This window comes from Mucilaginibacter sp., from assembly GCF_041660805.1.
Classification (GTDB): domain Bacteria; phylum Bacteroidota; class Bacteroidia; order Sphingobacteriales; family Sphingobacteriaceae; genus Mucilaginibacter.
Window position 1 is genome coordinate 57,672 of the sequence record NZ_JBAZVP010000010.1, and the last position, 57,250, is coordinate 114,921.

Sequence of the window (57,250 nt, forward strand, 5' to 3'; positions counted from 1 at the left end):
CTGGCAAAAGTGGTTAATTTAACAAGTCATCAGCTATCGCAGATATTGAATGATGACCTTGGCAAGAACTTTACGTCTTACGTGAATGAATACCGCATTAATGAAGCCTGCCGGATGATGGCCAAGGGGCATCCTTTCTCATTGGAAGCCATTGGGTATGAAGTGGGCTTCAACTCTAAGTCTACTTTCTACGCCGCTTTTAAAAAGCTAAAGTCCACAACGCCAATGCTGTATAAAGAAGAACTAACTAAAAGCAATCAAGTAGCGAACGCTTCATTATCAGTTAAGTGATTAATTTAACAGGTGCGGAATTATAAATCCGTACGCCTGAAACTATAAGTTCACACTCCACAGGCCAGGGGCTATTCTACATTTGGTTTATTCATTCGAGTAAAACCAAATGTACTTTATGCTTAAGTTTTTCCTATTATTTTTTGTGTTGATGACGCCCGCTTTTTTACTTAAGGCGCAGGTTAGTATTAAGGCTAAAATTACAGATGCCAATCGTACTGGTATTCCGTTTGCAAATGTTTCGCTTTCAGAAAGCAGAGATTCCACGTTGATTAAAGGAACCCAGGCAGATTCATCCGGCGTGTTTGAATTGCGGGATATCCGGGCGGGGCGGTATATTTTACGCGCCTCTTATGTGGGTTACATAGCCTATTCCCGGGAAATAGTGATACAGGCTGATGATCAGCGCCCTGTTCAATTTAATGGTATTATACTTTTGCCAGATCCCCGGCAGCTTAATGAAGTGGTTATTGAAGGCGAAAGAAAGGCCATCCGGTACGAGCCTTCAAAAATGACCCTCCAGATTGCAGGCAACAGCACTTTCAAATCGTCGGTCAATGTATTGGATATCCTGCGGAAGGCGCCCGGGCTAACTGTTAATCCCGATGGAACACTTTTAGTCTCAGGCCGGAATGTTCCCGTAATTTTTATTAACGGCAAACCAATTTCCATGAGCCCTGAAGAATCACTGGCTTATTTAAATGGGTTAACGCCCGACCTGATAGCAACCATAGAAGTGATCAGCAATCCATCGTCTAAATATGACGGGCAGTATAAAGCGATCATCGACATTAAGCTGAAAGCGGACCCTCTATTGGGCTGGAAAGGTAGTGCGAACTCTGCATTCCGGCGTAATGTCTATTCGTCGTCAGATAACAACCTGAACCTGTCTTACCGGTCAAAAAAAGCAACTTATATGGTTCGCGGTGGCTATGTTATAGGAGACGACTACTACCGCTATATTGCCTTGCAACAATTGGCTAATACCAATTATATGGGCACCTATACCCAAACCCGCACATTCAATAATAACATCACCCTGCAACTCGGTGCCGACTATGCACTCAGCAAAGATCAAAGTCTAGAGCTTTCCATAAAAACCTATCAGGCAAACCGCGATATGGATGCATTCAATACCCTTACTTTTAGTGAGCCGTTCAGGAAAAACATACTTGACATTAGCCAAACAACCAACCTTTCAAATCCTATTCAGCGCAACTATGCTTTTAATGCTGCCTATAACCATAAGTTTTCGGAAAGCACCAGCCTGAATTTATTTGGTTCGGTCACTGGTATCAGTAACCGGCAAAATGAAGATATACAGATCAGGGACCAACTGGCAAATACTTTAAGCAATTATTGGAAAACTGCACTTAGGAATAATATCCTCATCCGCAACATACAGGCAGATTATACCAGGAATACAAAAAATACTGTACTGGAAACAGGGGGCAAATTTGCCTTTATTACTACCAATAACGATCTTAAATATGATACCCTTACCAATACTAATATATTTGTTTCGGATGCAGGTCGCACTAACAAATTCATTTATAATGAGTTTGTTAGTGCAGGCTATGTTTCCTACGGGTACAAATATAAAAAGCTCGATATTAAACTGAGTGTGCGCGTAGAGCACACGCATACCGAGGCTAATTCAGTCACCAAAAACGAGGTGCAGAAAAGGGATTATTTAACCTGGCTGCCGGGAGCAAGCGCCAGTTATCAGGCTGGTGCCGGCCAACGCATAAGCCTTGCTTTTACCCGGCGAATGACAAGGCCGGATTTTGATCAGCTAAATCCGTTCCGCTTTTACCTGAGCCCGCTGAATTACCGCGTAGGAAACCCTTACCTGCGCCCATCAATCACCAGTTCATTCAACCTGGCTTATAGCTACCGCGACTTCAACATCAACATTACAGCCGGCCGTGAAAAAGACCTGATGACCCGGTACCCGGAATATAACCGGGTTACCAACGAACTGCTGTACCTGGGTACTAACCTTCCTTATAGTGATTTTGCAGGTATTGAACCTGGTTATATTTTTTCTTTAACCAAATGGTGGAAGGCTACACATAACATCGGCATTTACTACAATAAACAGCAAATGCCCTACCTCGGCAATACCTATGCCATAGGCGTAATTGATTATTCAATTAACGGCAGCCAGGTTTTTAACTTACCAAAAGGCATCACAGCCGACCTGACCTACCGGTACCAGTCGAAAAGTGGCAACAGCCTGTACATCGCTAAGGCGGTAGGCTCTGTTGATATAGGTTTACAAAAAAGCTGGTGGCAAAGTAGGCTAAATACCAAACTGAATGCCTACGACATTTTTTATACACATGCCGTCAACCGTGTTTTTCGTGAGAAATCCATTATTGACAATCAGTTTAGTCACCGGTTCGCGACAAGGCGGTTAGTATTAACCCTCGGTTACAATTTTGGGAACTCCAGCTATAAAACCAAGCAGAGTAGGGCGAATGAAGATGAAAAAAGGGCCGGGTATTAAATATTTGTTGCAACAAGCAGCAATTTTAGTCGGCTTTGTAACAGGTTAGGTTAGGCTAAAACATCTATCTGCATGAAAATGAATTTCCAGCCCAGATATGCTCTAAAACGACAGAACGCAGATCAAAAAGCTATTCATGCAACGAATTGCCAAATATTATATTTATCAGGTTTATTAGTTAAAACTATCCCCAAAAATACCGTTAAATCACCCTTTCTTGTTTTTAAATAAAAACCTAACTTACAGCGAATTAAGGTCAATACACCAACACTGTTTTATCAAGGTAGTTTATGGAAAATATTGCATTGGCGATGTCTGGTGGCGGTTATCGCGCCGCGGCTTTTTCATTGGGTACGCTGGCGTACCTACATCACGTAAATTATAATGACAGGCCGTTACTACACGGAGTAAAATTCATCAGTTCAACCTCAGGAGGCAGTATTACCAATCTTGCTTATAGCGCCGGGTTGGCATCGGGTAACTCATTCGAAGAAACGTACCAGCATCTTTTAAAAACTATTGAAGGCGAAGTATTGATAGCCAAAGTATTCTTAATATTTAAGAACGATGCCGCCTGGCAGGCCCGCCCAGATAAAAGCCGCAACCTTATAAACGCCTTTTCAATGGCTTATGATGAATTGCTTTATTCTAATCAGTATTTCGAACTTTTTAATGAAGGCCTAAAAGGCACCCACCTGCAGGAAGTTTGCATTAACGCAACAGAGTTTGCCAATGGTATTAGCTTTCGCTTTCAATCCCAGCATATGCTATCTCACGTTGGGAAGGGTAAGGTAGGTAACGGTTATATTAATTTTAAGGATACTAATAACGGGAATGTTTCTGGCAAGATTAAATTAGCCGATATCCTGACCTGCTCATCATGTTTTCCAGGGGGCTTTGAACCTTTTATTTTCCCTGAGGATTTTTCGCACGGGGGCTTAAATACCGCCGAGCTTACCGATGGTATAAATTATAACACTAATCCATTTACCACTACCAATAACCCCGACGATCCATACAAAAACCCTGAGTTTAAAACCAACCCAAAACGCTTTGGACTAATGGATGGGGGCATTGCTGATAACCAGGCTATTGATGGCATTAATGAAGCCAATAACCGTCGTAAGAGCAAGGGTGCTCCAGCCTTTGATTTGCTTATTATAAGCGATGTTACCAGTTACCTTATAGATGGCTACTCGTTACCTATGGAGACACCTGGCCTATTCAAGCACCTCACCATCGCAAAGGTTACTGCCTGGCTTTTAGGCATCGGCATACTTTTCCCGGTAATGATAGTGCTTTCGCTTTTTATTGGCTGGCACCATGTTATGTACCTGCTGCTTATACCCACCGGGGTTGCGCTTGCAGTTTATTTATATAGCAAGGCAAAATTTGCCCTTGCGCGTAGTAAGGCTAAAAAAGACGAAAGTACCTGGCTGCTGATGGTTTTTGGATACGGGGCCTTCTTTTTAAACCTGCGGTTAAGTATGGTTTTGCAAATGCTTACGGCCCGGCTTAAATCTGTATTGCTAATTGTGATGGATATTTATCTGAAACGCATTAGAGCGATGTACTACAAACAGCTTTACAGCAACCCCGATACCCGAAACATGGTAGTTGCCAATGCTATTTATGATTTGAGTTATATCAATAATTTTGGCGAACGAGCTGCAAGTGTGCCGGCAGATATGCCGGATGACGGCCCACAGGTGGGGGAGGAGTCAACGGGTATTGTGCCGCCATCGCCCATGTTGCAGGCTGTTGCAGAAAAGGCCAGGCTGGTGGCTACCACCCTCTGGTTTGACCGTTACCAGGTGCGCGATCAGGTTAAAGCTGCCATAGTAGCCACCGGCCAGTTTACCGTTTGCTACAACCTGCTCAAATACCTTACTAAGAAGGAACAGCGTGTAAATCTCTCAAAGGCTGTTTTAACAGCCGGGGAAATAGCAGAAACAGCTGTGCCAGCCGAAACCTGGACTGAATCGATGAGTTCATTAAAAGCTGTACTGGAAGCCGATTGGGAGCGTTTTAATGCCGACCCGTTTTGGCTGTATAACGAACGAAACCTGTTGCCCGCCGAAATGCCCCGGCTTAAGGCGGTTGCCAATAAACAGACTTATGATATAATATCCGCTTCGCCTAATATCTAAAACCTAACCACAATGAACGAAGAAATATTACAAGCTAACCCCTATCCGGATTATTCACAGCCATATTATCGCAAACTGAGGGGCTATGCTTTTGACCCTTCATTTTCGGCAACGCTAAATAGGCGGAGCATTAATGAGGTGGTTTACAAAGTGAAATGGGAACCAACCATTGCCGGCCCCATCGGGGAGTATATTGAAGTAATAGATTACGATCCCACAAAAAAATGCTTTTACAAACCAATTTTGCTTGATAACCCATTTGTTTTGGCAGACAATGGATTAACCCCTTCTGATGGCGACCCGAGGTTTCACCAGCAACAGGTGTATGCAGTAACAATGAGTGTAATAAGCCAGTTTGAAAAAGCGCTGGGCCGTAAGATCATTTGGTCTAACAAGATAGAAGTTGCAGCTGAAAATCCGAATGAAGCGGCAGCCACAGGCACTAATCCTGCTAAAGCTAAACGCGACTACAAGAACGTATTTGTCCCCAGGCTAAGGATATACCCGCATGCTATGCGCCAGCAAAATGCTTATTTCTCACCTACTAAAAACGCGCTGTTGTTTGGATACTTTAAAGCGGCAGACAATTGGGCCGGTAATAACGTACCGGGCGCCACTGTGTTTACATGCCTTTCTCCAGATATTGTAGCACATGAAACCACGCACGCCATCCTTAATACCATCCATCCTTATCTGACAAAGGATACCAATGCCGATATGCTGGCTTTCCATGAAGGTTTCGCAGATATTATTGCCCTGCTCCAGCGCTTTACTTTTAAGGCTGTTGTTGAAGATCAGATAAAAAATTCGCGTGGTGATATGCTATCAGCCGAAAATATGTTAGGCGATTTAGCTATTCAATTTGGCCAGGCAATATCAAATCACCAGCGGGCCCTGCGCAGCTACCTGGTTGAAAAGGACGAAAATGGAAACTGGACCAACAAAAAGCCAGACCCAAGCTTGTTCCATACAGTTACCGAACCGCATAGCCGTGGAGGGTTGCTGGTCGCCGCTGTTTTTGACGCATTTTCCAAACTTTACAAATTCCGGGTGGCAGACCTTATAAGGTTGGCATCTAACGGAACAGGTGTGCTTGCACAGGGCGAGATAGATCCCGATCTGGTAAAGCGCCTGGCGACGGAAGCATGCAACATTGCCGATAAACTGATGCTGATATGTATCAGAGCGCTTGATTATTGCCCGCCGGTTGATCTTACCTTTGGCGATTACCTCCGTGCTATAGTAACAGCAGATGTTCAGTTCAATCCCGATGATGAAGAAGGCCTGCGCTATGCAATGCTCGAATCTTTCAGGGCCTGGGGCATTGTCCCTGAGGATGTGAATACTTTTTCGGTTGAATCGCTAAAATGGAAAGCACCCGATGAACTATTGTCCCAGCTACCGGGCGACCCTCTATTGAATAACACCTATTACCACAATCTTAAACATACCATAAAGTTTGCCTTTGACCCGGAATGCCCTGAAGAGGGCACAAATGAGAAAAGGAATATTAGTAAAATACTGGGACATATCGAGCGCATTCTGCGTGAGAATGACCGTAAGGTAATATTTGACCAATCTCAGCAGCTTTCGCGCGAAGTACACGAACTATTTAAGGAGGAAATAAACATTTCTAAAGGAACCGAAGTGTTTTTGGGCATGAACTTTAACGATATAGTTTACAAAGAACCGCAGGCAACTGAAGACGATAAAAAAAAACCGCTGCAGTTAAAGGCAAAAAAAAGGGATGTTTTCCAGGTTTACAAATGCCGGCCAATGATCATACCCGATCCCAAATCCGGCAATAGCATAAAAGTTATGGTAATCATGTTCATTCAGAAAGTATATGTCAATTTAAAGAGATCGCGATACCAGGGATATTTTGAAAATGATTCATTTGCTTTCCAGGGAGGGGCTTCAATTATCATCGATATGGCCAATTATGAGATAAAATATACCATCAATAAAAGTGTGAGCAGTTCCGAGCGTCTTTTTCGACAACTCGAATATGCCTTAGCTAACCTTCCCGACCCTGATAATAACGCTCTAATGATGCAAAACGACGAGCCGTTTGCTGCATTACACACCCATTAAAACTAAAACAATGCCTGTAACTGCCAACATTCGCATGTATAACCAGAAAAACCTGGGCGACTGCTTTTTATTAAAATTCGCCAATTCAAAAAAAGAAGAAGCTTATTACCTGATAGACTTTGGCTCCTATACCAGTGGGAACGGATTAAGGGAAACAGAAATAGCAAAACACATAAAAGAGACCATAGGAGATAAAAAACTAACCATTATTGTTACCCACCAGCACAAAGATCACTTGAGTGGGTTTGTGAGCACAGGCGATCTCTTAGAAAGTGATATCGCCGACAATAGATCGTTATGGTTATCTTTCCTTGACGATGAAAGTAGTAAAGAGGGGAAATCAATACGCTCGGCAACGGAGCGATACTGGAAAAAAACTAAAAAAGTAAACGCTTTGCTCGATCAGGAATTTTCGGATGATGAAGCGGTAAAAAACATGCTTAACCAAAAAAAGATGTATGATCTTTTTGCCGAAGATCAAATAACAGGTGCAGGCATTACCAGGCTTTTAGAAATATGCCAAAATAATGTAACCTTTTTAACGCCCGGGCAAAATTTCCTGTTACCCGGTTTAACGGAAGGTGTACGGGTGTATGTGCTTGGCCCCCCATCAAACGAAACGCAGCTTTTAAAAATGGATCCGCGGAAAAATGAAGGTGTGGAAGGGTTAAATGCTATGATGGAAATTGCAAATCTTGATATATCTGGTTCACTCATGCTGGATGCGCTGGAGAACATAGCTGCTGTTAGCCAAAACAAACCAGATAAAGAAACAAATTTTCCGTTTAGTCGCAATTTTGTTGATACAACGGATAGCCCCATCAAACAACTATATTATAGTAAAGATAACGAATCGCGGCAAATAGAGCACGAATGGATGAGCGAAATAGGCCGCCTGGCCCTGCACATGGATAAGTTTACTAATAACACCAGCCTTGTACTTGCCTTTGAACTGGTTGAAACAAAAAAAGTATTGCTTTTTGTAGGTGATGCCCAAATAGGCAACTGGCAAAGCTGGTTCGATGTTAAATTTATTGATTCTACCGTAACCGGTAAGGACCTGCTAATGCGAACAGTGCTATATAAAGCAGGCCATCATTCCAGTCATAATGCAACGCTTAAAGATGGGCTCGATCTGATGAATGAGAACGAATTGATTATTATGATACCAGTGGAGGCGAAATCTGCAAAACCCTTTAAAATGCTCAAACCTGACATGCTTACCGGATATAATAGAAAAAGTAAAGGCAAGGTATTAAGATCAGACACTGTAGAACAGGATGGTACCGGTTTAGTAACACAATACCCATTTATAACGAGGGATAAGCTGCCAAACTTTAAACTGATCCCTGATAGCTCAGGCGGCCACATAGCAATGGAACTTGAAATTAAAGGCTAAAAATTACTTAAAATTAAAAGCAATACGAATGCTCAGCGGGAAATAAAGAATATTTTATCGCCGCAAAATGACTGCTTCTCCAATTTCCTGATCTTGCTGCTTCGGCTGCTTTACCCATGCTTTAGTTAGTTTTTGAGTGATTACGATGCTTTTGTCATCCCTGGATAATAATTTTTATTATTCGGAACGATTGTTCCAATATGAATATATATTTGCGGAACGATTGTTCCAAATATATAAAAAACAATCAATCACAACATGAAAAAGTTAGAAAACAAAGTGGCAGTAATAACAGGTGCATCAAAAGGTATTGGTGCAGGTATAGCAAAAAGTTTGGCAGCTGAGGGAGCCCTGGTTGTCGTAAATTATGCTTCGGCCAAAGCCGGTGCCGATAAGGTAGTTGCAGACATCATTAGTAATGGTGGTAAAGCCATTGCAGTACAGGGCGATGTATCAAAAACAGCGGACATTAGCCGCTTATTTGATGAAACACAAAAAGCTTTTGGTGCAGTTGATATCCTGGTGAATAATGCAGGGGTGTATAAATTTAGCCCGATAGAACAGCTTACAGAAGAGGATTTTCATAACCAATTCAATACCAACGTTCTTGGTTTATTGCTTACAACACAGCATGCGCTAAAAAACTTTAATGAGGACGGGGGAAGTATCATTAATATTGGTTCGGTAGTAAGCAACATAGCTCCGGTTGGCAGTTCTATTTATACCGCAACCAAAGGCGCGGTTGACGCCATAACCCATGTTTTATCAAAGGAACTCGGGCCAAAGAAGATCAGGGTGAACTCGATCAATCCGGGTATGGTTGAAACCGAAGGAACGCATACTGCAGGGTTTATCGGCAGTGATTTTCAGACTGAAACTGAACGTACAGCACCCTTAGGCCGTATAGGGCAGCCGGAAGATATTGCGTTGGTTGCAGTATTCCTGGCTTCTGAGGAATCGCGCTGGTTGACCGGCGAAACCATCCTGGCCGGCGGTGGCGTAAGATAATAGACCGTATTTACTAATAAAAATATTAAAAATTGGATAGCTTTGCTTAATTTAAGCAAAGCTATTTCTGTTATGGCAAGAACAAAAGATTTTGATGAAAATGAAGTGCTGGCCAGGGCAGTAGATCTTTTTTGGCTCAAGGGATACAACTGCACTTCCATGCAGGATCTGGTGGATGGCCTGGGCATCAGCCGGTCAAGCCTTTATGATACCTATGGCGATAAACACTCGTTGTTCATTAAGGCGCTGGAAAGCTATCAAAATGCGGCTTCGGGTAAGGTTTGCCAAATTGTTGGGAGGGCGCAACCCGCCAAGGAAGTTATCAAACAATTATTGGAGTTTATTACAGACGAACTGCTGAAAGACCGGAAACATAAAGGTTGTTTTATGGTGAATGCTGAGGTAGAGGTTGCCCCGCACGACGAGGAAGTGAGCCGGATGATCTGCAAAAATGACCAGCAAATAGAGGACGCATTTTACCTGGTAATAAAAAAAGGCCAGGATAGCGGCGAGATCACTAATAAGCAGGATGCCAGGGCGCTGGCCCGATTTATAATTAATACTGTAAAAGGTATCCGGGTAACCGCTAAATCTACGAATGATAAAACCATTTTTGATGATATTATTAGGTTGGCCATATCGGTATTGGATCAATAAAAAGGGTTATTCCGTGGCCATTAGAGACTAAACGGCCAACCTCTGTAAGGAACAAAAGATAAGACTAACTTTAGGCGAATTACCCGGCAGGGTGATAATTGCCCCTCCGTAAGAATGCCCTGCCAGGAGTACAGGGGCCGTCTAAATTATTTTTTTAACCTTTCAACTTCCATGACAGCGTTGGCAAAGGCAATTGGTGCCTCCTGTGGTACATTATGCCCAATACCGTCAAGCACAATATGCTTATATGGCCCTACAAATTTTTTAGCATACGCCGTACCGTTAGCTGCCGCACCATCAAAATCACTACCGATGGTAATAGTGGGCACCTTAATCAGCAGGCCTGTAGCAAGCCGCTTTTCTAGTTCGTCATATTTTCTTTCACCCTCGGCCAGGCTTAAGCGCCAGCGGTAATTGTGTATAACAATCGCTACATGGTCGGGGTTGTCAAATGCAGTGGCACTGCGGCTATAGGTGGTATCGTCGAAATTCCATTTAGGTGAAGCGATCTGCCAGATGAGCCTATTGAAATCGCGCGTATTTGCGCTGTAACCGGCTTTCCCGCGGTCAGTTGCAAAATAGTATTGATACCACCAGCCCAGTTCTGCCTTTGGAGATAGTGGCTGCAGGTTAGCAACCCTGTTGGTGATGATATAACCGCTTACAGCGACCAGCGCTTTACAGCGCTCGGGCCATAGTGCAGCTATGATATCAGCCGTACGCGCGCCCCAGTCAAAGCCGCCAATTGTTGCCTTGGAAATTTGGAGTGCATCCATTAAAGCTACGATATCTGAAGCGATGGCGGCCTGTTGGCCATTACGAGGCGTTTCCGGTGAAAGAAAACGTGTTGTGCCATAACCGCGCAGGTAAGGAACTATCACCCGATACCCTGCTTTAGCCAGGATAGGAGCCACGTCTTCATAACTGTGGATATCATAAGGCCAGCCGTGCAGTAAGATAACCACCGGCCCATTTGCGGGGCCGGACTCGGCATAGCCTACATTCAATACGCCTGCATTTATCTGCTTCAGCTTGCCTAATTTCGGATCAATGGTTACCACCGTATTGTTGTTATCATTGTTCTGAGCTACAGTAAAGTTTACCGAAAAGGAAAATAGGACGATCATAAAAAAAGCAACCATGCTAAAAAAGCGACGGTTGTTAAAGTTGAGGTACTGTTCCATATTAGATCACATTAATTTCAACGTGGATGTTGCCGCGAGTTGCTTTTGAATAAGGGCAAGTTTGGTGGCCTGCATCCGCCAGTGCAACAGCTTGCTCCCGCTCTAAACCCGGTAAGCTGCCTGATGAACCGCCATCGCGGCCACCGGTTGTGTGCTCTCTGGCAATGTAAAGTACTTTTTCAATTGTGTCAGTTTCCATGATTTTTAATTATTTATTCTTATTTGTCAGTCAAAAGTAGTGCTTGATACTCCCATAGTTAAGCGGAAGATAGCTGAAGTGGACGATGTTGGCCCTGAACCAGTCATAGGCCTGCCTTAAAATTCTATTGGATATTGCGCCAAGGCGCAAGTAGTTAAAAAGCCCGAAGTGACCCGGGATATTTATCTGAGGTGGCGGTGATTATTGGAATTTAATGTCTCTTAGATCAATTCCAACAATGAGATTCCTATTTGGTATAGGTCTGTTGCCATCTCCAACTAAATAAACCATACGTTTAGTTGCTACTTTTATACCCTGGAATTCTTTATAGTTCGAAAGGTAATGTGCACACGGCACGCTTCCGGCCACATCTACCCGGTAATCTAAACGCTTGATAAACCCTTCGCTATTAATGTAAAAGGTTTGCTCGGGGCAATGGGTATGGATATCCTTTGGCCATTTGACTTTCAGCGTCCGTAGCACTTCGCCATTTTCCTCCCATAGTTCGCCCTCGCTTAGTTCAAAACCGGGACGGGTGAACTGGTATGGCGTGTTGATATAGTTCCAGGTGGCATAGCCGGTAAAATAAGCCAACTGCAACGGGGTCCATTCGGTTTCCCAAACGTGGCCTGCATAAGAGGCACGCGGATTATACATTTCGGCAATTGTATCGCCATCTGCAGATTCAATCGCTATCTTATCAGGCGTATAGGCCGTGTGCCACTGATCGTTAGGGATATGGGAGGTTTTCTGTTCTAAAAGATTAACCTTTACGCCTACTTCATCAATAGTGCCGCCATGGCCTTTCATGGTCCACAACTCACCGCTATTTATAAAACGGGCGGTGAATAGGTTGAATTTGCGCCATTGGTTAAGGCCTCCTTGAGCATCAATGGCTAATTTTAATAATTCGTTCATGATATTTAATTTTTTAATGTTTGTGTTTAATGTGCTACTGGCAGTGAAAAATGAAATGCTGATCCGGCCCCTTCAGTGCTTTCTACCCAGATAATAGCAGTGCACCTATAAATAATTTACCTATAAGGATGGTCAGTTTGGTTTTACTGTTTGAGTTTTTTATTTATTTACTCAAAAGTATTCACGGACCTCGCGCTAACCAATCACCAACTAAGCAAAGCGGGCATTGTTGTTGCCGAACCAGCCACATTCAATCGCGAAACCGAACATGTATTAACTTTTTCACCTTTTTAGAAGAATTGAAGAAGTTGGCTTTAATAGGTGTCAATTGTAACATAGGTGATGGGGGGGTATTGATCTATGGGCCATTTTCAGTTAGCCTATTACATATTAAAAAAAGACCACAAGGGCAAAGAACACGCTTAATGTTTTAACTTTATGTTGATGGACGGCATAAAAACTTTTTCACTTTCAAGACACAGCAGGCTTTTTTCTGTACCCGATCATAATAAGGAATATCTTTTTGTGAGCTCCGGTGACCATCCCTATCATGAAGAGCCCTATCGGGCGGAAAGCTACGCGATAGCCTATATTAAAGAAGGTGGCGTAAAACTGAATGCTGGCTTGACATCGTGGGATGTTGACGCGCCGTCAATTATTACATTAGGCCCTTCTGTTATACGATATTTCACTAAAAGCAGCGACCTATTGAAAATGGATGTTATCTTTTTTAAGGACGGTTTTTTAATGGAAAGGTATGCAGACCTTTTTTTTCTTTTTAAATATGACTTTTTTAAAGATAGTGATCTTATTGTTTTACCGCTGAAGTCGTCTTATTTCATTAAAATCAACAAAATATTTGAGCTGATCCAACTAACGCAGGAAACAGGTAACTATCATGAGTCTGAGCTGGTCCGAAGCTATATTTTCGCCTTGGTTTATGAGATCGATGCCTATCACCGGCAATATACTCCAGAAACGCCATCTCCTAAAAGGGGATACCCCTTGTTTACCAAATTCAGGCAGTTGCTGAGTAATAACTATATACAGGAGCACAGGCTCGATTTTTACGCCAACCATCTCCATTTAACGCCCAAATCTCTTTCTGCAGCCATTAAAAAGCAAACCGGCAGATCCGCCGGAAAATGGATCGACGACACGGTGACCCTGGAAGCCAAAGTTTTGCTGCAAAACAAAACGCTCACCGTATCGCAAGTCAGCGGGTTGCTGAATTTCTCAGATCAGTCTGTTTTTGGCAAATTCTTCCGGGCTAACACAGGCATGTCTCCGATTGAGTACCGTAAAAAGTTCAATTGAATATTTAATCTCTCCAATTAAATGCATATAAGCCATTTCGACGAATGTTGAAGTGGTTTTGTCTACTTATACCTGTCGTTTAGCCGGAAATTTGTCTTGTTAAAAAAATCAAAAGGAGGATTGAAATATGACAAAGCTAACAAATAACAGCTTACAGGAGCGCAAAGAAACGATGCTGATGATCGCTGAAGAAGTGTTTGCTCAGTATAGTTTCGCGGGTGCTACCATCAGGCTCATTGCCGAAAGATCGGGAATGAATTCGGCTATGATCAGCTATTATTTTGGTTCGAAGGAGGCGCTTTACCTCAATATTTTTAAGCTACGATTGGAAGAGATGGCTCAAGAAATCAGCCGGTTTGAGCTGCTTGATCTTGATCCGCTCAAAAAACTGAACGCTTATTTAACTACTTATATCGGTCGGGTAGTATCTAACCAAAATTTTAACCGATTGCTTTGCAACGAGCTGGTTAGCGTACAACACTCATCCATTATCGCCCAGCTATCGGAAGCAAGAAACCGTTTATACAATTTCCTGCTGAAAATGATAACAAGTGGCATTGCCAAGGGATATTTTAAAAAAATAGACGAGGAGGTTTTTGTGCTGAATGTGCTTGCTTTGGTGCGGTCGGTCTTTACCGATCATCTGACCACGCGTATCCATTTGAATGAATTACCACAGCGGAATTTCGCAAGGCGAATAGTGGACTACCTCATGTCGACGATAACAATCGAAGACCCTCCATCAAATTGAAACAAAAAGTCATGTATAATTATGTTTACTACAGCAGGAAGCTGTGTTTATCAGCTACTATTCTATCGCTGGCTATTTTAATATGGAATACAACAATTGTAAGCGCCCAGGCCCAAGGTGGGAATGGGTATAAACTAACGCTCGCGGAGGCGGTGCAGTTTGCCAAAAGTCAGAACAAATGGGTGCAGGCCGCCAATATCGAAGAAAGCGCTGTTGGTGAAGACCGTAAAGATGCTTACAGCACTGCATTGCCGACAGTTAATGTCAGCGGTTCCTATCAGCGTTTTTCTGACCTTACGCTGTTTACGGGAGGGCTTAGCCACTCCACTACCGGGCCAAGAAAACCAACACCTAACAGTGCTGCTTTAGGTGTTGACGCTTTATTTAATATTTATAGCGGCGGCAGGCAGCGGGCTTTGCAAAAGGAACAAACATCGCGCTTAAACCTGGCAAAGCTTAACACCCGGGATCAGTCTGGAAATATTGGTTTGCAAACAGCTAACCAGTACCTTGATCTGGTTAGCCTTAATGACCTGCAGAAATTCATTCGGGATCAGCTAAAAAGAGCACAAACGAGGCTGAATAATATTAACGCGCTTCACAAAAATCAAAAAGTGACCAAAAGCGATGTGCTACGCGCAGAGGTGGCACTCTCTAACGTTGAGCTTTCCTTACAGCAAAATGAAAATGATATTGCCATTGCGAACCAGAAATTAGACATTTTGATTAATGTTCCTGATTCCGTAAGAATATTACCTATCGATTCTGCCGGGATGGCCAAGCCGGAAATCCGTTTACTGCTGCCGCTTATCGAGGCTGCTGGAGTTTTGTCCTATAGTGTGCAAAAAGCCGCTGAAAACGTTGAAGTGCAACGGGCAAAGCTTAGAAGTGTGCAAAGTAACAATAGGCCGAGCCTGAGCTTTTATACCGCTTATGGCTTGAACTACCCAAATTATCTGTTCTTTCCGCCGGTTAATCAAGCCTATGCGATAGGTTTCGTGGGCCTGAAGGCGCAATACAGCATCTCATCGCTGTATCACAATAAAAGTAAGGTGGCCGCAGGCAAACTCCGGGTAAAAGAACTTGAAGTGCAGCAAGAGGCTTACAGCGATAATGTGCGTACGGAGATCAAGTCCTATTATATCAAGTACGCAGAAGCGCTCACCAGGATTTCGGTCAATGAGCACTCTGTGGAACAGGCCCGGGTCAACTACCGCATCGTAAATACCAAATATTTAAATCAGCTTTCCTTGTTAACAGATCTGCTGGATGCGGACAACCTCTACCAGGAATCAAGGTTCAATTTGATCAGGGCCCAAACGGATGCGCTGGCTATTTATTACCATATCCTTTATGCCAGCGGGAATTTATAAACAATTAAAAAAATGAAAAAAGAGAATCATAAAACACATCCGGGCAACATTGTCATTACGGTTATCGCGGTAGTTGTAATCCTTGCCGGGGCAGTGTATTTTTTTAAATACTGGAAATATAGTGAGCATTATGAAGAGACCAATGATGCCCAGGTTGAATCCTATATTAACCCGGTCTCTGCGAGGGCGGGGGGATATATTCAGCGTGTCAGCTTTAACGAGCATCAACTGGTTGAACGGGGCGATACGTTGGTTATACTGGATGACAGGGAATACCGTGCCCAACTGGAGGTGGCTGAGGCAGCGATAGAGGATGCCCACGCTCAACTAACAGTACTTACAGCAAGTATCCGCTCGGCCGAAACAGGTACGCGTGTTAACCAGGATCAGATTGATGGTGCGCGGGCCAGATACGTACAACAGCAGCAGGATATCAGGCGCTATACCAATCTGGTAAAAGAAGAAGCCGCTACCGGCGCAGATCTGGAACAGGTAAAAGCACACTATGATGTGGCGGAAAGCGATTATAGTGCCGCCCAAAATGGCCTAAGAACTAACGAGGCGCGTATAGCGGAGCTTAAAACGCATTTCGCCTTGTTGCAGGCAGATATTAAAAGAAAACAAGCGGCGTTGGAGCTGGCGATGCTTAATTTATCTTATACCATTATCCGCGCGCCATACTCCGGCAGGTTAGGCCGTAAGAATATTTTGGAAGGTCAGCAGATTCAACCCGGGCAGCCATTGGTGAGTATAATTAACGAAGGCGAAAAATGGATTACCGCAAACTATAAGGAAACACAGGTTGCTGGTATGTACGTAGGCCAACCTGTAGAGATACGTGTAGATGCCATAGATGGTAAAGTATTTAAGGGCAGGATCATGGCTATTGCGGGTTCTACCGGCTCGCGGTTCTCGCTTTTACCACCAGATAATTCCACCGGAAATTTTGTGAAGATTATTCAGCGGGTGCCTGTAAAAATTGAATTTACAGACGCACAAGCTGGCAATGTGATCCCCGGTATGAGTGTAATCGTAGCTGTTAAAAAAAGATCATGATCATGAAGCCGGTTTATTTTAAAGATTGGATAATTGATTGGCACTGGGGAGTACGCATAGCGCTGTTACTGATGTTACTATCCGGTCTGGTGCAGCTAGGTATGTTTGTGCTAACCCAGAATTATATGGTCGGTTACCTTGGTGCGCAGCCCGAAGATATTCAATTTGGTGTGATGGCAACTTATGCCGGCATTATCACTGTTATACCGGTACAATTTCGATTTTTCAGGTATTTCGATACGCGGGGTTATTTATTGGTTAGTACAATGCTGGCAATCATGTTGAATTGTATTTGTATCCATTGCAACGATATCAATTTATTTCTGATTATCCGGTTTCTGCAAGGCATTTTAACAGGCAATGTGCTTGTATTTACGTTGCTGCTGATCTTTTCGCGCTTGCCCTCAGAGCGTGTGAAAACGATAGCCCCGGCGGTATTTTATGGCGCGATACTGAGCAATACGGTTGTGATCGGTTTAGTTGCCGGCGTGGTTGTGGAGTCTGCAGACTGGAAAGTAACCTACGATTACCTGATCCTGTTTCAATTGTTGACACTCATAATGATGTTGCTGATGTTAAGGCAGTCATCCGGGCACAGGCGTTATCCTTTATATCAAATTGATTGGGGTGGAATGGTCTTATTCGCCTGTGGCATGCTGGCACTGGCTTATACGCTTATTTACGGCTCCAAGTATTATTGGTTCGCCGACTCACGGATACGTTGTAGTACGTTTGTCACGGTGATTGCGGCCTCGTTATTTTTGTACAGGCAGCACATCGTCAAAAGGCCGGTAATCCACCCGGGCGTGTTTAAATCCCGGAATTTTGTGATCGGGGTTTGTCTGCTGGCTATCTATTACGGCAGCAAAGATAGTGTGAACCTGATCTATAACTACGCCGGGGGAGTACTTAAGTGGAGTACACTGCAGGTGATTATACTGAGTTTGTGCAACATTGCAGGAATGGTGATGCTGCTTGTCTTCGCAATCCGCCTGATGCTTGTAAAAAGAATTACCATTAAAGTGCTTCTGGTAACGGGCTTTGGATTGATGGCGGCATTCAATGTATGGATGAGCTTTTTATTGACACCAGACTTATCTTTTACTAACCTGCTGCTTCCGGTATTTATTCAGGGTGCTGCATCAGGGCTGCTGTTTGTACCCTTAATGATATTTGTGCTTTCATCAGCGCCTGCGTATACCGGGGCTACCGGTTTGGTAATTGCAGCATTTACCCGTTTCACCTCAACTTTAAATTCGTTCGCCGGGTTTTATAATCTGCAGTTGTACTTTAATCAATATTTTAAAGAAGGGTTTCTTGGTTACCTAACGTCAGACAATCAAAACACGATCGTCCGCTTGAATGCCTACCGGTCTCTTTATGCTTCAAAGGGGTTTACTTCAGACCAGGCATCGGGTTTGGCGAATGCGGCTGTATGGCAAAACCTTACACAGCAAAGCCAATTATTAACAAACCGGGCGGTATTCAAGGTGTTCGCCATAATGCTGTTTGTTGTAGCTATTGTGATACTGGTCATTCCGGCAATTGGCAAAACGGCTATCCATTGGAAACGTATGATGATGCCTTTACCTGGATTTTTTCGAAGGCTATGGATTAAAACGAAACATTGATATCACTGCTCCGAAGGAATTGTCACTTCCGGCTGTTTACTTAGTTAAAGAGAAGGTTTAAATTAAAATAAATGCTCCTTATTGCAGGTGTTGAGTTGGCTCAATTGGAATTTGTTTTTTAACTGCATAATTATTAGCAAGTTTAATTAACCTGATCCAACCCAATCAATAAAATAGAACACAATAAAATATATCATGAAAATGAAGACAACAGATAACAGCATCCATATGCCCTTGCTCGGGTTTGGCACCCTGATTCCCGATGCGGACGCGACGATAAGTGCTACCAGGGATGCGCTGGAAGCTGGATTTCGGCACTTCGATTGTGCGGAGCGATACCGAAACGAAAGTGAGGTGGGCGAGGCCTTGCAGGCAGGACTTGCCGCTGGTGGTATTGCCCGCGAAGATATCTTTGTTACCACGAAATTGTGGAACACCAATCATCGGCCCGAGCGTGTTGAACCAGCATTCGAGGCGAGTTTAAAGAGGCTACGGCTCAGCTATCTGGATCTCTATCTCATTCACACGCCGTTTGCATTTCAACCGGGGGATGAGCAGGACCCTCGAGATCAGAATGGCAATGTTATTTACGACCGCGGCGTGACTTTGCTCGATACCTGGCGTGCGATGGAGCATCTCGTGGACGATGGTAAATGCCGGTTTATCGGACTGTCTGATATCGTTTTAAACGAGCTGTTACCCCTCTATGAAGCGGCTAGAATAAAGCCAGCTGTGGTCCAGGTAGAAGCACATCCATATCTGCCGGAAACGGAGCTCCTGGAATTTTGCAAGGAGAAGGGCATTGTGTTTTTGGCTTTTGCGCCATTGGGTCACGGAATAAAGCCGGGACCGCTCGAAGATCCAGTTGTTTTGGCCATTGCCGCACGAGTTGGAAAGACTCCCGCACAGGTGCTGTTAGCTTGGGCGGTGCAGCGTGGCACGGCTTTGCTTACCACGGCCAGGACTGCAGCCCGTGCGAGAGAGAATTTCGATATCGCTCTCCTGCCGGAAGACGCATTTGATGAAATCAGTCGCATTCAGACCAGGCAGAGATTCAATCAGGTGGTGAACACTGGCGTACCCGGTTTCATCCCAAAAGTAATTTGAACGGGAAAACCAAACATTAGGAGCGGCCCATGGAGAGGAACAAATACGCAAAGCTCTGAATGCGCACTGGCACGCCTCAGCAAAATGAAAATACGCTAAACTTATTTAAATAAAAAAAACTTTGAAGTATGGCTTGTTTTAATTTAACTTTGCAACTCAAAGTACTTTTAATTTATTAAACCATGACACACACTGAACCATTAACAAACAAAACATTCTTTACGCCGGCCTGGCGCAAACACTTATTGATAGGGGCAGGTACAGCTTTACTGATCGTTGGCTTTTTTGTGATCGCTGCAGGTAAGGGCAACCCGGCCTGGGGCGATTACTGGCGTATCAAACCCTTATTGCTATCCCCTTTTTTAGGAGCCATTACGGGTTTATGCTATGATGTGACCGCACCGCTGCGCCGCCTGGATGGCTGGCTGGGAAAATTGTTCCTGGTGCTGAGCCTGCTGGGCTTTTTTATCGGGCAATGGTTGGGTTTAGTATTGGGATTGGCCGGAACGATGTGGAACTGATATGAAAACTTCAAGAATTAAATTCGTTAGCCTGTTTGTTCTGGGCGCGTTCGCGTTTGTAGCGGGCAGCAGCTGGCTGCTGAATGAGCCGGCCGAGTCGATCTTTGGCTCGGGGTCTGTAATAGCCATCATTTTGTCCCCGGTGAAAATGATCCTCGTAGGGCCCTTACTGCCTTTTATCAAATTTTTGCATCAGGACCCGGATACGCCGCCGCCGTTTTTCCTGGCCGGTTTTGCCATTTACTGGACGCTGCTGGCGCTGGGGATATGGCAATGCAAAGTACTTTTTAAAATTAAAACTTAAAATTATGAAGAATCCATACACCAAATTTCTCATCATCTTCCTGGTTTCGGCGTTCGTATTTCAATTTGTAACTAATTCACTTTTAGGTCCCGAAGTCCGGGGGGTACCGGTGAACGGTCAATGGTTCCCTGGGACTGACTCACCCGTTGCCTGGAAGAGAACTATGGCTTCAATTATATACCCGGTCAAAGTGGTTTTGGTAGGTCCGTTAGCGCCTGTATTTAATGATCCGGATCCGGTACCACCTGTTTTGGCTTTCTTCTGTGCGCTATACTGGACGGCCATAGCTTCAGTCCTTTATTTGCTCTTCATTAAATTATTCCCCCGTAAAAAAGCCTAAAGATTGGAGTAATGCCTCCAAAAACCGTCTAACACAATTTAAAATATAGTCATGAATAGAATTGAAGAACTGTACCATGAGGCAAAGGCCGACAAGTGGTTTAAACGGTTTGCTGGTTTTTGCCGCATCGCTTTAGCCGCGAGCTTTCTTCCAGCAGGTATGGTAAAGATCATGGGTGAACGGTTCGCCAGCGGCCTGCCATCCAACAACCCTTTAGGCCATTACTTCGATGCCTTACATCTGACAGGATATTACTATACCTTTATTGGAATTGTTCAAATCATAACAGCAATATTATTACTGATCCCGAGAACTTCCCTTCTTGGTGCACTGATGTATTTTCCCATCATCGTCAATATTTGTGTGCTTACTTATGCTACCCGCTTTGACGGTACCCGGATCGTCACAATGATGGTATTGGCTAGTTTGTTTTTATTAATTTGGGATTATGACCGTTTAAAACACATTTTGCCCTTTAAGCAGCCCGAAACAGAGCCTCCGGTGTTAAAAAGGCCTTTGGGTAAGCGCCTTCGCATCCTGTTTTTCGGAGGTTCTTTCGCCGTAATAGCCTTGATCATCATCGGTACTTTCTATTTATATGAGATCGTGCCGGGCAACTCTGAAGCCGAGTGCCGCAATCAATGCGCTTCCAGCAAAAACCCCGCGGCTTGCCAGGTTTTCTGCGACTGTATTTATAAGCAAGGTCAACCGCTGGATAGTTGTCTGGCAACTTTTGATAAGGCGAAGGATGTCCACAGAACTGATGGGAAGTAGCTATCTGCCCATCTCCGTCTAAGTACGTAGATTTTCCGGCTAATTTTCCGGATATTTTCATTTTAATATTTACCTTATTAACTTAGGGAATGCATTTTATTCCATTATTCAAGGTCCGCGATATGCAGACAGCCATCCGGCACTATACCGAAGTACTGGACTTCCGTATGACCTGGCCGGAGGATACCCCGGAATCACCAGTGGTCGATCTGGGGCATGAACAAATGGAACTGCAAATTACGACGCACGAAAGTGAGCGGTTGTTTGGTTCGGTGGTTTATGTGTATGTTCCCGATGTAGATAGCTTGTTCGCCAAATACAAAAGCCGGGGATTAAATACCGATAAACCCGGTTCGCCGGTACACCAGGGCCCGACCGATCAGACCTGGGGACGGCGGGAATTCTATGTTACCGACGCTGATGGTAACACGCTGCGCTTTTGTCAAAACATCAGCTAAATGAAAACCTGCTATTCTCTTTTAAGTATAACGGAACCGAGCACCAGCTTGAAATGATGCAGGTCAGCGGTTCAACCGAATGGCTTAAAAATAACCCTTTATGAAAATCGAATCTGTAATTCCAATTCTTTATTCCGATGATGTAGCACGCAGCATCGCATATTATACCGAAGTATTAGGTTTTAAGGAACACTGGAGTTGGGATGAAGGGCCGTCCTTTGGTGGGGTGGTGGACGGCGAGACTTCCATTTTCTTTTGCCGGGGTGACCAGGGGCATAAAGGCACCTGGCTGGCACTGAACGTGGATAATGTCGACGAATTTTACGAGGCGATCAAAGCCAAAGGTGCTATCATCTTGAGTGAACCTGATACCAAGCCCTGGTTCATGCGGGAGATGCTGGTCAAAGACCCCGACGGCCATATCCTTCGCATTGGGCATAATACGAATTGTGATTAATAGGCAGAGAGGTTCGGGCAATTTGGTAGCTTCGTTCATGCCTGAAAGAAAGCCGAAACTTGCGGAGATCAAAACTAAGCCGACTGCAGTCAGTGCAATGGATTTTATCCATGCGCTGGCAAGTGAACAAAAGCGCCGGGACAGTTTGGTGCTGTTGGAAATGATGCAGCAAGCCAGTGGAGAGCTACCGGTGCTGTGGAGCAACTCCATCATCGGTTTCGGTTTAAAACGCTACCAGAGCCCGGCAAGCGGCCGACAGGTGGATTGGTTCCTCATTGGTTTCGCGCCGCGTAAGGCGAACCTGACCGTGTACCTGATCGACCTCAGGAAGCACGAAGCAGCGCTGCAAAAGCTGGGCAAGCATACGACCGGCGGCGGCTGTCTTTACCTTAATAAGCTGGCGGATATCAACCTGGACGTGTTACGCGGAATGATCAGCGCAGCGTTAACTTTATAAGTTACTGTTTAAATAAACCTTTTATTTGATAATTTCGAGCCATGCTCCATCTGATCAGTATAGGACACAGAAAGGGAACAACCGGGGGAAATTAAATGCACAGCCGTGATTAGAACCCGAATTACCTTCCCTGTCTATAAAATGGAATTATCGGGGTTAGCGATCAAAGAAATTCTAACACTAATTGCTCCCATTCTTTTTCCAAAGATACGTTCGGGCGGGGGTGCCGTGCTTTGCTGTACCAGTAATCGGCGTTCCCAATATCACCTTCTTTACGGTGCAGGTAGGCATGTACCCACGCCGATGCTCGATCTTCCAGATGATCAACCTGTGCATGCGCCTGATGCCAATCGCCTTTACCATCATACCAAAGACTTTTCAACTGAACAGAGAACTCGCTAATGGGCTGTTCTAAATTTAATGATGCTTTAAATTCCGTTAAAGTTTTCATTGTGCATTAATTTTTTCGACAATCAACGTTAAAACGTGGTTTGTACGTGAACTTTTAATAATTCGAGGTTTGTCATACGCATAGTGCGATTCATTACTGGCATCAAATCCTGTAATCTTCGTAAAGGTCCTAAATTAATTGAGGAAATTAACCTGTATTATAGGAAATTACTGAAAAAATTAAAGGGAGTAGTCATTCGCTATTGTTCTGCTACTGGCAATTTTTTTAAGGTGTTTTACTTTGGCTTACATTGAACTAACTTGAATTGAAATTTTTAAGAAAAGCGGAGCAATGAATTTGAAAAAAGATGGTTTTGACTTAAAAACCGGGTTTAAACAAAAAAAGAGCCTCTTTTTCAAGAGGCTCTTACTTCAAAAACGAATGCAAACTCTGGTATTCTGCGTTTGCTCTGTGATCCCGCTGGGATTCGAACCCAGGACCCCAACATTAAAAGTGTTATGCTCTACCAGCTGAGCTACGGAATCAACTTTTTAACTTTTTGGTTTTAATTACCAGTTCCGTTTAAAGTGGTGCAAATATAGGATTTATTACTATTGCCTGCAAACCTATTTTCAATTAATTTACAAGTAAAAAATAAGCGCTTCATTGTCAATAACTAAGGTTTGTAAATTCCTATTTTACCTTCATCTCCTGCCAATAAAATCAAGCTCCCATGCTTTGCTTTTCTACAAACGTTGTAACTAACGGCATCTATTTTATGCCATGTTTTGCCACAATCATTAGTTAAGCTACTTCCGGGCGTACCGGTAGAAAGATAAACATTCTCTTTTATGTTCTCCACGCATGATTGATAACCGGCTGGTTGTTGAACAGATAATTGCATTGGAGCATTATTCATATACACAGCGGTTGAGTCAGACCGGGTAGCGTTTGAGTAATCACCACCTACAATAACCCCTTGTTTGTGCCCAAAAGCTATTGAGAAAGCCCCCTGACTGGCTTTGCCGTGCAAAATTGGAATGTTTAATGAATGAGATTGATCGTTAAAACGCTTTGCCAGTGTGATCATACGGGCATTACTGCCACCTGTAACTATAATAAAAGCTTTTTTACCTTTTCTTAAACAAGTACCACTTGCGGCAAAAGCAGCCTCATCCGGTAAGGCTACCGGTGGATTTTTAGCAGGTTTCCAGCTTTTCCCCCCATTAAAAGTTTCTAGTATCAAAAATTTCCCGTTTATAGGATCGCCTAAAACAACTCCATTGTTATGATCATCAAATTCCATGGCATCTAAAAAATAGGCTTTGTCATTATTTTGATAGGTTACCTGCCAGCTAATACCCCCATCAATAGTTTTTAAAATAAATGCCGGTGTACCCGAACTCATAATAATTGCTTCCTTGTCTGAAAAAGCTTCAATATCTCTAAAGTCGGCCTTTTCAAACCCTTTAACCTGTGGCCATGTCCAGGTTTTCCCGGCATCTGTAGTAATACCTACAGTGCCTTTGTTGCCGCTAACCCAAGCAATATTATTATTAACTACTGATAAACCACGAATACTGCTTGATACACTTTGATGTAAAAGTGTAATGGTTTGGGCTTTTAAAGCTGGTGATACTAATGTAATTGCAGCAAAAACGAAACAAAGTAGATGTTTCAATTTAATTTTAAATATATCCACTTCTCGATTTCTTAAGCTTGAACACTTACATATATCCTTAAAAAAAATTCCTTTAAATGTCATTTGCAGAGGTGAGTTTTGCCAGATTAAGGTTAGGTAGTGTCATCTTTATAAAGTTTTTTGCTATCACAAATGAAAATCATTTAATAATTCGATTTTCGGTAGTATCAGCATTTTGCAAAATGCCGAAAGTGTAAATTGATACCTAAGTTACCTTTTACACATCGTTTTACAAAGCCCAACCTTATTTTTTCAATTATTTTAATAGCATGATATAAAAAATTATATTTGCAGCCTCATAAATGCCCGGATGGCGAAATTGGTAAACGTTGCGGTCTCAGAAGCCGTTGAGAATTGTCTCTTGAGAGTTCGAGTCTCTCTTCGGGCACATCAATTTTAGTGAGAGTCTTAAGTTAAAAGTGTTAGCCTAAGTTTTATGGGCAAGGCTTTAAACTTAAGACTTTCTGTTTATATGAGAGCCCGGGTGGCGAAATTGGTAGACGCACCATCTTGAGGGGGTGGCATTCGTAAGGATGTACGAGTTCGAATCTCGTTCCGGGCACATTACCCAAATTATGCAGCTACTTTGTATTGATGCTGATAATACCATTCTACAATACAAACACCATCACTCCATGATAATTTGCCATCGGCAGCTAATTGAGAAATCAATACTGATAAGTTGTGCAGAAATGCACTTTTAATTTCGCCTTCTAAATTTTGCAGTAATCTTACAGCGCATTTTGTGATCTCTTGAGGGTCTGTTGAACGGTCACACTCATCTGCTAATTTTAGGCTGATTAAAATAGTTGGTATACCATTTCTCAATACCTCCTTTAATTTGTCATCTATCTCTCCAGGAATTATTGCAGTTAGTATATCTGCCAAAGGCGAATCGACAAATTGTTTAATATTCTCTGTTACAGCAACGCCAATATGAACGGCTGTTTTAAGCGATAATGGGAAACTGTTAAATAATGACCGGATAGTATTCCATATCCGGGTTAAAAATGATTTTATACTCATATGTTTTAATTGATTTTTTTTGTTTTGATCTGTTCTACTTCGCGCTGTAGTAGCGCCACCTGACCTTCAAGTACTTTTAGGCGGATTTCGTTAATCCTATTTTGGGCATCTTGTTGTATGCGTACATCATGTATATCGCCCTTTAATTGAAAATAGGTAGTCATTACAGAAAGGACTATACTGGCCGTGCTAATAATAGTGATCGCAATATTTTTTATTGTTATACCTTTTAATTCCCTGTGTTCAAATGTTGTCATTGTTTTATCGGCTTTAAAAATAATTCACGTTCTTGCCTGCGTCTAACGGTAAGCGTATTGCATACCACTTTTTTACCGGAATGTGGGTCGGTTATTTTATTCCATAATAGAAATTGGTCGGCTGCTGCTATATAGTCTGAGGCGTTTAGCTTTCGTAACAAAGTTGATTTTTGCAAGGCCCCTGTGCCCAGATTGTATGTAAATGATACCAATGCATCAAATTGATTTTGATTAAGGGAAACACCAACCAGTTTATTAACAGCATCTATATATGTTTTTAAAGTGCTGTGAAATAAAGCATCCGCCTGTGTTTCTTCAGCAAGCTTATCTCCAGACTTTACGGGCTTACCGTCATGATAAAGAGTTGATCCATATCCGATAGTCCATACACCGGCTACATCCTGGTAAGCTTTTAGCCTGAGCCCTTCAAATTTTTTTATGACATTAATGCCATGTTCACTTAGTTTTTTCATCAATTGGGATATTAAGGGGTTCGGATTGTTTAACTGCAAATTGGGAGACGAGTGCTATAGTACTGCCTATGGAAATGAGGATAGTGCAAAGTTTAGCGGGGATGCCTGCAACCTGCGTGAGCGATGTCCCCAAACTAGCCAGGCCTAAACCAAATAGTTGGGCGCGTTTAAAAAAAACGGGCGTATCACTTTTGATACGCTGCAGTAGCGTGTATTTTTTATGCATAGGTAAAATTTTTGGTTTAGTAAACGAAATACCTTAAAAGGTATAAAGGCGTAGAAAAGAACTCTGATTATATTGATGTATATCTTTATCAGTTCGGATTATAAAGAAAACTAATGCAAAGTAAATGTTTGAATTAAAAAAGAGTTGAAAACCGCAGATACACTCCGATAATCTAATGTACCCTCTAAGTAACAACTCGGCTATTCTTTATAAGAATTTTATCAATTTTAAATTTTATTGCTGGCATGTAAAATCAGAAAATCCATTTACGCTTCAATAAAAAAGATTTATTTAAGTGAAAGAGAGTACATATCACAATTAACTTACATACTTAAACCTCTGTTTTAATTTTAGAAAAGGCTTTTCAATAAAACTGTAAGATAACCAGCTTAGGCTTAAAATTAGCACAAGATTTTCAATAATATTAAATACTCCAAAATACTTTGTGCCTAGCACTTCTGGTAAATGGGAATTAATATTAATTCTTATAAAATTATCAAAGAAGGCAGGTAGTATGTTGTGATACAGGTAGATGCCATAACTAATTTTACCTATGAATATCAGGTATCTATTATTTAATAAAAATTTAAATCTTAAAGTATCCTGATCGTGATTAATATAAATGTAGAGCATTAGCCATGCTGCTACAATTGAAATTATAAAACCCGTAGGCAAGATATTAGCGAACTTTAACGGGTAAAACACAAAGAAAAATAGAACTACACTTAATGCGGCAAGCCACGTTACCCATTTATACAACAGACGAAGCAGATGGGGCTTAAAATGAATAAACCATGATAATAGAGCGCCTATGCCAAAGGCATCAAACGACGAGCTTGTAATCATTACACCCATAACAACGTTGTGTACCACCACATGAGTTATTAAACCTATTGCGATAAAGGCGATTATTGCATATATAATCTTGTTTGCTTTAATGAACATTATCACAAATGGCCACAACAGATAAAATTGCTCTTCAATCGCCAATGTCCAAAGATGGCCGAGCAAACCCGGCCATTCTTTTATTCTAAAAATATAATAATTTTGAGTGTAGGTAAGAAAGTAAACAAAAGGGGTTCGGATATCAACCACCATATGGGATTGAAAGGCATAAAGCAACGCAAGTGTTAAATAATAAATTGGAAATATCCTAAGGCTTCGGCGCAAATAAAAGCTTTTTAGAACAGATGCTTTAGATATACCTTGCACCTCTGCAGAATCTTTATTGTTTAATAAAATGTTTGTTATCAAAAAACCGCTTAACACAAAAAAGCTGGTAACTCCAACATAACCAAGTGGTATTTTATGAATAGGATGTGTGGAAGGTATCCAGTGTGTTATTACAACCAAGAGCACAGAAAAAGCCCTGATCGTATCTAACTGCTTAATATATTTCATAGTATGTTTAGACCTCGAAGATATAAATTATAAATCTCCCGTATTATTGAGAGCTTTATAATTTAATCTATATAGTTTATCCAACCCGTTGCTATCACGTCGTACCCCAACTGGTTAGGGTGTAATTGGTCGGGTTGAATTAATGTGTCCTGCCCATTATCTACCATGTAGGCCTGCATATCAAAAACATTTGTAATTAAGGTTTCTGTACATGCCTCCTGAATCGCGGCTATGTAAGTATCCTTTTTACTGATTGAATTATGCGTATCGTAGTAGCCTAAATTAACATATATTTTATCTAATGGCCAACCCTTAGTAATAATATTATTTAGTATTGTAATCATATTTGCCTTCACGGTAACCAAACTAATGTTATGATCGCAGTCATTAGTACCTAAAGCAATCATTAACCCCACATCAAGGCTTGTATGCGCGGGTATTAAAGAAGGATTTGCAACCCAATATGCAGTTTCTGAACCACTCACAACCTTATTGACTTCTGTAAACAACTTATTATTACATAATTGGGTTGACCATCCTGAATATGGTGTATCAGCACCATACCCTGCTACTATGCTATCACCTATAAATGTAAAATATTGCGTTGAGCCACTGTATAGCGAAAGACAATACTTTTCGATAGATAAATTAAGGGCTACATTTTCAGCGTCGGTCAGTGCATCTGCAATAAACAAAACCCGGTTATTTGTAGGTGCTCTAAAAGAAGTAGGGTTTGGCGGCGAGTTAATCCCGCCAAACCAGATGTTTAAATTTAGTGCTGCACTATCGCTCCCGCTTCCGGTTACTCCTGTTACAAGTTTAACACCCCTGTTAAAAGCCGTATATTGGGTAGCAGATAGTATATTCAGAGTAGATAAACCAGCCATTTGAAAAGGGTTGTTAGCTGTTGTGTTACCCCCAAATGCTAAATACCCCGTTCGTCCGGCACCGAAACCAACATCAGTGAAAATTCCAGCTGAATAATTAGTGCCCGGCTCTACAGAATTGTATAAACCTAATGTTATCTTTCTATCTGTAAATTCAGAGGGTTTAACTGTAGAATCAGCATAGTTTTCACCATTGAATAAAATGCCTTTTGAATTAAATACTGGGTCGGTTGTGCCCTCTAACACCAGGTTTTTAGAGCCTTTATAATTAAGTAAATTGGCGGCGGTATCTGCCCCGTTAAACAGCCACATATAGCGTATCTTACTAAATATTCCTGCTGTTTTAATTTCTTGAAATAAGATATTAACCGAGGTTTTAATTTAGTACTTGTTGTACTTTGCCTTGCTTTACTGCCAATTGCTCACCTTCGGCAGTGGTGTAAGTGTCTGTAACGGCTGGGCTGGTCATGTCTTCGTCCTGGTACACTTCGGCACCTTCGCACATTTCGCCGGTGTGATGCAGCGTGCCCTTGTCGGTAATGGTTTGCTTATTCACCACTTTTTTAAAGAAATTCATGACCTTGTCTAAAACCGATGTGGTCTTTTCAATCAATTCTCTGTTGTCCATGTTCATATTGCTTTTTTTGTTTAAGATTTTATTGATGCAGCGCTGGTAAACAGCAGGAGCCGTATCGGTATATTTTTTAATGAGTGCACTGTTAATTATGGTATCGCTGTAATCTTCAATGGCATCTACAAAGCCCAGGTTAAGGGCCTGGTCGGCAGTCAATCCAGGTGACGGAGTTGATTAAACTATTTACTGTAACTCCGTCCAACCCGGACTTGTCCATGTAGATTTGCGCCAGGCGCGATTGTACTACATTTAACATCTGCACATCTTTTAAAAGCTCATCGGCGTTGCCGCCGCTGCCTACCATTGGTTTGTGTATCATAAGTAAGGCGTACTTGCTCATTACTATTTGTTTACCGGCCATTGCCACAATTGATGCCGCCGACGCCGCCAGTGCATCGATATAAGTAGTTACGTTGCCGGGGTATTTTTTGAGCAGATCATATATAGCGATGGCATCAAAAGCGCTGCCACCAACTGAACTGATATGCACCTCGACATCGGCACCGGCGGCTGCATGTAATTGTGTTTGGATATAAGCGGATGATAAGCTCCCCGAGCCAATGCAATCCGTTTCGGTATCGTATAGGTATATTTTCATTTTAATTAGTGATTTAGTGAATTATCGATTTAGTGATTGCACCGATTAGAATTGTCTGAACCGATATTCTAAGATTTGCCTGATAACCTTGATTTGTAGGATCTGATTAATCAGTTTAATCCCGGTTGGTTTTACATGCCGATTGGCATAATTCAAAGGTCGGGATAATTGTTTTTGTTGTTGGTGACAGTAGTTTGTCAGTGAATCAGAATTTACAGAATTGAAGAATTTTCAAGATGTGAGTGATTCTGCTAATTCTTTAATTCTGAAAATTGTGATCAGACAACCGAACTATACAAATATCGGTACTATTACTTAATGCGATGGTGACAGTAGTTTGTCAGTGAGATCATAATTTTCAGAATTGAAGAATTTTCAAGATGCTAATATATTCTGTTAATTCCCTAATCCTGTAAATTCTGATTCAGACGACTATTCCGAAAAGCAATTCAGCGCACGCCAGATGGTGCGTTCATCTTTACCGAACTTCACTTCGGCTTCCAGCACCGCCTGGTTCTTGGTGATGCCGCGTACCTGCATTTGAGCGTTCACCCACAGGTAGATTTCGCGATAGGTAAATATTTTACTGGTGATGAACCCGGCCTTGTACATGGCCGAGAATACCCCTTCATCAAATAGGGTGTTGGTAAGTTGGATGTTCATTAACCCCTCCCGTCCCCTAAAGGGGATGCTTTTTATAAGTTAAGTAATTTGTTTATTTAAATTCTGTTCCCCCTTTAGGGGGGGAGGGGGTTATAAATTTACCCTGTTAACCGTTTGGGCCAATATATTTTGCTGGTTGTTTACATCCTTCACATCTACATAAATGGGAGGAAAGTTGTTTATCATCTGATAGGCCAGTGTATTGGCCATATCCTTAATATCATTAACGGGCTGGTTGTAGTAGCGGTTGGCGTTGCCGCCATCGGTAAATATACCGCCTATAGCATAACCGCGACCTGTGTTGGGCATCGAAAAATCCCGGCCGCCGTGGGCTACGTTAATGGCGCTGACCAGGTTGCGCGCCCAGGGGTTACGCATAGCTTCGGACACTACAACCGCCTCGCCGCTGCGCAGGTAAGCGTTGGTATTATCGGTGCGACTATAACCGGGCAACAAAGCACCACGACCATCTGACACGAACCGCCCGCCTTTGGCAAATGCAGGTGGTTTTTGGGCGATGATGGTAGCTACCTGCAAAGCGGTTGAAGCGATAATAGCCGGGATAACAAATGGCGCCAGCACACCTGTTTGTGCGGTGGCTTTGGTAACGGCCAGCGCGCCGTTTACTACAGCCTGCAGTACCGATGCCCTTTGCTCGGCTTTAAAGGCTTTTACTTTTTCTTCCGCCTCTTTTTTCTTGTATTTATCTTCTATGGCTTTGCGCTGGGTGGCAGTAAGATTGGTATTACTTAACTCCCCGGCTTTTTGGGCCTCCAGTCCCTTTATTTTGGCATCGCTTGATGATTTAATGTTATTGCTGATGATAGAGAAAGCCTTGTCAGATACCTGCTGTGCGGTGTTAAGTGCAAACTCCTTACGCTGCTGCTCGTATTGTTGGGTAAGCGCAGTTAAGTCTTTTTGTTTCTTTTCTTCGAGTTCTTTTATTTTTTCGGTATTGCCATTAGCAAGGAAAATCTCATAGGCATACTTATCAGTAATCAGTTGCTTTTCAGTATCCAGTTTTTGACCGGGGAGGATGGCTTTTTTAACATTTTTCTCGTCGTTTTCAATGCCCGCTTTTAACCCGTTGGCTGTGGCTATATCATCTAAATGCTTTAACGTAGCATCCATGTCCTGCTTAATAAAAGCTTGCATTCCATTACCAATTCCCAGATGATAAGTATCCTGCAATTGCTGGCTTTGCTTGTTGTAATCTTCCTGGCTGATGAGTTTTTTATTGAGCTGGCCATTTAATAAAGCTAAATCTTTATCATATTGCTTTTTATCTTCCTCTGCCTTTTTGATTGGGTTACCTGAAATTGCTTCAAGCTCCTCCATGTGGCGGGATGGATCGGGTTTGGGCGGGGCAGGTTTTTTGTTTTCGGGATGATTTTTATTATCGTTATTGGTACTGTCTAATGCTTTAAAACCAGTTAAAATACTTAGACCGTCTTTTTCAACCAGCTTGTCTATACCGTCGGTAAACTTTTTGTTTTGTTGATTAAGTAATTTTGTATCTGAATTTAAATTGTAAATAATCTTATCACTTGCAGCGATTTTAGTTTTTAGACCATCAATTAAATCACCATAAAGTTTTAATCTTGTACCGAACTCATCAACGCTATCGCCATCATTAAATTGTTTTTCAGTGTCTTTTAAATCTTTAACTAATTTTAAATTATTAACTCTTTCATTAGCTATTTTTTGCTCATTATCAATTGAACGGCTGGCATTACTTGTTATCTTGTTTTTATAAGCTTCGGCATAGGCTGATGCGAGTATCTGTTCCGTAAGATTCTTATAGGCGCCTGCAGCCTTACCTGTTAAAATTGTTTCATCATTTATGTTTTTGAAAGTTTGCGGAAATTGATCTTTTAGCGTGTTAATAGCTCTTTTCCGCTCATCTAATGATAAATTATGATTTTGAGTGGCCCTATACAAACTATCAAGTGCTGTTAGTTCTGCTTGTGCGGATTGTGCACCTTTTAATCTTGTTTGATTTATTGCCTCTATTACAGCGGCGTTATCTTTCATGGCTTTGCCTAAAGCAGATAAAGTAGTTTGCCCCTTTATCATATCGTTCACCCAATCTATTATTACGCCACTGTAAGATGCTAATAAAGTTATTCCAACGGACACCAGCGAATTCAAAGAGAATAAAGAGCCCGCCAACTCTTTTAAAATATTTTTTGGCTTTTGCCCCGATGCGGCTAATTCCTTATTTTGATCATTTAGTTTTTTTATTGATTCAACCACTTCGGGAAGCTTTTCGCCCACAGCCTGGAGACCGGCCTTCATACCATCGGCAAATGAAGGTAGTTTGCTATTTAATCCTATTACAGAGTTCCGTAGATTATCTAAAGCCTCTTTGTAATCTTTTGCTTTTTTAATATCGTCATCAGTGATAACGGCATTGTTATTATTGTTAGTCATCGTTGTATGTTTTTAATGCCATTTGGCATACATTGGGGTTATTGATTAGTTTTATATTGAGTGCGGTAATTTATTTTTCTATAGTATCCCAATACATGATATAATATTGGTTGTCTGCATAAGTATAACCAAAAGGAAGTTCGGCCAGCGCATGGTAATCTTCGCCTATTGTATTCTTTAAGGGCTTAATGGCATAGGCCAGCAGCGATAGCTTTTCACCTTTTTTTGTAGTTTCGTTAATAAAGACTTTGCCGGCAAATGTACCCGCTAAGCGACTTTTATTCTTTCGCAAATTATCTAACAAGATAGCATCATCTGATAAAATAACTTTTAGCTCTGTTTTAAATTCAAGACTTTTTCTTAATATCGATTTTTTAAGTTCATCTAAATTTGATTCTTCTATATCTTTTTCGTTAAGAGGCCTTATCAGCCGATAAATAAAGATGTCCTTAAATGAAGTATCATTAAAAACTTTATTCCTTACGTAGATTTTATCGCCGTTACTAAAATGGTGGATCTTAGAATAGTGGTAGTATCTTACTACTATATCTCGATTTTGTAAGCCAATTACCGCCAGGCAAATTATAACCGCGGTTATAGCAAATAAAAAATATTTCCTTTTTTTTGTTTTTTGAGGAGCACCTGGCTCTGAGTTTTCTTTGGTAGGCATAGTTTAGGTTTTGCTAATATTATTGGTAAATATAAAAAAGGGTTTTATTAAAACAAAGTATAATTAAAAAAGAATAAATATCAGTTGCCGATTTTTACAAGATCTGCAATCTTTGTTATTTGTGATGCAGCATCTTTATTAGATCCTTTCATCACTTCGTTAAGGTTTTTAAGTTTGTTGCCATTGCGTTTACAGCATCCTTGCCTTTAAATAAGGCTGTTGCAAAGTTTATTTATTGTTTCTTTAAATATCGACCAAAGGCTATGCCTGTAACATTTCCTCCGGTTTATCATCTTAATGAAAAATCACTAACCCTATGATCGTTTTAAAATCCGATTACTTTAGCAGCCACGAACGCCTTACACGTTTCATTAATGAGAACCACATTAAGCGCGAGGATATATTGGTTATTACCCAGATACCGGGTTCGTTCACTATTATGTTTTACGCAGATGACGCGGTTGAAGAAATAACCCACGGGCTGTTCTCTTAAACCGGGATTACACAGATTTTATTGATTACACAGATTCCTAGCCTCTGGTCAACTAATCTCTAATTAACTAAGCGTTACCCCAGCTTAACCAACTCTACCTTTACTGGTTGGCCTTTGCGCCAGCTGTCTATTTTGTTAATGTAGTAGTAGGCACCGTCCTGCTCCAGGTAAACGGGGGTCAGCAAGTCAAGCTCCAGTATATCGCGCGGGTTAAGCATAAAGTAGCGCACCACCTTTTTGGTTTGCTGCAGTATCTTTTCCAGTTCGGGGTAATATTTCTTGCGGAGATCATCCCATAGTAAGCTATGCTCCCCGCCCGGTTTGTAAAAGTAGGGTACAGAGATCCAATCGTTCACAATCCTGTCGTTAGCCGGGTTACCGTCTGTAAATTTGATGGTTTTGCCATTAAAGTTACGCAGATCAATCTTTTTATCTATCAGTATCCGCGGCGATACACCGGTGGTAAAATCATGGTTTTCATCGGTAGGGTCGGTCATTTTAATTTGAGCGATGCTGCCGCCAATATAGGGGCGGTTAAGGGTAGGGGCAAACTGACTCTCAAACAGGTCGGCTGTGGCAGGTAATGTTTTATCGGCTACTTTTATCTGGGTGTCGGCAAAGCCATTGGGCAATACGGCATCATCCTGTTTATACTTCATGTAATTAACCTGCGCATAATTCCCCAACTGAAAAGCGATGGTTTTACCCTGGTCCAGGCATTTAGTGGTCCAGTTTTTGGCTATGGGGATGTTCCCTACAATATCCCGGAATGACGCGAAGTTGATAGTGCGCGTGGTGCTATCCGTCTGGCAAATAATACCGAAGCGCTGCAATACATCTTTAAGCAGGTCTTTCTGGCTAATGTCCGGGAAAATGCGCTCACATTGAATGTCCTGCCCGTAAAGGATCCCCTGGCTTGTAGGGGTAATGGCCAGGGTTGCACCCGCAAATACGGTAAAGTAGGCAGGCCTGTCGCCAAAAAACTCATAATTAACACTTAACTGGTTGCCAACGGCCATATCAGCAGTGGCAGATATTACGGTGTTCTCTGTTTCGTGATATCCTCTTATGCTTCCGCCGCTTCCGCTTAACCTTACAAAGCCCCCGCTAAAATCAAATGTAGCCTCACCCAATGAGATCACCGAACCGCCATCCTTATAATTGATAGTTATTTTTAATGATGAAGGATGATCGCCGGTTACCCGTCCTTCAAACCTTAATTTGGGGATGGTTACCTTTATGTCGAAATTGTTTATCTGGTTAGCTGTAAAGGTTGTGCCGCCTGTAAACTGATGGGATGGATCATTGATCATCGCGTTAAATGGTATTACCCCCTTGTTATCAGTAATGGGGATGTGGCTCACATTTAAATTTTGCCCTATGGCGGCTTCTAAACCATGCGGGTTGGGCTCGTTCTGATAATCGGCACCATGCTCAAACGAACTGTTGCTGAACTGGGCTATCAGCAAGGGATACATCGGATCATTAATTAATGACCCGGTGGCCTTGTAACCGTTTGTGGCCAGCATCATATCAATAACTGTTTTTATGAAGAAGCCCGGGCGCTGGTAACGCACGTTAATTTCGCATTGCCCGGCAAAATCATATATGAGGTTGCCATAATCAACAACAGGCCATATCCAGCCTTCGGTATGGGTTTGCGATGTTGCAACGCTATCCACGCTCCAGTTATGCTCCCATTTTTTAAAAGGTTCTTTTTTGCCATAAGTTGTCAACTTATCGCCCATGTCATAGAGTTTGCCGCTTATGGCATCAAAAAAATCCACATTGCCGCTTAGTACGGTTACGTTTGCGCCATCCTGCTCAATGCCATTTAACACAGCCAGTCCGTAAGGGATTATCTCCAAGCCATTCTGTATTATCCGTGCCTGGTAATTATCATAAGGTAGGGCTGTAGTAAAAGCTACATCATCAGGGAAACCTAATATTTGCCGGTTGCGCTGCGTTAGCGGCAGCTTAAACTGGTTGCTGGTATTGCCCTGCTGGTTCTTTACTTCGGCCAGGTCATTTATCTGGAAGGTAAGCGCAATGGGGCTGTCATCAGCCGTGTCAACCAATTGATCGTTTATATATAGTTGGAGTTGGTTCATATAGTATTATTAAATGTCTTATTTTCGCAAAAACCTTATCATGAAAAAAATTTACGCTTTACTATTTATTACACTACTTGGTTTAAGTTTTTACTCTTGTAAAAAAGATTCCTCAGAAAAAAATACCAATAAAATTATTGGAGAATGGAGAGTTGATTATCGTGTTTTCGAATTTTACGGGGGTGAGAAACTCATGGATACCTACACTGAAAAATACGATAAGGATAAAGCAGAATCTGTAAGTTTAAACGATGATGGAACTGGCGATTTTAAAGCATCAGGAGAGGCCTATACTAAATTTAATTATTCCGTTTCAGACACCACAATTAATTTTACCAACGCATCCAATTTTTACAACGGCAAATGGTATCCATTAAACGATTTTAAGTATACGATCATTACATCAAACAATAATGAATTGTATTATGCGGCAGAAGGTCGTGTAGCTAGCCCCAGTTTTTATGATAAGTATATTACCCGCATTCATTTGGTGAAGTAATAATTTTGCCGGACGAACAACCAGATTTATTGCTCATCCGGTAATTACTGCACTTGTATATTCACTGCCGGCATGTTAAACGTTACGCTGAATGGCGCGCAGCCATTGCGGGTTTCGTACTCGCTGTAGGTGGCTGTATTGATAACAATGGTTTGCCATTTCACCGGGTTTTTGTTCACCAGCATTTGCACTTTAGGCGAGTACTTGATAGACTGCAACCCCTTGATATCGGCAACCGACAGATCCTCGGCTACTACCTTCATTTTTTGCCCGGCGGTTTTGCTTATCACTTCTTCAATGCTATCCTGATTTTCCCAGTCGAACACGTAGTTTTTAATGATGACGGCGTTCTGTACATCCAAACTAACCTCCTGATTGTAAACAAAGCGATAGTAGTTCCATGAACCGCTTAAGCCTATCCATCGCAGGTAAACGGATTGGTCGTCTATGGCGTCATCTATCCGTATGGTTTGGGTTTGAGTTACTGAATGCGTCAATTCATCATCACCCGTATATTTAAGGGTTAGGTTGACGAAGTATACATCATCAGCAAAGCTGCCATCGATTAACAAACGGTTTAACCCTAATTGCTCTGGCACAGGTATGATAGACTGGGTTTGTTTTGCTATCACCAGTTTGTTGCCATCCTGGTTTAAGAGCCAGGAGCCGTCTTCATTAAGCAGGGAGGTGGTTTGCGTGCCGCCGGGTAATGGGTTACGGTTAATATCCAGCAGGGTAAGTTCGCAAAACATTTGGCGGCCCAGCAGGTCATCACCATAAATAAAACCGATATCAAAAGGGTAGCCGTTGCTGTAAGCGGGTTCGGCAAAATCGGTTATCCATTTGGCTTTATCAGCGCCCGTTGGTACCGTGCTAAAAGGCACATAAGCTGCCAGGTTGCCGCCATAGCGTTCGCCCAGTTGCTTGGCAGCGTATAAAATATAAAAGGCATTGTTTATGGGGATGTATGCCGATGTTTTGGTTACGCCATTTTCATCCCATTCTTCAGCATAGGCAATTTGGTAACTGGCGCTCAGGTTATCATCCCGGTAGTTGCTTTGAGTGAAGTTACTTTCGTCTTTCGCTCTTAATATGCTCTGTAGAAAATTGGATATATCGGCCTTTGTAATGCCTTTACCATCGGGCCTGTTGGTTGATGTAATGGTGCTTTGTGCGTCGGTAAGCTTATCAAAGTAAGTTATCCGGGTGATAACTTTGTAATAAGGCCTTAGCCGGTTAATATTAATGAAACCAATAGCTGTTCCGTTAAAAGGCGTATCAATTATTAATTGGTTACTGCTGTTGGTGCGGGTAACCTTATACGGCCCTTGGTATACACCAGCCTCTAAATAAACCATATCACCTGTTAGTACGGTTGTGATATTAGCATTAACTAATATACAAGCATTGTCGCTAACCGAATCTGACTGTACTCCTGTTACCCCAAAATCTTTACGCTGATAGGTGAACACTACAGGATTAAAGGCAGCACTCCAGCGGGATATGTTGCCACCCGGTAAGGTTACCGATGGGTCTGAAACCAGCAGGTTGTTCAGTGCGGGTACATTTACAGAAAGTTGGTTACTGCATCCGTTGGCATCTCTTACATAAACTGTTTTCAGGCCGCCGGTTAATCCGCTAAATATGGGCGATAGTTGATAAGTTTCCTGATCTAAACTATATTCAATTGGTAAATAACTGGACGCAGCATTAACGGTTATCTGCCCATCGCCTGCACCCGCTGCCGATTCTGGCTGGTTTACGGTAATAAAATTAATAGTCAGATCGCATACGTTAACGGGCGGCTCGGGGTCTGGTACAGCACCTACGCTGGTAATCATGAAAGCTGTAAAATAAGGATAAGCCGGGTCCGAATCACTTATCTTACCAGTGAAAATGGCAATACTTTGCCCGGGAATGTTAACGGTATAATTGCTGATAATGCCATTATCATTTATCTGGTAGCTTACCCGCACATTATTGCCATTGGTAGGGTTACCGGTCATTGAATCGGTTAGTTTAATATACACACGGCCATTTACCTGGGTTCCCAGGTCATAGGTGCTGGTGTAATCTATGCTTGCTATAAGAGACATTTTATGTGGATTGATTAGGTATTTATGTTAGTGGGTTATGATATTTACTATGAACTGAATGCCTCATAATACATAGTATTTAATGTAACTGTTAGGCCTACGCCGGTAGTGTTTACATCAAATTTGTTGTACACTGGCAAGCATTTAGCTTTTTCGCCCGCCTTTATACGGAAGTAGCGGCCCTGGCCATCGCGGTACTTAGCTGCCTTTACCATAAACTCGTTGGCCATATGTAAAGCTTGTTGTATATAAGTCTCATTCTCGGCGGTGTATTGTCCAAATTCTGTTTTGAACAAAAACTCCAGGTACAGGGTAAATACGTTATCAACAGAACCGTTTACCTGCGGCGATACCACAATGGGTTGCATAGGATACATCATTATGCAGGGAAAGGCAGCATCATCTGCCAGTGTGTTCAATTCTTTTTCGGTGCCGTACAAAAAGGTGGGAGTGGTGGTCAGTGTTTGCGTTACGGCCTCTATTTGGTTGCGCATGGTTTAATTTTGAATTAGCGAATTAGTGAGTTAGTGAATTAGTGATTCTGCTGCGGTTAGCCGACGTTTACACTGGTTAGCCTGTCTTGTCATGGTGAGCTTGTCGAACCAAATAGCGTTTAGGCCTTTGCGCACATCCTTCGACAAGCTCAGGGTGACCCAGTATTGCTAACTGCCGGCTGTTAAACCCCTTGCATCATTTCCCCATATCTTTTCTGGTATTCTGCCTCTGTTTTATTGAGAAGGAGTTTGGTGAGGATGCGTTCGTAAGGCATGGCCAGTATGAGTTGCCATTTGGTGATATCGCCACCGGCAAGTGAGTTTACGGTGTTTATATATCTGAACTTTTCAAAGGCTTGTATGCCCGCGCGTTTCTCCAAAGCTGTAGCAACCGATGCCAGCAACCTGTTCTCGGTTTCGATAAGTTTGGATAACTCATAAAAAAATGCTTTGATATTGGCAGTGCCTCCGTTACCCTAAGTTGTTTTATGGTTTCAGTGAATGTTGAAGCGGCATATTCGTCATAAGGTTTGCCGGTTATGCGGCAATAAAAGTAGTAGGCCAGTACTTTACAGCAGGCGGTAAGCGAGGGGTTAAAATAGTCCTTCCAGTTCTCTTCGCCGTATAGGCTAATGTGTTCGGCTATTTCATCGGCAATAATATCACGGGCAGCCATAAAGGCGCCTGCAGGCTCAACGGACAGGTTGCGGATCACATTTACAGTAACCGGCTTTTTATTAACCTCAACAGTGATAGTTTTGGGTATATCATCGCTGTTATACAGATATTTGATCTGATGCGACAGTGAAAGTACGGCATCTGCAAATTGCATAAAATCATTAGCATCAATAACGGATTGCAGTTCTGATACCGGCACGTCTGATAGGATGCTGATCGCATCCAGATCTCCCAGATCTTTACTATCCTGCAAGGCCATCATTTGCCCTAAAGTAACTTCACTAAGTTGCGAGGGGATCTTTACCCGCAGCTTGCCATGTGTGGTTTTAAGTGTTTTTTCTATCATAAGTTTAAAGTATAGCTCCCAGCCTTCCAATGGCATTATTTAAGGATAAACCCCATCGGGGTTAAAGCTTTGTAGAAAAATAATCAGGTAGTCATACCGTGCCATCGGTACGGAACTACGCCAGGTTGCGTACCGATGGCACGCTAAAATGTTTAATTATGATTTTCTACAAAGCTTTAACACCTAATGGCGCTATTTATAAAAGTATATCTCCTTAAATAATGACATTACCCCAGCCCTTTGAAGGGAAAGCTTTTGGTTGATTTTGTTGATAACCGGGGTATATTTCTTTTTAAGTATTAAGCAATCCCAATCAACTCTTCAAAAACTCCCTCGTTTAGGGGCTGAGGAGTATAAGGTAACTTACTATTACTTTGCTTAACTGAGTATGCCTTTAATTTATTTAGCGCTACATAGCGTAACGGATCTATAAGGTGGTTACAGGCATCAATGGGTTGGTTAATGGTATTGCCGCTTTTATCAGTCTTCCATTTGTATTTTTCCAGCTCTTTGCGCAGGTTTACACTGCTGCGGGTAACGTTTATTTTATAACGTTTAAGTATATCTATGGAGTGGTTTACACTATCCGCGCCTTTTTTAGCACCTGTAACCTGCCAGCCAAGCCGTTTCAATTCTTCTATCGATTTTGGTTCAGCACTGTCGGCTATGATCTGAACAGATTTTTTTATGCCTGCGGCAGATAATTTTTTGGAGATATCGGTGTTAGTCAATCCGGTTTCGTAAAGCACTTCATCTACCCATAATTCCCCGTTTTGTTTATAAACCAAAATGCAGCCGGTTTCATCGTTTGTAAACCCAAAATCGAGCCCGGCGGCTAATAATTTGGCATCAGCAGAAATAGCTTCACAGATGTGCCAGTTACTAAATACAAGCCCTGTAATACGGCCGGTTAGTCCGCGTGCATATACTTTCCATAATTCCTCATCTTCATTTTTAAGTGATTCAATTTTCTGCCGCACAGTATCTTCAACGAAGGGGTTGTGCCGATGATCTGTAATAAAAATTTCGACCCCAGGCCTCCCCAGGAGCTTCTCATGAACCCAAAAGCCGGTGTTAGGGTTATAGTCGATAAATATACGTTTACGGGTACGTAAGGCAAGCTCGGTGTATACATCCCACTCAATACCGTTAGCCTCGTTCACAAAAAGGTAATCCCTCTTTCCAGACTTCGCATCCTGGGCATTTGCAAAACTTTTAAACTCGATGATGCTGCCGTTTATAAACTCGTATATACGATCTGTTTTATTAAAACTTTTTATGGTGCACTGTAACACTTTCGAGCTGTTGTATATAGCCGCCGCATCGCGCATGGCGCCTGATTTTAAGTTTGGGATATCCTGGCCTACAACCGTGATGATGAGTTTTTCTGCTACAGCAAGTGTAAACAATACCTGCTCAATAGCATATGTTTTTCCGGAGCTTGTACCGCCCTGGTTAACAACAACATGCGCGATCGAATTATAGTTGTGTTTAAATAACGCTGTAGTGTTCATGTTAAATATTTTGTTAAGATTAAAGCAAATAGCTTTAGGTTATATCGCTACGTCCTTTTCGCTCCCTGCAACTTGCGGCCCTGCTTCAACTATTTCAATACGCAGGTTTTTTGGCCTGGTTTCCTGTAAGGCACTGTCGACCTTGTCCGTCCATCCCATGCTTTTTAATGCGAATATGGCACCGGTAGGCGATTGCTGGTGCAGGCGTTTTTCGTATTCGGCCTCAACCCTCAGCCTTGCTCTTCTGAGTTGCAGTTTATGCCTTCCCCGGCGTTCATATTCTTCCAATTCCTGTTTGCTGCTAAAGCCAAGAAAAAGGGCCAGACCCGTTAGTAAAACAGGTTCGGGCAAACGGTCCCAGATGATTTTTTCGGTTAGTCCGGTTTCTTTTTTGCTGGTAGTTGACGGTACTTTTTCAATGTGATATTCACCTTTTATATAGTGAAAATACGCATCTATTCTTGCCGCAAATTCCTTTGGGTCATATACATAATGCATGAAGGTAAGTTTTAGTATGATAAAAATGCCGAATGGCATAAAACATATTCAAAAGTACGAAAATAAAATTGCAATTGCTAATAATATTAGAAATATTTTTTTTGAAATGTGATAGTCTGCTTTTTGCAATTTAATCTTAAACCGCCTCACTCATATGGTTAATAAAGGGTCTATCTATTACAAAACCCATATATTTACAAAATAGTCACTTTGACTTACCTTATTACTAATTAAAACTGATGAAATATTCTGCAATACTCTTATTGCTGTTCGGGATGTTTTTTACACCATTATTGTTGCAGGCGCAGGATAGGAAATCGAACATCCCACTTACCCAACGCCGGTTAAATGATACCCTGGTTGCTTTAAGTAACGATACGTTGCAGCAAAAGGATATCTATGATGTTATTAGCTCCATATTCAATAAACATAAGGCCACAGAAAATAAGGCAACTGTTATAGGTACCAAGCCGGTGTTTTCTATCTTGCCGGCAATTGGATATACACTGCAAACCAAACTAGCGGTTACATTATCTGGTAATGTGGCTTTTCGCATCGCTCCCAAATCGCGCATATCCACTATATCATCTAATTCGGCTTATACACAGCGCAAACAGATCATCATTCCCGTACAATCAAATATCTGGACGGCAAATAACAACTATAATTTCATTGGCGATTTTAAATTTTATAAATATCCGCAAAGTACATTTGGCTTAGGCAGCAATTCATCAGTTAAGAATGATAACCCTATGGATTATACCTTGTTCCGGTTTTATGAAACAGTATTAAAGCATATCACCGGGAATTTATACGCGGGGGCCGGCTTTATATATGACAAGCATTTTAACATTACCGAACAAGGCAACCCAGATGGCAGTATTTCTGATTATGCCTTATATGGCGCACAAAGCAGTACCACATCATCAGGTATAACGCTGAACGTGCTGGTTGATATGCGTGATAATTCACTTAATCCTACAAAGGGTTTTTACACAGCCATTTTGTATCGCGATAATAAAAAGTTTTTGGGTAGCACATCATCATGGAAATCACTTGTTATTGATGTGCGCAAATATTACCGGTTGCCGGCCAGTTCTGATAATGTTATTGCTTTTTGGAGTTATGATTGGGTAGTGCTTAACGGTAAGCCTCCGTACCTTGACCTGCCTGCCAATACCTGGGATCAATACAATGGTACAGGCAGGGGGTATATCCAGGGCCGTTTCCGGGGCTCGCAGATGGTTTACCTGGAAAGTGAGTACAGATATAAGATCACGAAAAATGGTTTATTAGGCGGCGTAGCTTTCATTAATGCCGAATCGTTTTCGGGTGCACCCGGCACTTCCCTGCAGGCTGTGCAGCCCGGTTATGGTGCCGGGTTACGTATAAAATTGAATAAGGTGTCAAAAACCAACATTGCCATTGATTACGGATTTGGCAACCAGGGCTCAAAAGGCGTTTTTGTAACAGTAGGGGAAATTTTTTAAGAAAATCTAAATTATGCGGTGTTCCTTTTCTAATAAATTGGTTATCAGCATAAATAATTAAAAATTTATTAAATTTGAGTAAACCTTTTTAATTGCTAACTCGTTATACAGTAAAGTTAAAAATTGTTAATTTTTACACTAAATGATCCGGCGGGTTGGTAATCAAATTATTTTTTTATTAATTTTATAGCATCTATTTACCTATGCATTCAAAACGGCTTACTAACTGGTGTATTTGCTTTATTTTGCTCCTATCGGGTATGGCCATGTCATGCCAGAAAGAAGCGAGCGATAAGGAGATTGAACAACAGCAGGCCGCAATGAAAGCAGATAGTGCAATAGCAAAATCATCACCCGGAAATTACCTTGCTGTTGGTGGTACGCTTACCTTTAAAATTCAGGATTCTACTTATACATTTGATGCGTTGCAAGATTCTGTAGCTTTTGTAAATATGAGTGTTGATGACGACCAGTACTTTGGTATAACCGCTATAAATAAAGCGCATACTATGAGCTTTGGCCTAAGCTCAAAAGGGATGGCAGGTACAAATGTTTCCCGTGCTATTGAAGGCAGCCAGCTAATACTAAGGCCTGATGCTATGCACAACCAGCAATACAGCCTTACCCGTTTTACTGAGCCTGGCGATGCCGGGAATATTAAGCTGCTTGAATACAGGCAGGATACCGTACTAGCTAAAGGCTCATTCTTTACATTTTTAGCCAAGGATGATAAAGAGGGTTCTCCTCTTTACCGGGTTGAGGGGAATTTTAACCTTAAGATCAAAAAATAACATTTAATTTATGGCTTGTTTGCGTTTAAACAGGGTTTTAAATTGATTGATTTTTACATTGACACCTTATTGTAAAAAACACATTACAGCTTACCATTTTACGACCAAACGTGCTAAAAATAGCCTATTTTATCGTATCTTTACACAAAAACAAAGGAGATTAATGAAAGTATTTATTGGAGGCCTTCCACTTGAAGTGAGTGAGGCCGAACTAAATGCGGTTTTTGGAGATTTTGGGCCTGTTAAGTCGCTCAGGATAGTTAAAGATCGTGAAACAAAAGAGAGCAGGGGTTTTGGGTTTGTTGAAATGGTGAACGAAGCAGAAGCTAAAGAAGCGATAAGATGCATGAACGGGCAAAGCTATTACGGCAAACGCATTACAGTAAATGTTGCTGAAGACAAAGGTCCCGGTTTTAATAACGGTGGCGGCGGCAACAACAGAGGTTTTAGTCGTAATTAATAAACCCCATAATATTCTTTTTAATAGCCGGCATAGTCCGGCTTTTTTTATGCGTTTAAATTTGTCTTGTATTGAAATTTAGCGCTTTAGGTTTAACATTGCTTGCCCTTTTTAAATATTATTAGTAATCTTGTACTTACCCTTATCAGTTATTTAGGTGCAACTATTAGGAAATATCAATAAGCTTTGGATCAGGATCACCGGCTCCACAGCTGAATTTCCGTTGGAGACGAGGATATTCCACTCCATATGCATTATAGCCATGCTGGCATTAGGGTATAATGTGCCATTTAATTATTTAATTGGCCTGCCATTAATAGCACTTATCAGCTTTGTAGCCCTTATTGTTTTCTCGTTCCTCTTTTACCGGTCGCGCTATCAGGGCAAAATAAAATCTACATTGGTAATATTTGCAATTATGGGTAACCTGCTGTTTGTAGTTAATTTTATATACAACTCCGGTACCTATGGCCCAACTGATATGCTGATGGGGCTTTGTATTTTATTGTTGTTGTGTGTGATACCTAAAAATCAACAACGCCTGTGGATAATGGTAAATATTTCTATTATAATTATCCTGCACCTGGTTGAATATTATTACCCTAAGTTTATTTCATATACTTATGATGGCCGCGCGAGCCGTTATCTTGATATTACGTCGGCCTATGTAATGGTGATAGTAATTCTATATTACACTATTACTTACTTAAAACGTAATTACGAATTCGAGCGAAAGTCGGCTTCAGAAAAAGCTGCGGCTATTGAACAAAAGAACCATAAAATAACCGAGCAGAACCACGAGTTAGAGCGTATCAATGTAGAAAGGAATAAGCTCATGTCCATTATTGCTCATGATTTACGGTCCCCGTTAAGCAATATTCAAAATTACCTTGAGCTGGTTACCGAATATGAACTGGATACCGAGGAACGGCAAATGGTAGAAGGTGACCTGCTAAAGGTAACCCGCCGTACCATTGATATGCTGGGCAAATTGCTGGTATGGTCAAAAGCTCAAATGGATGGTGTTAATGTAAAACTGGGCTATATTTCTCTGCGCGATGCTTTGTATAGTACCTATGAGCTTGAAAGGTCCATAGCGTCTAAAAAAAATATTACACTTATTAGTGATGCTGACTGGGACATTAAAATTGTTGCTGATAGTGATATGCTGCAACTGGTAATACGCAACCTTATTAATAATGCTATTAAGTTTACCCCGCAAGGTGGGCAAATAAGCTTTAAATCTAAGCAAATTGGCCGCGAGTGCCTGCTTATTGTGAGGGATAATGGAATTGGTATATCGGCAGAGAAGCAGACCGAGCTGTTTTCTCTTCGCGCGGCATCAACCATTGGTACCGATAATGAAAGAGGTGTAGGCCTTGGGCTTTTGCTTTGTAAGGAGTTTACCGAGCTGCAGGGTGGCCGCATTTGGGTAGAGAGCTTTGAAGGCGCAGGGGCCGTGTTTTACGTGTCAATGCCGATGGGGAATTAAGGCGAAAATTCAAAAGTAAAAATTCAAAAACACACAGGCCGATTAAATTATTAGTTAGTTAACTAATGACAAATACATGTGCTTTTTTTGCTTTTGAATTTTTACTTTTGAATTATTATGAGACCGGGCGATAAAGTGATTTGCATTAATGACAAGATAGATCCTGATAAGAACGAAGAGATCCGTCGTGATTTTGAGATCTGGATCACCAAAGACAAAGAATACACTATCCGCGAGATACTGGATAATAATGGCATAGTAACCGGCGTATTGCTTGATGAGGTACATAACTTCCCAAAATTCTTTAAGCTTATTAACCGTTTTCAGGAACCTGCTTTTGCTATATGGCGTTTCCGCAAACTTAAGTACAATGCCACTCCGGCCGAAGCAATAAGCGAGGTTGAAGAATTGGTAGAAGTAGAAAAGGAACGACAGGTTAAAGTTAAATAAGGTTCTTTAATTGCAGGGCATGGTTTATATGTTGCATATGCTTATTGGCATAATGTAAAATAAAAAAACTGTAATTTTATATATTTATAATATCTGCTGCTTTTTGATTTTTCATCGTTACCATTCTTTTTCGCCAACTGCTTCGGTTTCTACCAGGTAGGTAAGCACGGTTCTTAGTAACGCTTCACGTGCCCATTGTTGTTCAATTAATGCAGCATCTTCCCGGTACCATTTAATAGCTTCATTTATCTGGATTCGGGTTTTGTATACAAACTGTTTGTTGGGATGCACTTTGGTACCGTCATAACTATTTAGGTTTTCGGCTTTGATGATCCTGGCAAACTGTTTAACCGATAGATCCAGCTGCAGGCATTCATCAAGCGAGTTTTTAAAATCGTGCTTGTCCTCCAGCCAAAGGGTAAGGGTATCGTCATTCAGTTCATGGTCAGCAATGCTAATGCGGCTGTAATCATAATCTACAGATATGATCATCCACCATAGTTCGTCTTTTAATTTTTGTGTCAGTTTCATTTTAATATGGTTTTGTTATGTGTTGGTTGTATGAATGCTATTTGTTAGAGCAGGCCCGGCATTGTCATGTGCTTTTGGTTTTACCGCTTCGCCTCAAACGTGGGCATCCATCCCGGCAGGTATTTCTGTATGGCGGCTATTTCGTGACTATATTTTTGGCAGGTGGCCTGGTAGCCTTCTAAGCGTTGCTGCAGTTGTTGGTTTTTTAATTGGGATTTACCGTTTTTGGTTGTAGTGCGCAGTGCGCTGTAGGCAATATACATGGGCAATAATTAGTTGGTTAGTTAGTAATAGTATAATGGATAGTATTTAAGCGCAATTGCTTAACAGCGCCGGCTTATTAATAAAGTAGTTTCTTTAATTTCTTTAATCATGATATTTGGAATGTGAATTATTTGTAGTAGTTTAGTAAATATTGACGATTCAAATATAAAGAATAATCTTTAAATAAATAAAGAAAAATCTGTAAATAATTATTTTTATTATGGAAGACCAATCAAAGCCCAACAAGATTAAAACAATACGCCCTGAAACTCTGGAGTTTATAATATTGTATAACCAGTTACGAGGGAAAGCTTTTAGTAATAATACAGAACTGGCCGACTCGTTGGGATTTAATTCTTCCAGCAGTATTACAGAGATAATAAAGAGCAGGCAAAATATTGATCCTGAAAAATTAAAGATATTTAAGGAGAAATACAGCGATTACTTAGGTGGAAAGAAAAATACAGATAAAACTGTAGTAAGCCGGAATGAGGAAGGGATACCCATGTATGAAATAATTGCGACAGCTTCGGGAGTTGAGGTTTATAATGATATTAATGATGCCCGCCCCGTGGGCCGGATGAACTTCCCCGGAATTGAGGAATGTGATTTTGCATTACCCGTTTGGGGCCACTCCATGTACCCGTATTTAGAGAATGGTTGTTGGGTGGCGCTAAAGATAATTAACGATAAAAAAATCCTGCCAGGCGAGGTTTACTATATTGAATGGGGAGATTACCGCATGTATAAGCGCTTGCTTGCCAGTGATAACCCCGAAGAGGTAATAGCCCACTCTGATAATACTACCGAAATGATTGGCAACCGCTTAAAATACGCCCCATTCACTATCCGTATTGATGAGATCAAGAAGCTGTGTTTGGTGAAGGATATTCATAAAAAGCACAATCACTAATAATGTTTAAAAAACCCGTTTATCGTACTTTATTATATTACGTTGCAGTAATAGTTGTGGTGGGCTTATTTAACGTTTTGCCGGGATTTAAAAGTGGGCCTTGTACGCCAAATTTTGACGTGCTTTCGGTATTTCTTGCTTTCATTGGTACTGTAGTCTTATTCGTAATAAACGGCGTCAGGCTTATGAGATATGGGAAAATTTATTTGAGTTCGGTACTTATACACGCCGGTATTATTGCTGCTTTAGTTATCGGTTTAGCGATCAATAGCTAAATGATTTTTGAATTTTTACTTTTGAATTAATGAATATACGCCTTGCTACCCTTACTGATATTCCCGCTATAATGCTGCTTATAAAAGATGTTGTACCGTTGATGCAGGCGGCCGGTAATTTTCAATGGAGCGATGATTATCCAAATCCTGGGGTGTTTGAGCGCGATATTAGCCTCGACCAGCTTTGGGTGGCAGATATTGATGATAACATTGCCGGTATAATAGCTATCACTGGCGACCAAAGCGAGGAGTACACCCAGGTAGGATGGGATATCACCGAGCCGTCGGTGGTTACGCATCGACTGGCTGTTAGTCCGCATTACAGGGGCAGGGGCATTGCCGAGGCTTTGTTGGTAAAGGCAGAGCAGGTGGCCATAGAAAAAGGAATAAATATATTGCGTATTGATACCAATACACATAACATGGCTACACAAAAGCTTTTTCCTAAACTGGGTTATATTTACGCCGGCGAAATTGGTTTAGGTTTTCGCCCGGGATTAAGATTTTTGTGTTACGAAAAGAAATTGGGATAGCATTTAATTAATAGTAAGATCTCTTTTTTCCTTTATGTTATTCCTGTGATATAAATTTTGAGATCTATCACCGAGATTTGAATTATTATCAGGAGTAGTCTCCGGGTAATTCACATAAAAATCTACAAAATGGAATACAGACAGTTAGGTGGTTCTGGCTTGCATGTGCCGGTACTTAGTTTTGGTACTGCCACTTTTGGCGGTGCAGGTAAATTTTTTAAAGCCTGGGGCGAAACCCAGTTAGATGATGCTAAACGCTTAGTTAGCCTTTGCCTTGATGCAGGGGTTAATATGTTTGATACGGCAGATGTTTACTCAAACGGAATATCAGAAGATATATTAGGCCAGGCACTGGAAGGCTTGCGCGACAGGGTGCTAATATCTACCAAAGCAACTTTCAAAATGGGTGATGACGCCAACGATTATGGTTCATCAAGATATCATTTAATAAGATCTGCAGAAAACAGCCTGCGTCGTTTAAAAACCGATCATATTGATATTTATCACATGCATGGTTTTGATGGTAACACGCCTGTTGAAGAAACCCTGCGATCATTGGATGACCTTATCTCAAGCGGTAAGGTGCGTTATATAGCCTGCTCTAATTTTTCGGGCTGGCATTTAATGAAATCACTGTCAGTGTCAGAAAGATATGGCTGGGCTAAATATGTGGCGCATCAGGCTTATTACTCTTTGTTAGATCGCGAGTTTGAGTGGGAGCTGATGCCTGCAGGTATTGATCAAAAAGTAAGCACCATTGTTTGGAGCCCGCTTGCTTCCGGCCAGTTAACCGGTAAGTTCCGCCGCGGACAGCCTATCCCGGAGGATAACCGCCGTAGTAAGGGAGGAGACCATGGGCCGGAAACCAACTTTGAACATTTGTATAATATTGTTGATGCACTTGATGAAGTAGCCGAAGAAACCGGAAAATCTGTTGCGCAAATATCAATTAACTGGCTTTTACAACGCCCAACTGTAGCCAATATAATTATAGGGGCCCGTAATGAAGAGCAGTTAAAACAAAATTTAGAAGCTGTGGGCTGGAATTTAACTACCGACCAGATAAAAAAACTGGATGCAGCCAGCGAATTAACGCCAATATACCCGTACTGGCACCAACGCCAGAATACCAAACTTAACCCGCTACCAAAGTTCTACTAAAACAAAAGAGGCTGTATTCGCAGGTACGAATACAGCCTCTTTTGTTTGATCCTACATCCATCACATAAGGTGAAGATGTAAAAGAAAGCTACAATTGCTTTATTCTGATATTTTTAAAATAAGCTTTATGCCCGTGGTCTTGCAAGGCAATACGGCCGGTTTTTGCCACGCCATATTCCGGATGGTCTTTCCATTTTCCTTCGGCTTTTTTCTTATTCCAGTCGGCATCCCATGCAGTAAATTCTATTATTTTTTTACCATTAAGCCAATGCTCCACATGGCCTTTGTTGAAAATGATCCTGCTGGTGTTCCATTGGCCAACGGGCATTACTTTCTTAAGTTTATTAGCAGTATGCATAGCATAATCAGCTCCGGTTTTTTGCCAGTCTTCCAGCTTGTCAGGCACCCAGCCAAGGTCATCAATGATCTGATATTCTGGTCCGGTTAAATAAGTAGATACATATTTAGGGTCTTCAACAACGTGGTATAAAAGTCCGCTGTTACTGGCTTTATCTATTTTCCATTCCCAGGCAAGCTCAAAATTATCATATAATTTATCGGTAACAATATCACCGCCGGTGTCAGTTCCTTTTACAGTACCCAGGCAAACCAGCGCGCCGTTCTCTATTTCCCAGTTTTTTACCTCACCTTTTTTGTTGTAACCATGCCAGCCTTTCAAATTTTTACCATTGAACAAGCTTACCCATGCAGATTTTTTTGTCTGGGCAAAACCCGAACTTGCTACACAAGCCATTGCAGCGGCTAAGCCAAGTACCTTAAATTGATTTTTCATTCGTATATGGTTTTGTTAGCTTATTTATGATTTTACCATTTTCATTTTTTCCGGATCCCAAAACATTGGGGTATTCTTAAAATAGCTGTCGTTGCACAGCAGGGCAGGGGCAGCCGCACGATATCCAAATATGGCATCCTCGGCTACTTTACCGTTAGTGCGTATGGCGGTTATAAAGTTGTTCATGTGGTCATACGGCCCACCTAAATAGCCTTTCTCAGCATCATAAGTGATCTGTTCAGGTGGCAGCATCATTTTACGCCCGCTGTTGGTTTGGCCCATCTGTTTCATTTTTTCAATATAGAAGGGGTCATCATTAGCTATCGTTTTATTTCTTTTAAGGGTAACACTATCCCATGTAATATCCATAGACCCTTCGCTGCCTACCAGTTTAAGGTAGGTAGTGCCACTGGTGCCATCTACAAAGTTACAGCGTAACGATAGGTTAAACGCCGGGTGGGCCGCAGCCTTTGCATAATCAAATGTACCCAGTAAAACATCAGGTACTTCGCGGCCATCGTTCCAGTAACGCAACCCGCCAGATGCATAGATCTTATTAGGGCCCATTGATCCGGTTATAAAATGCAGGCTGCTAAACAGGTGTACAAATAGGTCGCCTGCCATGCCTGTGCCGTAGTCCGTATAATTTCTCCAGCGGAAAAACCTTTTAGAATCAAACGGGCGTTTTGGCGCGTTGCTGATATAGGTATCCCAATCAACCGTTTGGGTTGATGCATCATCAGGAATAGGATATTGCCAAACTTCAACCGCGCCACGGCGGGCCCAAAAGCCTTCGGCGTAATTTAATTCGCCAATGGCCCCGCTTTTTAAAAGTTCCCTGGCCTTTTCGTTCCCCAATGATGATACACCCTGGCTGCCAACCTGGAAAACCTTGCCGGTTTCCTTTTGCGCTTTTATTACTGCCGGGCCTTCCATTACGGAGTGCACCATTGGTTTTTCGCAATAAACATGTTTCCCGGCGCGCATAGCATCAACAGATATTTGCTGGTGCCAGTGGTCGGGGGTGGCTATCACTACCGCGTCAATATCGCTGCGGGTAAGTATTTCTTTGTAATGTTTGGTAGTAAAAATATCGGCGCCCCACTTGGTTTTTGCCTCTTTAAGCCGGCCGTCATACAAATCGCATACGGCAACCAACTTTACACCGGGAATTTGCAGGGCTGTGTTAATATCAGAAGTACCCATTCCTCCGGCGCCTATCAGGGCTATGTTCACCTGATCGTTAGGGCCAAAATTAGCATAGTTTTGTTTAAGGTAATAAAAGCTGCCGGTTTTTTCTGCTGCAAGTAAACTGCTGCCTGCGGTTACCGCTGCCGCTGTGGTAGCCAGCTTTTTAATAAAGCCCCTTCGGGATGCTTCAGTGTTTTCTTTCATAGTGGGTAAGAGGTGGGTTTATATTAGTTTGTGTTATAATGTGAAGGTATAACTTTTTAATAATATTTAAAAAGAATTGCTATAGCTATATGATGATGATAATTCTTTTAACTAGCCTATTTGGACTAATTTGATATTTATTAGCCTATTTATACTAATTTATTGTTAATTAGGTTATTTATACTAATTTTGTACAATTAATTATAAGATTTAACCATATCATGAACGCAGTAGTTACCGCAGATATAGTCAATTCAACATTGATGAATAAAACATTATTCTCTAACTTAGTGAATGATCTTTCGGATCTTTTTAGAGAAGACAAAATTGAATTTTACAGAGGGGATAGCTTCCAGGCATTTATAAAAAATGCAGACGATGCGTTGTTAAAGTGTATAAAAAGCAGATTGCTGGCTATACAATATTCTGAGGAGAAAAGAATTGATATAAGATTAAGTATAAGCATGGGTAACCTTAAATCAAATGTTAAGGTTATTGGATCAAATATGGACGACCTGTTTGTAAAATCTGGCAGGTATTTTGATAAATTTCAGAATTCATCGAGAAGGTTATATATAACCTGCGGTGACGAGGATAAAGATTTTACATATGAAATAATAGCAGAATATGTAGATAGCTTGCTTGGAAGAGTAACCGCAAAACAGGCCGAAGTTCTTAGTATAATACTTTCAGATAAACCACAAATTGAGGCTGCCAAATTATTAGGTGTAACAACCGCAACAATAAGCCAGCATGTAAAAGCTGCAAGATTTGAAGAGATTGAAAGTATGCTAACAAAATTTAAAATACTAACTAATCAATTACAATATGGAAAGTAGCATGATTTGGTTAATGAAGTTAGTGTTAGCGCACTTTATAAGTGATTTTTGGTGGCAGCCTTCAAAGTGGGTTAAGGAGAAAGAGAAGAACAAAATAAGCTCCGGATATCTTTATTTACATGTGCTTGTTACCGGCTTTACAGCAATTTTACTTGTTGGCCCCGGCTATTGGAAGGTGGTTTTAGCTATAACAATAATTCATGGTATAATTGATTTGTTGAAGTCTTATGCCAAGCCAGATTTTAAAAATTTTGCAATTGACCAAATACTGCATTTAGTAGTAATTGTAGCAGGTTGGATAGTTACGTTTAACTATCAGCCCGACATGAAAATGTTCCAGACCTTTTATGAAAACAGTACGTTTTGGGCTTTTGCAGCTGGTGCTTTTTTCTTAACCTTTCCGGCATCTGTTATTATAGCATATGTTACCAAGCAATGGGCAGTGCCTGCAGGCTTAAAAAACGCCGGTAAATATATCGGGATAATAGAGAGAATATTGATCTGCCTATTTGTGTACCATGGCCAGTATGAAGCCATTGGGTTGTTAATAACAGGGAAAAGTATTTTAAGGTATAACAGTAATAATGAAGAGGTTAAAACTGAGTATTTGCTGATTGGAACATTAATGAGCATTTTTATAGCCGTTGCAATAGGGTTAGCATTAAAACTAATTGTGCAATAAATCACATTTGGCTATACATATAAGTTCATCCATAAGTCAAAGTAATGCCTTTGGCGTAAACCATGGCCTGTAAACCATTAACAATTCCCTAAAACCACTATCTTTGCCCAATACATGAGCAAAACCGTAACCCCGTACCAGGATGAGCAGGGCACCAAAAAACAGCAGGTGGCCGATATGTTTAATAACATATCAAAAACATATGATTTTTTGAACCATTTTATGTCGCTGGGTATTGACATTATCTGGCGAAAAATTGCGATTAATGAACTGAAAAAGCTTAATCCGCAATTAATTTTGGATGTAGCCACAGGTACCGGTGATTTCGCTTTTGAAGCGCTATCTATTCTGAAACCTAAAAAGATCATAGGGGTTGATATTTCGCAGGGTATGTTGGATATCGCTAAGCAAAAAATAGCTAAACGTAACCTTTCTGATAAATTTGAGGTAAAACTAGGCGATTCAGAAAAATTACCATTTGACACTGATGCATTTGATGCCGTTACAGTTGCCTATGGCGTTCGTAACTTCGAGAACCTGGAAACAGGTTTGGCAGATATATACCGTGTATTAAAACCAGGTGGTAAAGCGGTTGTACTGGAGTTTTCTAAACCAAAGGTATTCCCGGTAAAGCAACTATATAAATTTTACTTTAACTATATCACTCCTGGCATTGGCAAGATCTTTTCAAAAGATTCCCGTGCCTATAGTTATCTGCCCGAGTCAGTTGAGGCTTTTCCTGATGGTGAAACTTTTACAGCATTAATGGATAAAGCAGGTTTTAAAAATACCAAAAACAGGCCTTTAGCGTTTGGTATCTGTTCCATTTATACAGGCATTAAATGATTAGAAACCGGCACGTAATCACCTTTGTGATATTGATGTGTTGCAGCAACGCTTTGTTTGCGCAACAATTAATACCTGCATGGGGTGGCGGTGCCGATCAAGTTGACCTAAGCTTCGGCTTTAGTTTTTCATACGTATCAAGCGATTTTAAGATAGTTAAAAAGCCAGACTGGCGTAAACCTTTCTTTGATGCCGATAATAATTCATACGTAACAGATTCCTTAAACAGCATCAGTTCAAAATCACTCCCCGGCTTTGCCGTAGGCTTTATTACCCGTTATCGCATAACAGATCATTTGGAGGTACGGGTAACGCCCTCGCTCGTTTTCTCAGACCGGTCAGTAAGCTATAAATATAAAACAGCTTCGCAAGATGTTGATAAGACGGTACAAACTACCACGGTTGATTTTCCGTTATCCCTAAAATTAAAATCAGACCGGATCGGTAATATGCGGGCATACCTTTTAGGTGGTATGAAGTTTTCAAGCGCCATCGGTTCTAAGAAAGATTCTGACGTTAATTCTGGCCCGCTTGATAAATTGCTGAAAAACAGCAAAAGCTATTCGTCATACGAAGCCGGCCTGGGGTTCGATATTTATTTTGAATACTTTAAACTCTCTCCCGAAATAAAGGTAACCAACTCATTAGGCAACTTACTTGTGCAAGAAAACCACCCTTTTTCATCACCCATCAGCAAACTATCGTTACATACTATTATGTTTAGTTTGTATTTTGAGTAAATAGCGCCTTGCCCAATATTTTTTGAGAGAAAGAACGACGCAACCTCGCGTTACAATGTTGCCTGCCACATGTCATGGCAATCCTATAATCCATAAATCAAGATTCATACTGTAATTATTTCAACATAAAAACATAATTTCGCTGCTGATAGTTAAACTACCTATGGCTAAGATTGCATTAATTACAGGAGCAACCGCGGGGATAGGCGAGGCCTGTGCACACACCTTCGCCCGCGAAGGATATAACCTTATACTTACCGGCCGCCGTATGAATCGGCTGGAAGACCTGGCCCAGCAACTGAATAATAAATACAATACTGAAATTGCTGTATCATCATTTGATATCCGCAGCAGGGAGCAGGTAATAAGCAACCTGGAAGGTTTACCCGTTGAATGGAGAAAGGTTGACGTGCTGATAAATAATGCCGGCCTGAGCCAGGGTTTAGACCCGATAGATAAAGGCAGCTACGATGATTGGGACACTATGATTGATACCAATATAAAAGGGTTGCTGTACACAAGCAAAGTAGTTAGTAATTGGATGATA

General features: G+C 41.6%; 62 protein-coding genes and 3 tRNA genes (2 of these 65 only partly in view). 37 read left to right on the forward strand and 28 right to left on the reverse strand.

All coding sequences use genetic code 11. The annotated features are described in order from the left end of the window. The 7 genes from WC743_RS14385 to WC743_RS14415 all read left to right on the forward strand — a co-directional run. On the forward strand, nt 1-291 hold the end of the coding sequence (locus WC743_RS14385) for a helix-turn-helix domain-containing protein (protein WP_373012829.1). The gene continues 804 nt to the left of window position 1, outside the view; the window shows 291 of its 1,095 coding nt (coding positions 805-1,095); its start codon lies beyond the left edge, outside the window; its stop codon occupies nt 289-291. A gap of 118 nt (nt 292-409) precedes the next feature. Further along, entirely contained in the window at nt 410-2,803 is a 2,394-nt protein-coding gene (locus tag WC743_RS14390; RefSeq protein WP_373012831.1) for a TonB-dependent receptor domain-containing protein, read from the forward strand. A gap of 290 nt (nt 2,804-3,093) precedes the next feature. Then, nucleotides 3,094-4,953, forward strand: a complete 1,860-nt coding sequence (locus tag WC743_RS14395) for a patatin-like phospholipase family protein (RefSeq protein ID WP_373012833.1) — start codon at nt 3,094-3,096, stop codon at nt 4,951-4,953. A 12-nt stretch (nt 4,954-4,965) separates the two neighbouring features. Further along, nucleotides 4,966-7,047 (forward strand): hypothetical protein, encoded by a 2,082-nt coding sequence (locus WC743_RS14400; protein ID WP_373012835.1) that lies wholly within the window; start codon nt 4,966-4,968, stop codon nt 7,045-7,047. A 10-nt stretch (nt 7,048-7,057) separates the two neighbouring features. After that, nucleotides 7,058-8,446, forward strand: coding sequence for a hypothetical protein (locus WC743_RS14405; RefSeq protein WP_373012837.1), 1,389 nt, complete (start codon nt 7,058-7,060; stop codon nt 8,444-8,446). A 258-nt stretch (nt 8,447-8,704) separates the two neighbouring features. Continuing rightward, complete coding sequence (locus WC743_RS14410; protein ID WP_373012838.1) at nt 8,705-9,454, forward strand: SDR family NAD(P)-dependent oxidoreductase; 750 nt, start codon at nt 8,705-8,707, stop codon at nt 9,452-9,454. A 72-nt stretch (nt 9,455-9,526) separates the two neighbouring features. After that, nucleotides 9,527-10,111 carry a TetR/AcrR family transcriptional regulator gene (locus tag WC743_RS14415; RefSeq protein ID WP_373012840.1) on the forward strand — a complete coding sequence of 195 codons (585 nt, stop codon included), beginning with the start codon at nt 9,527-9,529 and terminating at the stop codon, nt 10,109-10,111. 146 nt (nt 10,112-10,257) lie between these two features. Here the strand turns inward: WC743_RS14415 and WC743_RS14420 are convergent, their stop codons facing one another. From WC743_RS14420 to WC743_RS14430, 3 genes are all read right to left on the reverse strand, one after another. Beyond that, complete coding sequence (locus WC743_RS14420) at nt 10,258-11,295, reverse strand: alpha/beta fold hydrolase (RefSeq protein WP_373012841.1); 1,038 nt, start codon at nt 11,293-11,295, stop codon at nt 10,258-10,260. A gap of 1 nt (nt 11,296) precedes the next feature. After that, nucleotides 11,297-11,494: a hypothetical protein gene (locus tag WC743_RS14425; protein ID WP_373012843.1), complete on the reverse strand. Its 198-nt coding sequence runs from the start codon at nt 11,492-11,494 to the stop codon at nt 11,297-11,299. Between the two features lie 201 nt (nt 11,495-11,695). Further along, nucleotides 11,696-12,412 carry a hypothetical protein gene (locus WC743_RS14430; RefSeq protein ID WP_373012844.1) on the reverse strand — a complete coding sequence of 239 codons (717 nt, stop codon included), beginning with the start codon at nt 12,410-12,412 and terminating at the stop codon, nt 11,696-11,698. Nucleotides 12,413-12,856: 444 nt separating this feature from the next. On the opposite strand from WC743_RS14430, the gene WC743_RS14435 reads away from it, so the two are divergent. From WC743_RS14435 to WC743_RS14495, 13 genes are all read left to right on the forward strand, one after another. Continuing rightward, nucleotides 12,857-13,729 (forward strand): helix-turn-helix domain-containing protein, encoded by an 873-nt coding sequence (locus tag WC743_RS14435; protein ID WP_373012846.1) that lies wholly within the window; start codon nt 12,857-12,859, stop codon nt 13,727-13,729. Between the two features lie 127 nt (nt 13,730-13,856). Beyond that, complete coding sequence (locus WC743_RS14440; protein ID WP_373012848.1) at nt 13,857-14,480, forward strand: TetR/AcrR family transcriptional regulator; 624 nt, start codon at nt 13,857-13,859, stop codon at nt 14,478-14,480. A gap of 11 nt (nt 14,481-14,491) precedes the next feature. Beyond that, nucleotides 14,492-15,853, forward strand: a complete 1,362-nt coding sequence (locus WC743_RS14445) for a TolC family protein (RefSeq protein WP_373012850.1) — start codon at nt 14,492-14,494, stop codon at nt 15,851-15,853. Nucleotides 15,854-15,865: 12 nt separating this feature from the next. Further along, entirely contained in the window at nt 15,866-16,909 is a 1,044-nt protein-coding gene (locus WC743_RS14450; RefSeq protein ID WP_373012852.1) for an HlyD family secretion protein, read from the forward strand. Next, on the forward strand, nt 16,906-18,540 hold the full coding sequence (locus tag WC743_RS14455; protein ID WP_373012854.1) for an MFS transporter: 1,635 nt from the start codon (nt 16,906-16,908) through the stop codon (nt 18,538-18,540). Before WC743_RS14450 ends, WC743_RS14455 begins: the two co-directional genes overlap by 4 nt. A gap of 195 nt (nt 18,541-18,735) precedes the next feature. Continuing rightward, complete coding sequence (locus tag WC743_RS14460; protein WP_373012855.1) at nt 18,736-19,647, forward strand: aldo/keto reductase; 912 nt, start codon at nt 18,736-18,738, stop codon at nt 19,645-19,647. Between the two features lie 182 nt (nt 19,648-19,829). Further along, a complete protein-coding gene (locus WC743_RS14465; RefSeq protein ID WP_373012857.1) occupies nt 19,830-20,168 on the forward strand; it encodes a hypothetical protein in 339 nt (112 codons plus the stop codon). 1 nt (nt 20,169) lies between these two features. Next, complete coding sequence (locus WC743_RS14470) at nt 20,170-20,472, forward strand: hypothetical protein (RefSeq protein WP_373012859.1); 303 nt, start codon at nt 20,170-20,172, stop codon at nt 20,470-20,472. 4 nt (nt 20,473-20,476) lie between these two features. Next, nucleotides 20,477-20,812, forward strand: coding sequence for a hypothetical protein (locus WC743_RS14475; protein WP_373012861.1), 336 nt, complete (start codon nt 20,477-20,479; stop codon nt 20,810-20,812). A 51-nt stretch (nt 20,813-20,863) separates the two neighbouring features. Further along, complete coding sequence (locus tag WC743_RS14480) at nt 20,864-21,586, forward strand: hypothetical protein (protein ID WP_373012863.1); 723 nt, start codon at nt 20,864-20,866, stop codon at nt 21,584-21,586. Between the two features lie 89 nt (nt 21,587-21,675). Next, the gene (locus WC743_RS14485) at nt 21,676-22,044 is read left to right on the forward strand and encodes a glyoxalase superfamily protein (protein ID WP_373012865.1); all 369 of its coding nucleotides are present in this window, start codon (nt 21,676-21,678) and stop codon (nt 22,042-22,044) included. A 100-nt stretch (nt 22,045-22,144) separates the two neighbouring features. Beyond that, nucleotides 22,145-22,501, forward strand: coding sequence for a VOC family protein (locus tag WC743_RS14490; protein WP_373012867.1), 357 nt, complete (start codon nt 22,145-22,147; stop codon nt 22,499-22,501). Nucleotides 22,502-22,538: 37 nt separating this feature from the next. Further along, the gene (locus tag WC743_RS14495; RefSeq protein ID WP_373012869.1) at nt 22,539-22,958 is read left to right on the forward strand and encodes a DUF1801 domain-containing protein; all 420 of its coding nucleotides are present in this window, start codon (nt 22,539-22,541) and stop codon (nt 22,956-22,958) included. Nucleotides 22,959-23,121: 163 nt separating this feature from the next. Here the strand turns inward: WC743_RS14495 and WC743_RS14500 are convergent, their stop codons facing one another. From WC743_RS14500 to WC743_RS14510, 3 genes are all read right to left on the reverse strand, one after another. Continuing rightward, the gene (locus WC743_RS14500; protein WP_373012871.1) at nt 23,122-23,409 is read right to left on the reverse strand and encodes a hypothetical protein; all 288 of its coding nucleotides are present in this window, start codon (nt 23,407-23,409) and stop codon (nt 23,122-23,124) included. Between the two features lie 412 nt (nt 23,410-23,821). After that, nucleotides 23,822-23,894, reverse strand: a tRNA-Lys gene (locus tag WC743_RS14505). 131 nt (nt 23,895-24,025) lie between these two features. After that, nucleotides 24,026-25,030 carry a WD40/YVTN/BNR-like repeat-containing protein gene (locus WC743_RS14510; RefSeq protein ID WP_373012872.1) on the reverse strand — a complete coding sequence of 335 codons (1,005 nt, stop codon included), beginning with the start codon at nt 25,028-25,030 and terminating at the stop codon, nt 24,026-24,028. A gap of 325 nt (nt 25,031-25,355) precedes the next feature. Here WC743_RS14510 and WC743_RS14515 point away from each other — a divergent pair. Then, nucleotides 25,356-25,439 (forward strand) — tRNA-Leu (locus tag WC743_RS14515). A 90-nt stretch (nt 25,440-25,529) separates the two neighbouring features. After that, a tRNA-Leu gene (locus WC743_RS14520) sits at nt 25,530-25,613 on the forward strand. Between the two features lie 11 nt (nt 25,614-25,624). On the opposite strand, the gene WC743_RS14525 is transcribed toward WC743_RS14520, so the two are convergent. From WC743_RS14525 to WC743_RS14575, 11 genes are all read right to left on the reverse strand, one after another. Beyond that, the gene (locus tag WC743_RS14525) at nt 25,625-26,077 is read right to left on the reverse strand and encodes a hypothetical protein (protein WP_373012874.1); all 453 of its coding nucleotides are present in this window, start codon (nt 26,075-26,077) and stop codon (nt 25,625-25,627) included. A gap of 5 nt (nt 26,078-26,082) precedes the next feature. After that, nucleotides 26,083-26,334 carry a hypothetical protein gene (locus WC743_RS14530; RefSeq protein WP_373012876.1) on the reverse strand — a complete coding sequence of 84 codons (252 nt, stop codon included), beginning with the start codon at nt 26,332-26,334 and terminating at the stop codon, nt 26,083-26,085. After that, nucleotides 26,331-26,807, reverse strand: a complete 477-nt coding sequence (locus WC743_RS14535) for a lysozyme (RefSeq protein ID WP_373012878.1) — start codon at nt 26,805-26,807, stop codon at nt 26,331-26,333. Before WC743_RS14535 ends, WC743_RS14530 begins: the two co-directional genes overlap by 4 nt. Further along, entirely contained in the window at nt 26,791-27,033 is a 243-nt protein-coding gene (locus tag WC743_RS14540; RefSeq protein ID WP_373012880.1) for a hypothetical protein, read from the reverse strand. Before WC743_RS14540 ends, WC743_RS14535 begins: the two co-directional genes overlap by 17 nt. 318 nt (nt 27,034-27,351) lie before the next feature. Further along, nucleotides 27,352-28,434 carry an acyltransferase family protein gene (locus WC743_RS14545; protein ID WP_373012881.1) on the reverse strand — a complete coding sequence of 361 codons (1,083 nt, stop codon included), beginning with the start codon at nt 28,432-28,434 and terminating at the stop codon, nt 27,352-27,354. Between the two features lie 62 nt (nt 28,435-28,496). Further along, nucleotides 28,497-29,633 (reverse strand): SGNH/GDSL hydrolase family protein, encoded by a 1,137-nt coding sequence (locus WC743_RS14550; protein ID WP_373012883.1) that lies wholly within the window; start codon nt 29,631-29,633, stop codon nt 28,497-28,499. A 64-nt stretch (nt 29,634-29,697) separates the two neighbouring features. Continuing rightward, a complete protein-coding gene (locus tag WC743_RS14555) occupies nt 29,698-30,111 on the reverse strand; it encodes a hypothetical protein (protein ID WP_373012885.1) in 414 nt (137 codons plus the stop codon). Next, a complete protein-coding gene (locus tag WC743_RS14560; protein ID WP_373012886.1) occupies nt 30,089-30,553 on the reverse strand; it encodes a head maturation protease, ClpP-related in 465 nt (154 codons plus the stop codon). The genes WC743_RS14555 and WC743_RS14560 overlap by 23 nt, the downstream gene beginning before the upstream one ends. Before the next feature lie 432 nt (nt 30,554-30,985). Beyond that, nucleotides 30,986-31,216, reverse strand: a complete 231-nt coding sequence (locus WC743_RS14565; protein ID WP_373012888.1) for a hypothetical protein — start codon at nt 31,214-31,216, stop codon at nt 30,986-30,988. Between the two features lie 90 nt (nt 31,217-31,306). Beyond that, nucleotides 31,307-33,649: a hypothetical protein gene (locus WC743_RS14570; RefSeq protein ID WP_373012890.1), complete on the reverse strand. Its 2,343-nt coding sequence runs from the start codon at nt 33,647-33,649 to the stop codon at nt 31,307-31,309. 70 nt (nt 33,650-33,719) lie between these two features. Then, nucleotides 33,720-34,319, reverse strand: coding sequence for a hypothetical protein (locus tag WC743_RS14575; protein WP_373012892.1), 600 nt, complete (start codon nt 34,317-34,319; stop codon nt 33,720-33,722). Between the two features lie 316 nt (nt 34,320-34,635). Between WC743_RS14575 and WC743_RS14580 the strand changes: the two genes are divergently transcribed. Continuing rightward, nucleotides 34,636-34,812, forward strand: a complete 177-nt coding sequence (locus WC743_RS14580) for a hypothetical protein (protein WP_373012894.1) — start codon at nt 34,636-34,638, stop codon at nt 34,810-34,812. A gap of 74 nt (nt 34,813-34,886) precedes the next feature. Here WC743_RS14580 and WC743_RS14585 read toward each other — a convergent pair whose 3' ends face one another. Next, nucleotides 34,887-36,923 carry a hypothetical protein gene (locus tag WC743_RS14585; protein WP_373012896.1) on the reverse strand — a complete coding sequence of 679 codons (2,037 nt, stop codon included), beginning with the start codon at nt 36,921-36,923 and terminating at the stop codon, nt 34,887-34,889. Nucleotides 36,924-36,963: 40 nt separating this feature from the next. Here WC743_RS14585 and WC743_RS14590 point away from each other — a divergent pair, with 40 nt between their 5' ends. Beyond that, nucleotides 36,964-37,422 carry a hypothetical protein gene (locus WC743_RS14590; RefSeq protein WP_373012898.1) on the forward strand — a complete coding sequence of 153 codons (459 nt, stop codon included), beginning with the start codon at nt 36,964-36,966 and terminating at the stop codon, nt 37,420-37,422. Nucleotides 37,423-37,466: 44 nt separating this feature from the next. On the opposite strand, the gene WC743_RS14595 is transcribed toward WC743_RS14590, so the two are convergent. The 6 genes from WC743_RS14595 to WC743_RS14620 form a co-directional block, all read right to left on the reverse strand. Next, nucleotides 37,467-39,518 (reverse strand): hypothetical protein, encoded by a 2,052-nt coding sequence (locus WC743_RS14595; protein ID WP_373012899.1) that lies wholly within the window; start codon nt 39,516-39,518, stop codon nt 37,467-37,469. Nucleotides 39,519-39,565: 47 nt separating this feature from the next. Next, nucleotides 39,566-40,012, reverse strand: coding sequence for a hypothetical protein (locus tag WC743_RS14600; RefSeq protein ID WP_373012901.1), 447 nt, complete (start codon nt 40,010-40,012; stop codon nt 39,566-39,568). A gap of 182 nt (nt 40,013-40,194) precedes the next feature. Beyond that, the gene (locus WC743_RS14605) at nt 40,195-40,392 is read right to left on the reverse strand and encodes a hypothetical protein (protein ID WP_373012903.1); all 198 of its coding nucleotides are present in this window, start codon (nt 40,390-40,392) and stop codon (nt 40,195-40,197) included. Next, entirely contained in the window at nt 40,344-41,036 is a 693-nt protein-coding gene (locus WC743_RS14610) for a hypothetical protein (protein WP_373012905.1), read from the reverse strand. Before WC743_RS14610 ends, WC743_RS14605 begins: the two co-directional genes overlap by 49 nt. Nucleotides 41,037-41,335: 299 nt before the next feature. Then, nucleotides 41,336-42,550: a PBSX family phage terminase large subunit gene (locus tag WC743_RS14615; RefSeq protein WP_373012907.1), complete on the reverse strand. Its 1,215-nt coding sequence runs from the start codon at nt 42,548-42,550 to the stop codon at nt 41,336-41,338. A 39-nt stretch (nt 42,551-42,589) separates the two neighbouring features. Beyond that, the gene (locus WC743_RS14620) at nt 42,590-43,048 is read right to left on the reverse strand and encodes a terminase small subunit (RefSeq protein ID WP_373012909.1); all 459 of its coding nucleotides are present in this window, start codon (nt 43,046-43,048) and stop codon (nt 42,590-42,592) included. Nucleotides 43,049-43,287: 239 nt separating this feature from the next. On the opposite strand from WC743_RS14620, the gene WC743_RS14625 reads away from it, so the two are divergent. The 5 genes from WC743_RS14625 (at nt 43,288) to WC743_RS14645 (ending at nt 47,731) form a co-directional block, all read left to right on the forward strand. Beyond that, nucleotides 43,288-44,538: a BamA/TamA family outer membrane protein gene (locus WC743_RS14625; protein ID WP_373012910.1), complete on the forward strand. Its 1,251-nt coding sequence runs from the start codon at nt 43,288-43,290 to the stop codon at nt 44,536-44,538. A gap of 203 nt (nt 44,539-44,741) precedes the next feature. Continuing rightward, entirely contained in the window at nt 44,742-45,329 is a 588-nt protein-coding gene (locus tag WC743_RS14630) for a hypothetical protein (RefSeq protein WP_373012912.1), read from the forward strand. A 163-nt stretch (nt 45,330-45,492) separates the two neighbouring features. Then, nucleotides 45,493-45,789 (forward strand): RNA recognition motif domain-containing protein, encoded by a 297-nt coding sequence (locus WC743_RS14635; RefSeq protein WP_373012914.1) that lies wholly within the window; start codon nt 45,493-45,495, stop codon nt 45,787-45,789. 157 nt (nt 45,790-45,946) lie between these two features. Beyond that, a complete protein-coding gene (locus WC743_RS14640) occupies nt 45,947-47,281 on the forward strand; it encodes a sensor histidine kinase (RefSeq protein WP_373012915.1) in 1,335 nt (444 codons plus the stop codon). Between the two features lie 117 nt (nt 47,282-47,398). Beyond that, nucleotides 47,399-47,731, forward strand: coding sequence for a hypothetical protein (locus WC743_RS14645; protein ID WP_373012917.1), 333 nt, complete (start codon nt 47,399-47,401; stop codon nt 47,729-47,731). A 117-nt stretch (nt 47,732-47,848) separates the two neighbouring features. Here WC743_RS14645 and WC743_RS14650 read toward each other — a convergent pair whose 3' ends face one another. Further along, nucleotides 47,849-48,262: a hypothetical protein gene (locus WC743_RS14650; RefSeq protein WP_373012919.1), complete on the reverse strand. Its 414-nt coding sequence runs from the start codon at nt 48,260-48,262 to the stop codon at nt 47,849-47,851. A gap of 80 nt (nt 48,263-48,342) precedes the next feature. Next, the gene (locus tag WC743_RS14655) at nt 48,343-48,525 is read right to left on the reverse strand and encodes a hypothetical protein (RefSeq protein WP_373012921.1); all 183 of its coding nucleotides are present in this window, start codon (nt 48,523-48,525) and stop codon (nt 48,343-48,345) included. Between the two features lie 221 nt (nt 48,526-48,746). Here WC743_RS14655 and WC743_RS14660 point away from each other — a divergent pair, with 221 nt between their 5' ends. The 3 genes from WC743_RS14660 (at nt 48,747) to WC743_RS14670 (ending at nt 51,408) form a co-directional block, all read left to right on the forward strand. Then, a complete protein-coding gene (locus WC743_RS14660) occupies nt 48,747-49,439 on the forward strand; it encodes a helix-turn-helix transcriptional regulator (protein WP_373012923.1) in 693 nt (230 codons plus the stop codon). Between the two features lie 304 nt (nt 49,440-49,743). Further along, nucleotides 49,744-50,247, forward strand: coding sequence for a GNAT family N-acetyltransferase (locus WC743_RS14665; protein WP_373012925.1), 504 nt, complete (start codon nt 49,744-49,746; stop codon nt 50,245-50,247). Nucleotides 50,248-50,376: 129 nt separating this feature from the next. Beyond that, on the forward strand, nt 50,377-51,408 hold the full coding sequence (locus tag WC743_RS14670; protein ID WP_373012927.1) for an aldo/keto reductase: 1,032 nt from the start codon (nt 50,377-50,379) through the stop codon (nt 51,406-51,408). Nucleotides 51,409-51,496: 88 nt separating this feature from the next. On the opposite strand, the gene WC743_RS14675 is transcribed toward WC743_RS14670, so the two are convergent. Further along, nucleotides 51,497-52,201 (reverse strand): DUF1080 domain-containing protein, encoded by a 705-nt coding sequence (locus tag WC743_RS14675; protein ID WP_373012929.1) that lies wholly within the window; start codon nt 52,199-52,201, stop codon nt 51,497-51,499. A gap of 24 nt (nt 52,202-52,225) precedes the next feature. Next, nucleotides 52,226-53,596 (reverse strand): Gfo/Idh/MocA family protein, encoded by a 1,371-nt coding sequence (locus tag WC743_RS14680; protein WP_373012931.1) that lies wholly within the window; start codon nt 53,594-53,596, stop codon nt 52,226-52,228. A 221-nt stretch (nt 53,597-53,817) separates the two neighbouring features. Between WC743_RS14680 and WC743_RS14685 the strand changes: the two genes are divergently transcribed. The 5 genes from WC743_RS14685 to WC743_RS14705 form a co-directional block, all read left to right on the forward strand. Continuing rightward, nucleotides 53,818-54,435: a helix-turn-helix transcriptional regulator gene (locus WC743_RS14685; protein ID WP_373012932.1), complete on the forward strand. Its 618-nt coding sequence runs from the start codon at nt 53,818-53,820 to the stop codon at nt 54,433-54,435. After that, entirely contained in the window at nt 54,425-55,117 is a 693-nt protein-coding gene (locus tag WC743_RS14690) for a DUF3307 domain-containing protein (RefSeq protein ID WP_373012934.1), read from the forward strand. The genes WC743_RS14685 and WC743_RS14690 overlap by 11 nt, the downstream gene beginning before the upstream one ends. Before the next feature lie 114 nt (nt 55,118-55,231). After that, nucleotides 55,232-55,963, forward strand: coding sequence for a bifunctional demethylmenaquinone methyltransferase/2-methoxy-6-polyprenyl-1,4-benzoquinol methylase UbiE (gene ubiE / locus WC743_RS14695; protein WP_373012936.1), 732 nt, complete (start codon nt 55,232-55,234; stop codon nt 55,961-55,963). Then, entirely contained in the window at nt 55,960-56,703 is a 744-nt protein-coding gene (locus WC743_RS14700) for a porin family protein (RefSeq protein ID WP_373012937.1), read from the forward strand. The genes ubiE and WC743_RS14700 overlap by 4 nt, the downstream gene beginning before the upstream one ends. Before the next feature lie 163 nt (nt 56,704-56,866). Continuing rightward, nucleotides 56,867-57,250, forward strand: the 5' portion of a protein-coding gene (locus WC743_RS14705; RefSeq protein ID WP_373012939.1) for an SDR family NAD(P)-dependent oxidoreductase. It continues 375 nt past the right edge of the window; 384 of the gene's 759 nt are visible here — the first part of the coding sequence; it begins with the start codon at nt 56,867-56,869; its stop codon lies off the right edge, out of view.

Coding starts and splice junctions, on each gene's coding strand:
- WC743_RS14390 (WP_373012831.1), top strand. CDS start 410: ATGCTTAAGTTTTTCCTATTATTTTTTGTGTTGATGACGCCCGCTTTT.
- WC743_RS14395 (WP_373012833.1), top strand. CDS start 3,094: ATGGAAAATATTGCATTGGCGATGTCTGGTGGCGGTTATCGCGCCGCG.
- WC743_RS14400 (WP_373012835.1), top strand. CDS start 4,966: ATGAACGAAGAAATATTACAAGCTAACCCCTATCCGGATTATTCACAG.
- WC743_RS14405 (WP_373012837.1), top strand. CDS start 7,058: ATGCCTGTAACTGCCAACATTCGCATGTATAACCAGAAAAACCTGGGC.
- WC743_RS14410 (WP_373012838.1), top strand. CDS start 8,705: ATGAAAAAGTTAGAAAACAAAGTGGCAGTAATAACAGGTGCATCAAAA.
- WC743_RS14415 (WP_373012840.1), top strand. CDS start 9,527: ATGGCAAGAACAAAAGATTTTGATGAAAATGAAGTGCTGGCCAGGGCA.
- WC743_RS14420 (WP_373012841.1), bottom strand. CDS start 11,295: ATGGAACAGTACCTCAACTTTAACAACCGTCGCTTTTTTAGCATGGTT.
- WC743_RS14425 (WP_373012843.1), bottom strand. CDS start 11,494: ATGGAAACTGACACAATTGAAAAAGTACTTTACATTGCCAGAGAGCAC.
- WC743_RS14430 (WP_373012844.1), bottom strand. CDS start 12,412: ATGAACGAATTATTAAAATTAGCCATTGATGCTCAAGGAGGCCTTAAC.
- WC743_RS14435 (WP_373012846.1), top strand. CDS start 12,857: ATGGACGGCATAAAAACTTTTTCACTTTCAAGACACAGCAGGCTTTTT.
- WC743_RS14440 (WP_373012848.1), top strand. CDS start 13,857: ATGACAAAGCTAACAAATAACAGCTTACAGGAGCGCAAAGAAACGATG.
- WC743_RS14445 (WP_373012850.1), top strand. CDS start 14,492: ATGTATAATTATGTTTACTACAGCAGGAAGCTGTGTTTATCAGCTACT.
- WC743_RS14450 (WP_373012852.1), top strand. CDS start 15,866: ATGAAAAAAGAGAATCATAAAACACATCCGGGCAACATTGTCATTACG.
- WC743_RS14455 (WP_373012854.1), top strand. CDS start 16,906: ATGATCATGAAGCCGGTTTATTTTAAAGATTGGATAATTGATTGGCAC.
- WC743_RS14460 (WP_373012855.1), top strand. CDS start 18,736: ATGAAAATGAAGACAACAGATAACAGCATCCATATGCCCTTGCTCGGG.
- WC743_RS14465 (WP_373012857.1), top strand. CDS start 19,830: ATGACACACACTGAACCATTAACAAACAAAACATTCTTTACGCCGGCC.
- WC743_RS14470 (WP_373012859.1), top strand. CDS start 20,170: ATGAAAACTTCAAGAATTAAATTCGTTAGCCTGTTTGTTCTGGGCGCG.
- WC743_RS14475 (WP_373012861.1), top strand. CDS start 20,477: ATGAAGAATCCATACACCAAATTTCTCATCATCTTCCTGGTTTCGGCG.
- WC743_RS14480 (WP_373012863.1), top strand. CDS start 20,864: ATGAATAGAATTGAAGAACTGTACCATGAGGCAAAGGCCGACAAGTGG.
- WC743_RS14485 (WP_373012865.1), top strand. CDS start 21,676: ATGCATTTTATTCCATTATTCAAGGTCCGCGATATGCAGACAGCCATC.
- WC743_RS14490 (WP_373012867.1), top strand. CDS start 22,145: ATGAAAATCGAATCTGTAATTCCAATTCTTTATTCCGATGATGTAGCA.
- WC743_RS14495 (WP_373012869.1), top strand. CDS start 22,539: ATGCCTGAAAGAAAGCCGAAACTTGCGGAGATCAAAACTAAGCCGACT.
- WC743_RS14500 (WP_373012871.1), bottom strand. CDS start 23,409: ATGAAAACTTTAACGGAATTTAAAGCATCATTAAATTTAGAACAGCCC.
- WC743_RS14525 (WP_373012874.1), bottom strand. CDS start 26,077: ATGAGTATAAAATCATTTTTAACCCGGATATGGAATACTATCCGGTCA.
- WC743_RS14530 (WP_373012876.1), bottom strand. CDS start 26,334: ATGACAACATTTGAACACAGGGAATTAAAAGGTATAACAATAAAAAAT.
- WC743_RS14535 (WP_373012878.1), bottom strand. CDS start 26,807: ATGAAAAAACTAAGTGAACATGGCATTAATGTCATAAAAAAATTTGAA.
- WC743_RS14540 (WP_373012880.1), bottom strand. CDS start 27,033: ATGCATAAAAAATACACGCTACTGCAGCGTATCAAAAGTGATACGCCC.
- WC743_RS14545 (WP_373012881.1), bottom strand. CDS start 28,434: ATGAAATATATTAAGCAGTTAGATACGATCAGGGCTTTTTCTGTGCTC.
- WC743_RS14550 (WP_373012883.1), bottom strand. CDS start 29,633: ATGTGGCTGTTTAACGGGGCAGATACCGCCGCCAATTTACTTAATTAT.
- WC743_RS14560 (WP_373012886.1), bottom strand. CDS start 30,553: ATGAAAATATACCTATACGATACCGAAACGGATTGCATTGGCTCGGGG.
- WC743_RS14565 (WP_373012888.1), bottom strand. CDS start 31,216: ATGAACATCCAACTTACCAACACCCTATTTGATGAAGGGGTATTCTCG.
- WC743_RS14570 (WP_373012890.1), bottom strand. CDS start 33,649: ATGACTAACAATAATAACAATGCCGTTATCACTGATGACGATATTAAA.
- WC743_RS14575 (WP_373012892.1), bottom strand. CDS start 34,319: ATGCCTACCAAAGAAAACTCAGAGCCAGGTGCTCCTCAAAAAACAAAA.
- WC743_RS14580 (WP_373012894.1), top strand. CDS start 34,636: ATGATCGTTTTAAAATCCGATTACTTTAGCAGCCACGAACGCCTTACA.
- WC743_RS14585 (WP_373012896.1), bottom strand. CDS start 36,923: ATGAACCAACTCCAACTATATATAAACGATCAATTGGTTGACACGGCT.
- WC743_RS14590 (WP_373012898.1), top strand. CDS start 36,964: ATGAAAAAAATTTACGCTTTACTATTTATTACACTACTTGGTTTAAGT.
- WC743_RS14595 (WP_373012899.1), bottom strand. CDS start 39,518: ATGTCTCTTATAGCAAGCATAGATTACACCAGCACCTATGACCTGGGA.
- WC743_RS14600 (WP_373012901.1), bottom strand. CDS start 40,012: ATGCGCAACCAAATAGAGGCCGTAACGCAAACACTGACCACCACTCCC.
- WC743_RS14610 (WP_373012905.1), bottom strand. CDS start 41,036: ATGATAGAAAAAACACTTAAAACCACACATGGCAAGCTGCGGGTAAAG.
- WC743_RS14615 (WP_373012907.1), bottom strand. CDS start 42,550: ATGAACACTACAGCGTTATTTAAACACAACTATAATTCGATCGCGCAT.
- WC743_RS14620 (WP_373012909.1), bottom strand. CDS start 43,048: ATGCATTATGTATATGACCCAAAGGAATTTGCGGCAAGAATAGATGCG.
- WC743_RS14625 (WP_373012910.1), top strand. CDS start 43,288: ATGAAATATTCTGCAATACTCTTATTGCTGTTCGGGATGTTTTTTACA.
- WC743_RS14630 (WP_373012912.1), top strand. CDS start 44,742: ATGCATTCAAAACGGCTTACTAACTGGTGTATTTGCTTTATTTTGCTC.
- WC743_RS14635 (WP_373012914.1), top strand. CDS start 45,493: ATGAAAGTATTTATTGGAGGCCTTCCACTTGAAGTGAGTGAGGCCGAA.
- WC743_RS14645 (WP_373012917.1), top strand. CDS start 47,399: ATGAGACCGGGCGATAAAGTGATTTGCATTAATGACAAGATAGATCCT.
- WC743_RS14650 (WP_373012919.1), bottom strand. CDS start 48,262: ATGAAACTGACACAAAAATTAAAAGACGAACTATGGTGGATGATCATA.
- WC743_RS14655 (WP_373012921.1), bottom strand. CDS start 48,525: ATGTATATTGCCTACAGCGCACTGCGCACTACAACCAAAAACGGTAAA.
- WC743_RS14660 (WP_373012923.1), top strand. CDS start 48,747: ATGGAAGACCAATCAAAGCCCAACAAGATTAAAACAATACGCCCTGAA.
- WC743_RS14665 (WP_373012925.1), top strand. CDS start 49,744: ATGAATATACGCCTTGCTACCCTTACTGATATTCCCGCTATAATGCTG.
- WC743_RS14670 (WP_373012927.1), top strand. CDS start 50,377: ATGGAATACAGACAGTTAGGTGGTTCTGGCTTGCATGTGCCGGTACTT.
- WC743_RS14675 (WP_373012929.1), bottom strand. CDS start 52,201: ATGAAAAATCAATTTAAGGTACTTGGCTTAGCCGCTGCAATGGCTTGT.
- WC743_RS14680 (WP_373012931.1), bottom strand. CDS start 53,596: ATGAAAGAAAACACTGAAGCATCCCGAAGGGGCTTTATTAAAAAGCTG.
- WC743_RS14685 (WP_373012932.1), top strand. CDS start 53,818: ATGAACGCAGTAGTTACCGCAGATATAGTCAATTCAACATTGATGAAT.
- WC743_RS14690 (WP_373012934.1), top strand. CDS start 54,425: ATGGAAAGTAGCATGATTTGGTTAATGAAGTTAGTGTTAGCGCACTTT.
- ubiE (WP_373012936.1), top strand. CDS start 55,232: ATGAGCAAAACCGTAACCCCGTACCAGGATGAGCAGGGCACCAAAAAA.
- WC743_RS14700 (WP_373012937.1), top strand. CDS start 55,960: ATGATTAGAAACCGGCACGTAATCACCTTTGTGATATTGATGTGTTGC.